Here is a 56885-nt window from a genome sequence, read left to right on the forward strand (position 1 = left end):
TCTTCGCGCGGCCTTGGCCGATGATGTGTTTGTCGAGTTCGGAGACGATCTCGGCGGGGGTCATGGTGCTCATCGATGGGTCCTTACTCGATCGTCTCAATGACGCGGTTATGGTTCGTGTAGATGCACATGTCGCCGGCGATTTCCAGCGATTTCTCCACGATGTCGCGCGGCGACAGCTCGGTGTTGTCGGAGAGCGCCTTCGCGGCCGCCTGCGCGTACGCACCGCCCGAGCCGATCGCGCAGATGCCGCCTTCGGGGTCGAGCACGTCGCCGTTGCCGGTGATGACGAGCGTGGTGGTCGCGTCCGCGGTGATCAGCATCGCTTCGAGACGACGCAGCATGCGATCGGTGCGCCAGTCTTTCGCGAGCTCCACGGCCGCGCGCGTCAGATTGCCCTGATGTTTTTCGAGCTTCGCCTCGAAGCGGTCGAGCAGCGAGAAGGCATCCGCCGTGCCCCCGGCGAAGCCGACCAGCACCTTGCCGTTATAGATGCGCCGGACCTTCTTCGCGCCGCCTTTCATGACGATGTTGCCGAGCGTCACCTGGCCGTCGCCGCCGAGCGCCACCTTGTTGCCGCGCCGCACGGAAACGATCGTCGTGCCGTGAAATTGCTCCATATGCGTTCCTCTTTGCAAAACGGGTAGGACGCGGCAGCGCTGCGCTACCGCATGAATCCAGTCAGCGGACGGCGCGCCGCCTGGCGCGCTCGTGAGCGCATGTCCGATCTATTTTAGGGCGGGCGCGGTCATATCAAGATCCGCCGGAAGGCCTAGGGAGAAAAACTGAAAATTCGCTCAGGAAGCCTGAGAAACGAGGCGGGAACGCGAGGCGGGAACGCGAGGCGGGACGGGAGGGATGGCGGAGCTTGCGCGGATGTCGCGCAAAAAGAAAAGGCGCACGGTTCACCGTGCGCCTCTCGACGAAGCAGCGTTTTCAGGGCGCCAGGCCGAAGCCGCGCCTCGGCTAATCAGTCGCCGAACAGTTTCTGGCGCAGTTCGCGGCGCTCTTGTGCTTCGAGCGACAGCGTGGCTGTAGGCCGTGCGAGCAGACGCGGAATGCCGATCGGCTCGCCGGTTTCTTCGCACCAGCCGTAGTCGCCCGCCTCGATGCGCGCGATCGATTGCTGCACCTTCTTCAGCAGCTTGCGTTCGCGGTCGCGCGTGCGCAGTTCGAGCGCATGCTCTTCCTCGATCGTGGCGCGATCGGCCGGGTCCGGCACGATGACCGTTTCACGCAGGTTCTCGGTCGTCTGGCCAGCATTGCGGAGAATGTCCGCCTGCAACTGTTCGAGCCTGTTCTTGAAGAAGGCGAGCTGATCCTCATTCATGTAATCCTTGTCGCTCATCTTCAGGATTTCGGCTTCGGTCAAGAGTCGTTTCGTCGTCATCTGGCTTACTTCTTCAATGTGAGGCAAAACTCATAGTGCCCGCACTTTCGTATTGCCCGCAAACGCGTCGCGTGGACGCGCGGCGCAGGGTGGTCACGAACGTTGGGCTGTCGTGACGCCGAAGCGCCTGGCGCCCACGCACACCGGGCGCTGCTAGCTACGCCGCTGCGGGGCCGAACTCCTCTGGAAACCGATTCACACATGCTCCTGAGGCATCGCTCGCCGACAAGCGCATGCCCTTTCAGGCCGTGCCCGCCGGCGTTTTCGGCGTGTCTCCGGACAAGATTTTCCGGCGCCGTTTCAGGCCCGTCGCGGGATACGCGCGACCGGGCAATTCGTTGTCATTCTCCAGTGGGCACGTATTGTAACTGAATCACAATCCGGCACCGCAACTGCCGAAATTCCGCCTGCGGTGCAGCGATATCCCGAAAATATAACGCGCACAAAGCCAAAAAGCGATGGTCGTGCACGCTTTAATGCAGCAGGGTTTTCACGCGGTTTTCATATAGCCGGCAATCGCACGGTCTCGGTGCCACGGCATCGCAGTTTCTGCAGAGGATTCACGCCCGCGCAGTCGGCGTCGGGCGTCTCGGCGCAATAGAAGTAGCACGACGCATGCCGCGCTATGCGCGGCGTGTCGTGGGCCTTTCACGGGGTTTGCTGGTGTGACGGCGCTGCGCCCGCTCAGGCGAGGCAGGCGTCGAGACCGTCGGTGATCAGGTCGCGCGGCAGTTCGATGCCGATGAACACCATCTTGTTGGTCTTCTTCTCGGCCGGTTGCCATTTCGCGGCGAGGTCGCTGCCCATCATTTGATGCACGCCCTGGAACACGACCTTGCGATCGACGCCCTTCATGTACAGCACGCCCTTGTAGCGCAGCAGGTGCTCGCCGTAGATCTGCAGGATGCCGCCGAGGAAGTCCTCGAGCTTGTTCGGATCGAATGGACGGTCGCTGCGGTACACGAACGACTTGATCTTGTCGTCGTGATGAGCATGGTGGTGGTGCTCATGATCGTGGCCTTCGTGATCGCAATGGCCATGGTCGTGATCGCAGTTGGCGTGATCGTGATCATGGTCGCCGTGCGTGTGGCCGTGCTCGTCGTGCGCATGCGCGTGGTTGTGCGCGTGTTCGTCTTCGGCGAGGAAGTCCGGGTCGATTTCGAGCTTCGAGTTCAGGTTGAAGCCGCGCAGATCGAAAATTTCCTTGATGTTCGCTTCGCCGAAATTGACGACCCTGATCGCCGCCTTCGGGTTCATGTGCAGCAGACGGTGACGCAGATCGCCCGCCTGCCGCTCATCGACGAGATCGGCCTTGGTGATGAACAGGCGGTCGGCAAAACCGACCTGGCGCTGCACCACTTCGTGCTCGTCGAGCTGACGGTCCGCGTGCTTCGCATCGACCAGCGTGATGATCGCGTCGAGCAGGAATTCGCTCGCGATCTGATCGTCCATGAAGAAGGTTTGCGCGACCGGGCCCGGATTTGCGAGGCCGGTGGTTTCGATCACGACACGGTCGAAGTCCACTTCGCCCGCCTGCTTCTTCGCGGCCAGATCGTTGAGCACGCGCGACAGGTCGCCGCGAATCGTGCAGCAGATGCAGCCGTTGCTCATCTGGATGATTTGCTCGCTCGTGTCCTGCACGAGGATCTCGTTGTCGATGTTCTCTTCGCCGAACTCGTTCTCGATGACGGCGATCTTCATGCCGTGCTTTTCGTTCAGGATGCGCTTGAGCAGGGTGGTTTTACCGCTGCCGAGAAAGCCGGTCAGGATGGTGACTGGGATCATGTGGGTCGCCTGTAAGTCGTGAAACGGTGCGTGATCGAACGCTAGCGCAAGGCTAGCCAGAAGCGTGAGGTCGGCCGCCGCAGCCAGATGGCGCGGCCCTGTCCAGCCGGTTATTGAAACATATTTGCCTGGCGGGCGCAGGGGCGGCCGCCTTGCGGCCGGCTGATGGCCGGCTACGCGGAGGCTGGCCGCTGCCGCCGCCGGCACGCGCAATTGCCCACGAAATATGGGCGATCAGGCGATTTGCAACAGCAGGCCCTTCAGATACTCCCCTTCGGGGAATGCCGTGAGCAGCGGATGATCGACGCCCGCGCCGAGCCGCTTCAGGATGCGTGCGTCGACGCGGGCGTCGGCGGCGGCGCCGGACACGATCTTCTGGAACAGTTCGGGGTCGATCGCGCCCGAGCACGAGTAGGTGAACAGCAAACCGCCCGGACGCAGCAGCTTCAGGCCCGTCAGATTGATGTCCTTGTACGCGCGCGACGCGCGGTCCACGTGCTCGCGCGATGGCGCGAACTTCGGCGGATCGAGCACGATCAGGTCGAAACGTTCGCCCTCGTCGTAGAGGCGCCGCAGTGTCTTGAACGCGTCGGCGTCGAGCCAGCTCGCGCGATCGGCGTCGAAGCCGTTGGCCGCGACGTTCTGCTGCGCGAGCGCGAGAGCTTCACCCGACGAATCGACCGACACCACGCGCTTCGCGCCACCCTTGAGCGCCGCGAGCGAAAAGCCGCCGGTGTAGCAGAAGCAGTTCAGCACGTCGCGATCTTTCGCTAACTGCTGCACGAGCAGGCGGTTATCGCGCTGATCGACATAGAAGCCGGTCTTGTGGCCGTTGCGCACGTCGACGTGATAGCGCACGCCGTTTTCGCTTGAGATCAGCTGCTCCGAAGGCGGCTCGCCCGCGAGCACACCGGTGACCTGTTCGAGCCCTTCCTTCTGACGGATCGACACGTCCGAGCGCTCGTAGACGTTCGGGCAGCCGGTCGCGCCGATCAGCGCCGCGACGATCGCGTCCTTCCACGCCTCGACGCCGGCCGCCATGAACTGACAGACGATCTGGCTGCGCTGACCCGCGTCCTCGGCGACGTAGTAATCGACGATCAGGCCTGGCAGACCGTCCGCCTCGCCGAAGATCAGTCGCACGGCGCCGGTGTCGCGGACCATCGCCTGACGATGCGCGAACGCGCGCTGCACGCGGCGCTTGAAGAACGCGTGATCGATCGGCTCGGCTTCGTCGAAGCTCCACACGCGTGCGCGGATCTGCGAGTGCGGGCTGTAGGCGGCGCGCGCGAGGAAGCGGCCATCGTGCGCGCGCACGAGCACGGTCGCGCCGGGCGCGGGGCGGCCGTCGACATGTTCGATCGCATTGGCATAGACCCACGGATGGCGGCGCAGCAGCGATTTTTCTTTCGACGGTTTGAGCGTAACGGTATTCATCAGGTGTCGGTCAGGTACTAGCGATGGCGGCGCGTCGTGGCGCGCGGCGGCAGTCGCGTGATCAGTTGCGTTTCTTTGCGCGAGGATGCGCGCTGTCGTAGACGTGGGCGAGGTGCTGGAAATCGAGGCCCGTATAGACCTGCGTCGCGGTGATGCTCGCGTGTCCGAGCAACTCCTGCACGGCGCGCAGATCGCCGCTCGACTGCAGCACGTGCGTCGCGAACGAATGGCGCAGCACGTGCGGATGCACGTTGGCAGGAATGCCAGCCGCGAGCGCCGCGCGCTTCACGCGCTCGCGCACGACGTTCGGCGACAGCCGGTTGCCGCGCGCCGACAGGAAGAGCGGATGCGGATCGTGGCGGACCATCCGTTCGCGCACCGCGAGCCATGCGTTCAGCGCCGCGACCGCCTTGCTGCCCACCGGCACGACGCGGCGCCGGTTGCCTTTGCCGAGCACTTCGACTTCGCCGGAATCGAGCTTCAGCCAGCCGGCCGAGCGATAACCGTCGATGTCGGCGAAACGCACGTCGAGGCGGACCAGTTCGGCGAGGCGCAGGCCCGACGAGTAGAACAGCTCGAGCATCGCGTGATCGCGCAGGCCTTCGGGGGAGTCGGCGGGCGCGCTGTCCATCAGGCGCGCGGTGTCGTCGACGGAAAGCGCCTTCGGCAGCGTTTTCGCCTGCTTCGGCGCGCGCACCGCGGCGACCGGATTGGCCGGCAGCTCGATTTGGCCCGCAAGCCAGCGATAAAACGCGCGCCACGCCGACAGCCGATGGCCGATCGACCGCGCGGTGAGGCCGCCCGCATGCGCGCGCGCGACGGCGCCGCGGATGTCGACGGCGGTGAGACTTTCGAGCGCTCGGCCTTTGGCGAGCAGCTTCAGTTCCGCGAGCTCATGCGTGTAGCCGCGCAGAGTATGCTCCGACAGCCGCCGCTCGTGCTCGAGATGCGACAGATAGGCGGCGATCGGGTCGGCGGCGGTCACGGTGGGCGGTGACGTTGCGTGGCTCAGCGCGGCAGCAGCCGGCTCAGCGCGGCGCTCGCGAGCGCGCCGATCTGCGTGAGGAAATCGGTGGCCATGCCTTCGTGGAAGCGTCGCGGGTCGGACGAGCCCATCACGAGCAGGCCGAACGTCGGCGCGTCTTCGGCACCTTCGGGGTCGCGCAGCGCAAGCAGCGCGATCGATTCGGTGGTCTGCGCCGTTTCGCTCGATGGGGCGCTGTGGTCGTCGGTCGCGCTTGCCGGCGGGTTGGCCGCGCCGTTGGACGCGCTCGCCGCCTGCGGGAGCCATTGCGCGGCCTCGAAGCCGGTGTTCGCGCCGCAGTACGGCGTGCTCAGGCTGCCCGCGAAAATCCGCACTTCCTCGCTGACGTGGCGCGCGAAGTCGGCTTGCGCATACGGCTCGGCGACGTCCCACACACGCAGTGCCGCTTGCGGCACGTCGAAGATATCGAGCAGACCGCCGGCGATCGTGCGCGGCAGCGCGTACGGATCGCGCTCAGCCATCACGCGGATGGTCCAGCGGTTGAACTTCGCCGCGATGCTGTCGTTCTCGTGACCGTAGCGCAGCAGTTCGGCCAGACGCCGTTCGAGATGCTTGTTCTTGTCGCGCAGCATCTCCATTTGCCGCTCCTGCAGCGACACCGCGGCTTTGCCGTGCGGGTTCGCGAGCCGGATGGTCGCGAGCGTTTCCGCGTGTTCGACGAAGAATTCGGGATTGGCGAGCAGGTATTCGGCGACTTCGCGATCGTTCATGGTTTCGGCGTGAGGACTACGGGATGGCCGCCTCGCGGCGGCGCGTAGGTCAATGAGTTAGACGGAGGGCGCCACGGCGGCCGGGCTGGACGGATTGTGCTGCGACGAGTCGGGCGATGCGCTCGACGCCTCTTCTGCCAACTCGATCTCCCCTTCGAAGACGGTGGCCGCGGGGCCGGCCATCAGCAGCGGCGCGCCTGGTTGCGCGATGTCCCACGTGATCGTCAGATCGCCGCCGTGCGTGTGCACGAGCACCGGCGAATCCAGCAGCCCGCGCCGAATACCGGCCGAGGCCGCCGCGCACGCGCCGGTGCCGCACGCGAGCGTTTCGCCCGCGCCGCGTTCGTAGACGCGCAGCCTGATCTCGTTGCGGTTGACGATCTGCATGAAGCCCGCATTGACCCGCTGCGGGAAGCGCGTGTGCCGCTCGATGGCCGGGCCTTCGACGAGCACCGGGAACGCCTCGGCATCGTCGACGACCTGCACCGCGTGCGGGTTGCCCATCGACACCACCGACATCCAGCGCGTCGTGCCGTTCACGTCGAGCGGCCAGAGCGTGTCCGCGCCTTCGCGGCGGCCTTGCAGACCTTTGGTCGCGAACGGCACGAGTTCGGGATCGAACACGGGAGTGCCCATGTCGACGATCACCTCGCCGTTGTCCTGCATCGTCAGCGTGATCGTGCCTTTCTGGACTTGCACGCGCACGCTGCGCTGGTCGGTGAGACCGCGCTCGCGCACGAACTTGACGAAGCAGCGCGCGCCGTTGCCGCAATGTTCGACCTCGCCGCCGTCGCAATTGAAGATGCGATATCTGAAATCGACGCCTTCGACGGTCGGCTTTTCGACCAGCAGCAACTGGTCGGCACCGACGCCGAAATGGCGATTCGCGAGCGCGCGCACCTGCGCCGTGGTCAGTTCAAGCGGTTGGGTATAGCCGTCGAGCACGACGAAGTCGTTACCCGCGCCGTGCATTTTGGTGAATTTGAGCTTCACGTTTTTCGTGTATCCGTTGCTGCGTAGGGCTTCGCGCGTGCGGGCGGAGCCGAAAATCCGGGCCTTGCCGGCTGTTGGGTGAATCACCCTTTCGAGCCGTGCTGGGCCAATAGCAGATGATACACGTTGGCCCATCGGAAACGGTATGGCGGGCAAGGGGCCTGGATGCCGCCTCCCGTGCACTCATCGACGTGCTCCGACTGCTGGGAGCCGGGTCCCAGCGCCATCTTCAATACACCCCCGGCACTCCCGGCGGTCGCGTCTTGAACCGCTTGTGCACCCAGTAATACTGCTCGGGCATCAGCGGAATCTGCTCTTCGAGAAATTCGTTCATGCGTCGCGCATCGGCGTCATCATCGCCGGTCGGATAGTTGTCCCAAGGCTTGAAGACCTTGAGCCGGTAGCCCTTGTAGTTCGGCAGCACTTCGCCGATGAACGGTACGACCTGCGCGTGTCCGACCTTCGCAAGACGGCCGACCGCGGTCAACGTGCAGGTCGGCACGCCGAAGAACGGCACGAACGTCGAATTGCGAGCGCCGTAGTCCATGTCCGCGCCGAGCATCACCGGTTTGCGTTCGCGCAGCCAGCGCAGTACGACGCGCGCGCTGTCCGCGCGGCTTGCCATGTCCGCGCCGAAACGCGCACGCGCCGCTTTCGCGACTGCCTCGAGCTCCTGATTCGACATCGGCTGATACAGCGAGCCACACTGGCGCTTCAATGAGTAGTTCAGAAAAATCGAACCGGCCTCGATGCCGACAAAATGAAAGCCGAGAAAGAGCGTCGGCGGCAGGTTCGGGTCGGTCAGATCGATTGCGCTGTCGAGCTGGATCAGCTTTTCGAGCTTCTTCGCCGAGCCGAACCACTGCACGCTGCGCTCGAGATAGCTGCGGATTGCGTGACGGAAGTGCTTCTGCGCGACGTCCTTGCGGCGCTCGTCGCTCCAGTCGGGGAAGCACAGCTTCAGATTCGTATGAACGATGCGCTTGCGACGGCTCGGGATTTGATAGAGCAGCCAGCCGAGCCCGTCGCCGAGACGGGCGACGAATCCATACGGCAATAAGGCAAAGAGTTTGAGCAGCCCGACCGCGAGCTTCGCGCCGTAGCTGCTCAGCATGCAGCCTCCGGGCGCACGGCGCTGCTAGGGGCGGGATTGCGGGGAGCGGAAAAATTGGCGTGATACCGCACTCGTGGACACTCTGTGACATTCAAAGGAAGTCGCTATAATAAGGGCTTCGCCGAGTTAATAGACAACTTGCGGGGCGAAGCCGGCGGGTGCGGTCCATGGGTTTCCATGAGTCAAGCGTCCATCGGTAAGGTAATCCGCTAAAGCGTCGCCGCTTCAGACTCCCGAAGTCGGCTACGTGGAACGCAACCGTAACCACTAACAGGAGTCTGCAACGTGGCAAACGACTATCTCTTCACTTCCGAATCCGTTTCCGAAGGCCATCCCGACAAAGTCGCGGACCAGATCTCGGACGCGATCCTCGACGCCATCCTCGCTCAAGACAAGTACTCGCGTGTCGCGGCTGAAACGCTGTGCAACACGGGTCTCGTCGTGCTGGCCGGTGAAATCACCACCACCGCGAACGTCGACTACATCCAGATCGCGCGCAACACGATCAAGCGCATCGGCTACGACAACACAGACTACGGCATCGACTACCGCGGCTGCGCGGTGCTCGTCGCCTACGACAAGCAGTCGCCGGACATCGCCCAGGGCGTGGACCGCGCGCACGACAACAACCTCGATCAAGGCGCGGGCGACCAGGGTCTGATGTTCGGTTACGCGTGCGAGGAAACGCCGGAACTGATGCCGCTGCCGATCCACCTGTCGCACCGTCTCGTCGAGCGTCAGGCGAATCTGCGCCGCGACGGCCGTTTGCCCTGGCTGCGTCCGGACGCGAAGTCGCAGGTGACCGTGCGCTATGTCGACGGCAAGCCGCATTCGATCGACACGGTCGTGCTGTCTACCCAGCACGCGCCGGACATCGAGCTCGACACGCTGCGCGAAGCGGTGATCGAAGAAGTGATCAAGCCGACGCTGCCGGCCGAGCTGATGAAGGGTGATATCAAGTACCTCGTGAACCCGACCGGTCGCTTCGTGATCGGCGGTCCGCAGGGCGATTGCGGTCTGACGGGCCGCAAGATCATCGTCGATACCTACGGCGGCGCGGCACCGCACGGCGGCGGCGCGTTCTCGGGCAAGGACCCGTCGAAGGTCGACCGCTCGGCAGCTTACGCCGGCCGTTACGTCGCGAAGAACATCGTGGCCGCGGGCCTCGCGTCGCGCTGCCTGATCCAGGTGTCGTACGCGATCGGCGTCGCTCAGCCGACTTCGGTGATGGTCAACACCTTCGGCACCGGCCGCGTGTCGGATGCGACGATCACGGAACTCGTGCGTCAGCATTTCGACCTGCGTCCGAAGGGCATCATCCAGATGCTCGACCTGCTGCGCCCGGTCTATGAGAAGAGCGCGGCGTATGGCCACTTCGGCCGCGAAGAGCCGGAATTCACGTGGGAAGCCACCGACAAGGCGCTCGCACTCGCCGAAGCGGCAGGCACCGAGCCGGTCGCGGCAATCGCGTAACCAGCGCGTAACCAGCGCGAGTCGATCGTTACCTGAAAGCAAAAAACCCCGCCGGCGTGAGCCGGGCGGGGTTTTTCTTCGTCCGTCGATTGCGTAACGATGCCGTCGCGCTCGAAGTCTTGCACTAGCCACTCAACGCGCAACAGCAACTCACCGGCCCAGCAATCTCAGCGGCTCGCAAACGCAAACGCGAACCACCCGCTGCTGCTCGTCGACAGCCGACGCGGTCGGCGGCTCGCGGGCGTGCGCACCGCCGGCGCGCGTTTCGCGACCGCGAGGTGCAACGGTGTCGGCTTGCGCAGCAATGTGCGCAGCGACAGACGGCGCGTGCCGCTCTGCTGGCGCAGCGCCGAGAAGAACGTATGGAACCAGGTGCGAAAGCCGTCGACGGCCTTCGCGTCGCGCCACTGCTCCCCGAGCGCGCGAGTGCGCGCGGCATGGTGACGCAGCGCCCGCATCATATGACGGCGCGCGGGACGCGCCGCTTTCAGCGCGGCGCGGGTAAGACGGGTGCTCAAAAGAGTATGCATGGCTTCACATTTAGGCAATGAACCGCACGTCGGTGCGTGCATCGGATGTGCACGGACAAGCAGCACCATATGTGCCAATGACGGGGTTGCGATGGACGGCCTGAAAGCCGGATATTCGGTGCGGCTCGTATCGCGGGAGATCGCGACGCGAAACACGGCGCGCAGCGCAGCGAAGGTACAACGCGGAGAAACCGACGGCACGAGCCTTGACGGCCTGCGCACGATAGAAAACTGCGTAAGCGGCGATCGACATGCGAGCAGGCTACACGGGAATCGTGACGTCAGAAAGTCGGGTTAGTACCCTGCGAGATCGAATCCCTCAGGATCGAATCGTCGCCGACACCAATCTGGTTTCGCTTTTGACGGGCGATTTGCGTGCATATTTGACCAGCGAATGTGCGATGCGGGTGCGCCGCACGCTTGAAACCGGTGCATTGGCGCGCCGCGAAACAACGCGCCCCAATCGCGCCCGTTTTACAATCGAACATCAGTTAGTCGACGTTAACGGAACGCCATGTCACTCCATTCGAAGAAAGAGCAGATTCAAACGTTGCGGGAGCAGGGTTTTGTCGTCGTGCCAGGACTCGTGTCGCCCGAGCGTTGCGACGAGCTGAAGCGGATCGCACAGCGGCAACTGCAGGAAGCGGCGGCGCCGATCGAATTCGAAGCGGATCTGAAGTATCCGGGCGCGCCGTCATCGAAAGATGCGCCGGGCGGACATACGGTGCGGCGCCTGCTCGACGCGTACGGTCGTCACCCCGCGTTCGCGCAATGGGCGACCGCGCCCGAAATCCGTGGCTGGATGGAACTGTATTTTGGCGAGGAGCCGCGACTGTCGCGCGCGCATCACAACTGCATGATGACCAAGCACCCCGCATACGGCAGCCTGACCGGCTGGCATCGCGACGTGCGTTACTGGTCGTTCGAGCGCGACGACCTGGTGTCGGTGTGGCTCGCGGTCGGCCCGGAAACCATTGATAACGGCGCGCTGTGGTTCGTGCCGCAATCGCATGGCGCCGCCTTCACGTCCGACCGTTTCGACGAAGCGAAATTTTTCCGCACGGATCTCGCCGAGAACGAGGCGGCGATCCGCACCGCGGTGTCGCCGGAGCTGCAGACCGGCGACGTGGTGTTCTTCCACTGCAACACGCTCCACTCGGCCGGCAAGAATCTCAGCGATCAGGTGAAGTTCTCGCTGGTGTTCACTTATCACGGCGTAAGCAACGTGCCGCTGCCCGGCACGCGCTCGGCCGCGAAGCCCGAGATCGCGTTCTAGCTATTTTCGTCGCGGGCCTCGCGCGGACGCTCAGCGCTTGCGCCCCGACATCGCGATTCCCGTCAGCCCGGCGAGCGTCGCCACCACTCCCGCGACGATCAGCACGATCGCCTTGTTGCTCGGCGAACCGGTAAAGAAGCGCGACACGTCGCTGCTCACCGAATTGAACGCCTGCCCGCCGAAATACAGCAGCACGATGCCGCCGACAATCAGCGCGATCGAAATCGCCTTCGCCATCTGCACCTCCCATCAACTTGAACCGGCCAGAGTGTAGGTGAGCCGCGCGTGCTCGTCCATCCCGCATACTGGGTGCCTGCAAGCGCCGCGTCGATTGGCTAACATAGCGGTCTAGCCGCACCACGGCGACATCACGACAATAAATCCCCCGAGCAGCACGCCTCCCGCAACGCGCGAATCCTCACGCCCGCAATTCTCGGGCGATCTCATCGACAAGGACACTAGCAATGGCTTACGAAGCAGCTTCAGAACGCTATTCGGACATGCAATACCGCGTCTGCGGCAAGTCGGGTCTCAAACTGCCGGCGCTGTCGCTCGGCCTGTGGCACAACTTCGGCGACACCACGCCGATCTCGACGCAGCGTGACATCCTGCGCACGGCGTTCGACCTCGGCATTACGCACTTCGATCTGGCGAACAACTACGGCCCGCCGTACGGCAGCGCGGAAACCAATTTCGGCCGTCTGTTCAAGGACGATTTCAAGCCGTATCGCGACGAGCTGCTGATTTCGTCGAAGGCCGGCTGGGATATGTGGCCGGGTCCGTACGGCCAGGGCGGCGGCTCGCGCAAGTACGTGCTCGCGAGTCTCGACCAGAGCCTGAAGCGCATGGGCCTCGAATACGTCGACATCTTCTATTCGCATCGCTTCGACGGGCACACGCCGCTCGAGGAAACCGCGGGCGCGTTGGCGAGCGCGGTGCAGCAGGGCAAGGCGCTCTATATCGGCATCTCGTCGTACTCGTCGGCGAAGACCCGCGAAATGACCAGGCTGCTCGCCGAATACAAGGTGCCGCTGCTGATCCATCAGCCGTCCTACAACATGCTGAACCGCTGGATCGAACACGACCTGCTCGATACGCTCGCCGAGGTCGGCGCGGGCGCGATCGCGTTCACGCCGCTCGCGCAGGGGCTGTTGACCGGCAAGTACCTGAACGGCGTGCCGGCCGATGCGCGCGTCAACAAGCCGGGCGGCGGTTCGTTGAAAGACGAGCATCTGAGCCCGCAGAACATCGATCACGTGAGGAAGCTCAACGACATCGCGCAGCGCCGTGGTCAGAGCCTCGCGCAGATGGCGCTCGCATGGGCCTTGCGCGATCAGCGCGTGACGTCGGTGCTGATCGGCGCGAGCCGCGCGGAGCAGGTGCGCGAGAACGTCGGCGCGCTGAAGAACCTCGCATTCTCGGCCGACGAACTCGCCGAAATCGATCGCTATGCGACCGAAGGCGGGATCAACCTGTGGGAAAAGCCATCGACGGACCAGGCGATCTGATCGCGTGAGGAGCCGTCCGCGCAACAGGCGGACCGAACGAACGGCAAAACGAAGCCGCACGCTCAGCGTGCGGCTTTTTCGTTGGTACTTCGCGCCGCGCTGCTACACGAGCGCCGGCAGACCCTCGACCAGCGCCACCGCGCACATCACACCGATCAGCGCGCCCAGCACACGCAGCGCGTTGTGTCGCAACTCGGTTTTGCAGGGCAGCGCGCCGACGAATAGCGCACCCGCTAACGCCATCGGAATGACCAGGATGAAATCACCGATCGTGAAGTACGTCATCTTCGTCTCCTCCCATGCAGGATGGATGCTATGTCGTTCCGGCAGAGGCTGCGGCTTTGAAATCATGCAGTACCAGTGCACGAATCGAGTATAGGAGACGGACGGAGCGGCGCGACCGCGCGAGCTTACGCGTCGGCGCGTATTCGCAAGCTGCTGAACCCCGGCGCGGCGGGCGTGCGGCGATTGGCGCGGCGCAACAAAACACGGCGGAAAGTATCGAGCGTTCGCTTACGCGAGCCTTTCGTTTTTCCGCCGATCCACGCGGGATCGGTGACTGCGTGCGGCTATTCGCGTCCGCGCAAGTGCCTCGCCGCGATCAAGCCGATCACGAGCAGCGCACCGACCAGCCCGACGACCCCGTTCCAGCCATGACCGGCCCACACGCGGCCGCCATACGAGGCGACCAGGCTCGAGCCGATGTAGTACGCGAGCAGGTACAGCGCCGCGGCCTGGCCTTTCGCGTCTTTCGCCAGACGCCCGACCCAGCCGCTCGCGACCGAATGCCCGGCAAAGAACCCGAACGTCACGCATGCGATGCCGGTCGCGACCGCCGCGAGCGGATGCAGCATCGTCAGCGCGAGGCCGAACACCATCAGCAGCAGGCTCCCGATCAGCACGCGCGCGCGGCCGAACGTATCGGCCATGCGCCCGGACCACGGCGACGCGACCACACCGACCAGATAGACGATGAAGATCGCGCCGATCTCCGTCTGATTCAGCCGATACGGCGGCGCGAGCAGCCGGTAGCCGATGTAGTTGTACAGCGTGACGAAGCTGCCCATCAGAACGAAGCCGAGCAGGAACAGCAGCGGCAAGCCCGGTCGCGTGAACTGCCGCAACAGCAGCGTGCGGTGATGCGCGAAGCCGAGCCCGCGGCGTGGCACGAAATGGCGTGATGGAGGCAGCAGTGCGCGGAACGCGAGCATCGACAGCAGGCCGAGCACGCCGATCGTGCCGATTGCGACGCGCCATGAAAACAGATCGGCGACCACGCCGGTGATCACCCGCCCTGCCATCCCGCCGATCGCGGTGCCGCCGACGTACAAACCCATCGCGAGACCGAGACCGTCGGGATGCACTTCCTCGGCGAGATAGGCCATCGCGACGGCCGGCACGCCGCCGAGCGCGAGCCCTTCGAGCGTGCGCAGCACGAGCAGCTGATTCCAGTGCGGCGCCACGGATACGCCAATCGTCAGCACCGACGACACCGTCAGCGACAGCGTCATCAGCTTGTGCCGACTCCAACCCTCGGAGACGAAACCGGCGACGAAAATCGCCAGCGCCAGCGCCGCGGTGGATAGCGACAGCGACAGACTGCTTTGCGCCGGCGTCACGTTGAACGCTTCGGAAAACGACGGCAGCAGCGGTTGCACGCAGTAAAGCAGCGAGAACGTCGCATAGCCGGCGAACAGCAGCGCGAGGCTGGCGCGCCAGTACGCGCGCGAGCCGCGTTCGAGATAGGGGATGTCCGACACGCTGGCGGTGCGGGTGGAAGCAACTGAAGCTGCAACGCGGGACGGAACGGCAGATGCAGTCCGCTGGGATTGCGGCGGCAGGGTCACAACAGAACTCCTTGGGTCACACGGAAACGCGCGAAAGGCGTTAAGGATACGCTGAAAACTCGCTTCGAGCCCGTGGCGTGGGCAACGCGCGCGCCCTTCACGCCTCGCATGTCGCGCGCCCGTCTCCCGGGGCTAGCCGTGCGCGCCCGCGTCGTTGGCCGGCGCCGGCGTCTGCGTCGCACCCGAAGTCGCGGACGGCGGATGCCCGATCACATCGTCGCCCGGCAGTCCCGACGTATCCCAGCCGCCGCCGAGCGCCTTCACGAGCGCGACGCTCGCGGCCATCCGGCGGCGCGCGATCGACACCGCGTTGCGCTCGTTGGTGAGCGTGGTCGTCTGCGCGACGACCACGTCGAGATAGGTGATCGCGCCGTTCCGGTAGCGGTCCGACACGACCGCGAGCGCGCGCCGCGCGGCCGCGACCGCGTCGTCCTGGGCGGCCGCTTCCTGTTCCAGCACGCGCAGCGCGGCGAGATTGTCCTCGACCTGGCCGAACGCGTTCAGCACCGTTTGCCGATATTGCGCGACGCTTTCGTCGTAGTGCGCGCGCGCCTGATCCTTGGCGGCCGCGCGGCCGCCGAAGTCGAGCAGTGTGCCCGCGAGCGTCGGCCCCAGCGACCACAGCCGGCTCGGCGCGAGCAGCCATTGGCTGTAATTGGTCGCTTCGAGTCCGCCAGTCACGGCCAGCACCAGGTTCGGGAAAAACGCCGCGGTGGCCACGCCGATCTGCGCGTTCATCGCGGCGACGTGCCGCTCGGCCGCAGCGATGTCGGGACGCCGCTCCAGCAATCCGGACGGCACGCCGGTCGCCGCGACGACCGGCACCGCGACGAGCGGCGCGACCGGCAGCGTGAAGCCCGACGGCGGCTGGCCGATCAGGATAGCGATCGCATGTTCGAGCTGCGCCCGCTGCACGCCGAGATCGAGCGCCTGCGCCTGGGTCGTCTTCAGCTGCGCTTGTGCCTGCGCGACATCGGCATCGGTCGCGATGCCGCCGGCGTAGCGATGCTGCGTCAGTTCGAGCGCCTCCTGGTAGGCCTTGATCGTGTCGTCGAGGAGTCGGCGCTCCTGGTCGAGCCCGCGCAGCTCGAAGTAATCGGTGGCGAGCTCGGCCTGCATCGACAGTAGCGCGGCGTCGACGTCGGCGGCGCTCGCCTGCGCGCCAGCCTTCGCGCCTTCGACGCTGCGCGACACGCGGCCCCACAGATCGGGTTCCCACGACGCGTCGACCTGCACCAGATAGTCGTTCAGCGCGAGACCGGCGGTCGATTTATGCAGCACGTTCTCCGAGGTCCGCGTGCGCGAATACTGGACGCCCGCGGTGACCACCGGGAAGAATTGCGAGCGATATTGCGCGACGCTCGCGCGCGCCGCGCGAAAGCGCGCCTCGGCGGCCTGCACGTCCTGGTTCGCGCTCGCGACCTGCGGTTCGAGCGCATCGAGCGATGCGTCGCCGTAGATGCGCCACCACGCGCCGCGCGTGAGCGTGTCAGCGGGTTGCGCGGGCTTCCAGCCGGTGCCCTCGAGTTCGCGCCAGGTCGCGGGCGTGACGGCGGCGGGCTTCACGTAGTCGGGGCCGACGGTGCAGGCGCCGAGCGCGCCGGCGAGAGCCAGCGCGACTGCCGGGGCGCGAATGGAAACGCTCGCCGACCCGCGCGCGAATTCAGCCGAAGACGCAAGCACGCGCCGCAAAACCGACATCTTCATCATCACGTCCTCGCGCCCGGCCGCGCGCCGGCTAGCGCCGCCGGCGAGTTGGCCGCCGCGCCGGTCGCACCGGCGCCTGCAGCCGCGCCTTCCGAAGCCGGACCGTCTTCCGCCTTGCGCGGCACGATGCGCACCGGTGCGCCATCGACGATGGAATCCTGCGGATTCAGGATCACCTGCTCGTTGCCCTGCAAGCCCGCCACGATCGCGACGCGCGTGCCGAAGTCCGTGCCGAGCGATACCGGCAGCAGCTTCACCTTGTGCTGCGGATCGACGGTCGCGACCTTGACGCCGTCGGGGCGGAACAGCAGCGCGTTGCCTGGCAGCGTGAACGACGCCGTGCCCGCGCCGAGCGCGAAATGGACCTGCGCGTACGCGCCCGGCAACAGCTCGCCGCTGCGATTGTCGACGTCGACTTCGACGAGCATCGTGCGCTGCTGCGGATCGACCGCGCCGGCGGTGCGCGCGACCGTGCCCGGATAGTGCCGCGACGGCATCTCGGTCAGCGTCAGAAACGCGCTCTGCTGCGCGCGCACCTGCTGCGCGTACGCTTGCGGCACGTTCACATAGACGCGCAGCCGGTCCGCCTGAGCGACATGAAACAGTTCCTTCGCGGGACCGCCCGAGCTGCCCGCGTCGATCAGCGCGCCGACGTCGACGTTGCGCGCGGTCACGGTGCCGTCGAACGGCGCATAGACTTTCTGGAACGACTGGGTCTTTTCGAGTCGTGCGACGTTGAAACGCACGGCGTCGAGCGTGGCCTTTTTCGCGAGCATGTCGCCGACTTTTTCGTCGGTCTCCTGCTTCGACACCGACTTGCTTCTGAACATATCCGTCCAGCGATCCGCGGTGCTCTTCGCCAGCGCGTAATTCGCTTCGGCGTTCGCGAGATCGGCGCGGGCGGCGCGCAACTGGTCGTCGATTTCGGGCGTGTCGATTTCCGCGAGCAACTGGCCGCTCTTCACGCGCGCGCCGATGTCGGCGTACCACTTCTTCAGATAGCCGTTGGTGCGTGCGTAGATCGGCGTGTCGAGGAAGGCCTGCACGTTGCCGGGCAACGTCAGATCGAACCCGGCCGACGACTTCTGCGGCTGCACGACTTCGACGCTCATCTGGCTCGTGTGCTCGGCATCGCGTTCGAGCGCTGCATGCGCATCGTGGCGCGACCAGATGCCTTGCGCGGCGAGCGCGAGCACCGCGACGGCGGCGGCGATCATGATCAGGCGCGTGCGTCGCGCTTTCGCCGGATCGTGCGCGGCTTGACCGCCGGAGCCAGAGCCTGAACCCGAACCCGAACCCGAGCCGCCGGGACGTTGTGCTTCCATCAAGCTTCCCCTTCGAAATTGCATGGGCAGTCGAGGCTGCCTCTTGTGTCGTGGCATCGCATGTTGCGCGTGCCAGTTGGTACGGTCATCGCGTGCTGGATGTTCATGGCTTCTGCACCACGTGTTCCGCGGCACGCTGATGCCGCGCCGCGAGCCGTCGATAGATCATCGAGAACACGACCGGCACGAAGATCAGCGTTGCCAGCGTGCCGACCGCGAGCCCCCCGATCACCGCGCGCCCGAGCGGCGCATTCTGCTCGCCGCCTTCGCCGAGACCGATCGCCATCGGCACCATGCCGATCACCATCGCGAGCGCGGTCATGAGCACCGGGCGGAAACGCGTAAAGCCCGCTTCGATCGCCGCGCGGGTCGCGTCGCCGTGCAGCAGCAGCTGTTCGCGCGCGAAGCTGATCACGAGAATCGAGTTCGCGGTCGCGATGCCGATACACATGATCGCGCCGGTGAGAGCAGGGATCGACAGCGTCGTGTGGGTGAGGAACAGCATCCACACGATGCCCGCGAGCGCGCCCGGCAGCGCGGTGATGATGATGAACGGATCGAGCCACGACTGGAAATTGACGACGATCAGCAGATACACGAGCAGCACCGCGAACAGCAGACCGGCGAGCAGGCCCGAGAATGACTCGTTCATCGTTTGCACCTGGCCGCGCAGTTCGATCGTCGAGCTCTTCGGCAACTCGGCTTTCGATTCGTCGATGATCCTGCGGATGTCGTCGGACACGCCGCCGAGATCGCGGCCGTCGGCGGTGCCGTAGATGTCGATCGTGGTTTGCGCGTTGTAGTGCGTGAGCACCGCGTTGCTGGCTTCGCGGCGCATCGTCGCGAGCGAGCCGAGAATGTTGTTGCGCCCGTTGGCGTTCAACGGAATGTTCGCGAGCGATTGCAGCGAATCGATCGTGTATTGCGGCGCTTCCGTGATCACGTTGTAGCTGACGCCGTTGCGCGGATTGAGCCAGAACGTCGGCGTGGTCTGCTGGCTGCCCGACAGCGTGATCAGCAGATTGCTCGCGATATCGCGCTGCGAAAAGCCCGCTTGCTGCGCGCGCGTGCGATCGACGTCGATGAAAATCCGCGGCAGATCGGCGGGCTGCTGGATGCGCGCATCGACGAGGCCCGGCACCGTGCGCAGACGGTTCAGCAGCTTCGCGGCGAACGCACGATTGGCGGCCACCTCACGGCCGACGAGCTGGATATCGATCGCCGACGGCATGCCGAAATTCAGCGTCTGACTGACGATATCGGCCGGCAGAAACGCGAACTGCACGCCGGGGAATTCGTCGGTGAGCGTGCGCCGCAAGGTGCGCACATAGCCGGTGCTCGGATGATGTTCGGGGTTCAGCGTGATCAGGATGTCCGAGTCGGAGGTGCCGATCGTGCCCGTGTTGCTGTACGACAGGTTGATACCCGACACCGGCAGGCCGATGTTGTCGATGATCGAATGCAGTTCGCCGGCCGGAATCAGCTGACGGATGCGCGCATCGACTCGATCGGTCAGCACCGCCGTTTCCTCGACCCGCATGCCGGTTTTCGCGCGCATGTGCAGTGCGATCGTGCCGGCATCGACGGCGGGGAAAAAGTCGCGGCCGATAAACGGCAGCAACAGCAGCGACGCGCCACAGCACACGAGAAACAGCGTGACGAACAGACCCGGCCGCGCGATACGCGCTTCGAGAAACACGCGATAGCGCTCGCGCAAACGCGAGAAACCGCGCTCGAAAGCGTAGTGCACGCGCATGAACGGATTGCGTGTTTGCGCCGGCGCGTGATGCAGATCAGCGGGCTTGTGGTGATAGCGCAGCAGATACTTCGCGAGCGTCGGCACGAGCGTACGCGAGAAGAAGTACGACGCGAGCATCGCGAACACCACCGCTTCGGCGAGCGGAATGAACAGATAGTGCGCGACACCGGTGAGCAGAAACATCGGCACGAACACGATGCAGATCGACAACGTCGACACGAGCGTCGGAATCGCAATCTGATGCGCGCCGTCGAGAATCGCCTGTTCCAGCGTCTTGCCCTGTTCGAGCTGATGGCTGATGTTCTCGATCGCGACGGTCGCGTCGTCGACCAGAATGCCGACCGCGAGCGCGAGCCCGCCGAGCGTCATGATGTTGATCGTCTGGCCGAGCGCCGACAACGCGATGATCGACGTGATCATCGACAGCGGAATCGATACCGCGATGATCAGCGTCGCGCGCCAGTTGCCGAGGAACAGCAGAATCATCAGGCCCGTCAGGCACGCGGCGATCAGCGCTTCACGCAACACGCCCTCCACCGATGCACGCACGAACAGCGACTGGTCGGCGACAGGGTCGATATTCAGCGACGGCGGCACCAGATTGCGCAGCGTCGGCATCATCGTCTTGATGCGGTCGACGATATCGAGCGTGGACGTGTTGCCGCTTTTGTTGATCGTCAGCAGCGCGGCGCGCTGGCCGTTCACGCGCACGATGTTGGTCTGCGGCTGGTAGCCGTCGCGCACGTGCGCGACGTCGCGGATATAGACGGTGCCGTTTGCGGTGGTGCGGATCGGAATGTTGTTCAGCCCGGCGAGCGAATCGGGGCTGCCGTTCATTACCACCGAGTACTCGGTCGAGCCGATTTTCGCGGTGCCAGAAGGCAGAATCAGGTTCTGCGCGGAGACCGCGCTGACCACGTCCATCGGCGACAGATTGCGCTCCTGCAGCTTGCGCGAATCGATATCGATCATGATCTGCCGTTGCTTGCCGCCATACGGCAGCGGCGCGGATGCACCCGGCACGGTGGCGAGCTGCGTCTTCAGGAAGTTATTGCCGAAGTCGAACAGCTCCTGCTCGGTCAGCGACGCGGACGACAACGCGAGCCGCAGAATCGGTACCGTCGACGCGTTGTAGCGCAGGATGAACGGCGGCGTGATGCCGGGCGGCAGCGAGCGCACTTGCGACTGCGACAGCGCGGTGACCTGCGCGAGTGCTTCGTCGATATTCGCGCCCGGCTGGAAAAAGATCTTGATGACCGTGATGCCGTTCAGCGACGTCGATTCCGTGTGTTCGATATCGTTGACCGCCACCGACAAGCCGCGCTCGTAGTTCAGCGCGATGCGCCGCTCCATTTCGTCGGCGGGCAGGCCGTTGTACGACCAGATCACCGACAGCACCGGAATATCGATGTTCGGAAAGATGTCGGTGGGCGTGCGCAGAATCGTCAGTGGCCCGACGATCAGCAACAGCAACGCCAGCACGACGAACGTATAGGGGCGCCGTAGCGCGAGACGAACGATCCACATGACTAGCGCAGTCGAATGAAATCAGCGGCACTCGCGCCGCGCGGATCGGAAACGGAGGCGCGCCGGTCGGCGCGAAGGCAGGTGCGAAGCTGCGCCTCACTCGCATCTGGTAGATCGTTCTGGTAATGCACGTTTTTGATGTCTCCCCCGGCAGGGTTTATGATGGTCTTCATTACGACGTCTGACGCCGAGATCATCGGCTGTGCGCAGCGTAATGGGAATAGGGCGAAACGACTGGTGAAAGCCTTCTATTCGCCTTCCCAAAGCCCTGCAAAGCGGCAACAATGACTCGAAGCTCTCACGCGCCATGCGCGCGACAGATTAAGTGCGCACGCAACGTCCAATGCGAAGCGGCGTTTTTATCATCACCTCGACCGGCGCGAAATCATAAAGCCGGCTAAGTGAAGCGGGGAATTATCATGCAAGTCGGTTCCATTGTCCGATCGGTACATATCGCCGTGCCGCAAGGCGCGCGCGGAATCGTCATGCGCATTCTTGGCGACATGGCGATGGTGGCGTGGTACGCCGGCGAACCCGGCGCATCGCGGCAGCTCAATACCGAACCCTTTTTCCTCGAAGATCTGATCGATACCGGCGACCTGATACGTCCGGCCGGCGCGCAGACGCATTGAACGAGAGGCTCACCTGTTGCTCATTGCCGTTGTGTGACACGCAGGAGCGGGTTGTAGTGATGTTGTAAGGTGAGATCGGCTCGCCAGCATCGCTGCGGGTCGATGCGCGCGTCGATTCACGGCGCGCCGCAAATCAGCCCGTATTTCTAGCGATGCCACGCACGCATTGCGAGCCGTCGCCCTCGTCTTTAGCCGCGGCGCGGCGCACAATGCGGGGCATGAACGACACCATTCCCGATAATTACTATCCTGAGGCCGGCGCCGATGGCGCCGTGCCGTTCGCGCGGCTCACGCCGGAAACCGTGCTGGACGCGATCGACGGCGTGCTCGCAACGTCCGGCGTGCGAACCGACGGCCGTCTGCTGCCGCTCAACAGCTACGAAAATCGTGTGTATCAGGTCGGCGTCGAAGACGGTCCGCCCGTGGTCGCGAAGTTCTATCGTCCCGAGCGTTGGAGCGACGCGGCGATTCTCGAAGAGCACGCGTTCGTCGCCGAACTCGCCGCGCGCGAGATTCCGGCCGTGCCTGCGCGCATGCTCGATGGCCGCACACTGCATAGCTTCGACGGTTTCCGCTTCTCGGTCTTCGAGCGACGCGGAGGTCGCGCGCCGGATCTCGACCGGCGCGACACGCTCGAATGGCTCGGACGTTTCATCGGACGCATACATGCGATCGGGCAGACCCAGGACTACGCGGAACGTCCCGCACTGAACATCGACACGTTCGGCTACGAGCCGCGCGACTTCCTGCTCGCGCATCGTTTCGTGCCCGACGACGTGCGCACCGCGTGGGAAACCGTCGTGAATCTCGCGCTCGAAGGCGTCGCGCGTGCGTTCGAGCGGGCCGGCGAGATTCGCACATTGCGTCTGCATGGCGACTGTCATCCGAGCAACGTGTTGTGGACCGATGCGGGCCCGCATTTCGTCGATTTCGACGACAGCCGCATGGGTCCCGCGATTCAGGACCTGTGGCTGCTGTTGCCGGGTGAACGCGCGGAGGCGTCGCGCGCGCTCGCCGACCTGCTCGCCGGCTACGAGGATTTCTGCGAGTTCGAGCCGCGCGAACTGTATCTGATCGAAGCGCTGCGCACGTTGCGGCTGATTCACTATCAGGCGTGGCTCGCCCGCCGCTGGAACGATCCGGCGTTTCCGGCGGCGTTTCCCTGGTTCAACACCCAGCGCTACTGGGAGGACCGCATCCTCGAGATGCGCGAGCAGATCGGCGCGATGCAGGAAGGACCGTTGCGGCCGGTTTGACGCGTTGACGCGTTGACGATCAAGGCGCCTGCGACGCCACGTTCGACGACTCCACCAGCGTCGATCTGACGATCACCTCCGCGCGCACGTCCCGTCCGATCGCTTCGATCGCGGGACGCATGCGCGTGAAATCATCGGGCGTGCACACGTCGCTGTCGAAATGGGTGGCGCCGTCGCGCGTCATCGTGACCACGTTGCTGAGCGGATCGAACGTGTACTCCGACGTGAAATCGACGAAGCGGTCCTGCGTGCGTTGCGCCTCCGGCATGTCGAGCACGCGGAAGTTGGCCGGCAGTTCGATGCGCGCGCGTTCGTGGATCGCGAGGTTGTGACACACGAACGGCTGCGTGCGCTTGCGTTCGCCGAGCCAGTAGCGCGTATCGGCCTCGACGCCGCCGCCGAGGCTCGTCAAGGCCGGGATCGATGCGGTCATGCCGGTCACCACGAGACTTTCCAGCGTGCCTTTCATCGTCAGCGTGAGCGGGCCGTCGACCGCGCTGAGGTCGCTCGTCGTCAGCGTCGCGGTGCCGCGCAGATTCGCGTTGCGCAACTCGGCCTGGATCGATTCCTCTCGTTGCCCGGGCGTCTGCGTGCGTAGCCGCGCGCGGGCCTGCTCGGCATAGGGTCCGGCATCCTGCAGCCGATATGTGAAGCTCGCCGAGCCGTCCGGTTCGATCTTGATCGCGAGATCGGTGCTGCGCGACATCTGCGCGGTGGCCGGTGTTTGCGCGAGCACGCCGTCGTCGATCAACACGGTGGGACGGTTCATGTCGGATGAAGGCAGAAAACCGAACTCGACGTTCGACGCGGTCGAATCCGCGTACGTCTGCAAATCGGGCAGCCACGTGATCGCATGATTGATGACGCCGTAGCCGGGCACGCTCGGCAGCGTGTAGATGGTGCCGCTGCTGATCAGCGCCGGCTCGTTGCGCACGCCGACCGCGTCGAGCAACGCGCCGTAGAGCGCGACGTGGTCCTTGCAATCGCCATAGCGGTTCGCGAGGATCGCGCTCGCGCTGTGCGGCACGACGGAGCCGCGCCCGACGTAGATCGCGACATAGCGGATATTGCGGCGAACCCAGTCGTACAGTGTTTTGGCTTTGTCGCGCGGGGTGTGATCGTGCGCGGTCAACTGCTGCGCGAGCTGGGTGATCGCGGCGTCGTGCGTACCCGGGTCGGCCGCGGAGCTGCGATAGGACGCGGCGAACGCGGCATAGCTGGGAAACGTCGACACCATCAGCCGATCCCCGTACGACACGTACGCGATCGAGCCGCGTTCGAGCCGGTCGAAATGCGCCTTGTCGTAGCGGAATTCGTAGCGCGTGCGGCCGTCGCGCGTGATGGGCGTCACCGCGCTGAAGCCGCGCGCGTCCGCGTACAACGGCTTGTCAGCGGGCAGGTCGTAGATCAGGCGGAAGTTGCGGGTCGGCGCGAGGTCGGGCGGCGTGAAGTCGCTGAATTCCCCAGGCACGATCGGCTGCCGCTGCGTCTTGCGGTACGTCAGATGCACGCGCGCGCCGGGTTCGACCGCGGGGAACACGATTACCTTTTCCTGGATGTCCTGGAACATCGGCGCGTCGAACGAACGGACTTCCTGCACGTCGCGGATCTGCTCGGGCGCTACGTCGTGACGTTTACCATCGGCGGTGACCGTATAGGCCTCGAGAATCTGCACGTCGGCCATGTTGCGGTTGAACCAGACGTATTGCTGCGCGACCCGCTCGACACCGGCTTCGTTGTTCACGCGCAGCGTCATCGAATCGAGCTTCGCATACGAGCCGTCGGCGCTGATGGTGAAGGTCTGCGTCTCGCCTTCGTTGGTGTACGGGTCGTCCAGTTTGACCGGCACGCTCGCGCTCGCGGCATGAAGGCCGGCCAGCCAGCTGGCGGTGGCAAGGACCACGAGGCAGAGTCGCATGACGGCAGGTGTCCCCGGACGATAACGTTGACGGCATCGCCAGCTAGCGTCGTTTCACGCCGCGCGGATGTCAAGCGGCTGGCGCGCATCTGGAAGCGACTCGAAGATCGCCCGGCGGGTATGCATCGCGCACCCACAGCGTCCCGACATTGAGCAAAACACTTAATTGTGTAATGATAATGTTTCTCAATTGAAAGGCATCGCAAGCTTTTTGTCACGCGTCTCCTCCTCTGTGACCGCCAGCCAGCCCTTCACGCGATCGCCCGTCACAAGCCGGCCGATCCGCCTCTTCTCTCACTCGAATTCTTCTTACCGCTCTAGCCTGGAGTCCGTTTTGAACGCGCCTGAATCGATCGATTTGAAACCTACCGTCGCCGCGCCGGGGCGGCAGCGTTCGCGTCGTGCGACCTTCATCAAGTGGCTGCGCAATGTGCATGGCTGGATCGGCTTGTGGGGCGCGGTGCTCGGGCTGATGTTCGGCGTGACCGGCTTTCTGCTCAATCATCGCGCCGGTCCGCTGAAAATTTCCACGGGCGCGCCGCAGGTCGAGGAAATGCAGATCGCGGTGCCTGAGAAACCGCTGCACTCGCCGGGGGAGATGGCGAAGTGGCTGCAACGCGAACTGAAGATCGACGGCAAGCCTGGACGCGCGAAGCGCGAGCCCGCCCATCCGGTCGCGTGGGGCGATCACAGCACGATTCAGCCTGAGCAATGGCAGGTCGGCATCATGGGACCGGGCCAGAGCGTGCAGGCCGAGTACTGGGTCGGAAATGGCTTCGTGACGGTGAAGCACACGCGCAACTCGTTTTTCGCGACGCTGAGCAATCTGCACAAGGGCGTGGGTCTCAGCGGCGGGTGGGTGCTGTTGATCGACACGATCGCGGGCAGCCTGATTCTGCTGTCGCTGACCGGCGTGCTGCTGTGGACCGAATTGAATAAACGCCGCGTGGTGGGCGTGGTACTGGTGAGCGGATCAGTGATCGCGGCGGTGCTTTGCGGCTTGATGTAAGCGCGGAAGGCACGCCCGGTGCCCTCCGTCTGTTTTGTTGAACGCGGCAGGTTACGCTTTGCAAGCGGCGCCACCCGACGCCGCAATCTCCCGCGCAGCCTTTGCGCCTTCGACCTGCAATAGCGTCGGCAGCGACACGCCATTCTTGGCCGCCGTCACCTCCGCGAGAATCGACACCGCGATCTCAGGCGGCGTCCGGCTGCCGATATAAATGCCGACGGGCCCATGCAAACGGGCCAGTTCGGCTTCGTTCAAATCGAACTCCTTCAAACGCTCGCGTCTCGCGTGATTGTTCCGGCGTGAGCCGAGCGCACCGACATAAAACGCCGGCGTCTTCAATGCTTCCATCAGCGCGAGATCGTCGAGCTTCGGATCGTGCGTGAGCGCGATCACCGCGCAGCGCTCGTCGAGCTTCATGTCGATCACGGTATCGTCCGGCATCGTGCGGACGATCTTCGTGCCCGGCACGTCCCATTCCTCGGTGTATTCCTCGCGCGGATCGCAGACCGTCACCTGATAATCGAGCCCCACCGCGATGTGGCACAGGTAGCGCGACAACTGCCCGGCGCCGATCACGAGCATCCGGTAGCGCGGGCCGTGGATCGTCAGCAGACGCTCACCGTCGAAATGCACGCCGTCGGTCGCCTGCGCGTTGTCGAGCCGCACCGCGCCCGTCGCCATGTCGAGTTCACGCGCGACGAGCCGGCCGTTCTCCACCGCGTGACACAACTCGGCGATGCCGCTTTGCCGCGTCAACGGTTCGAGCACGAGCTGGATCGTGCCGCCGCACGGCAGCCCGAAGCGATGCGCTTCCTCGGCTGTGATCCCGTATTTCACCGCTTCCGGATGCGTCTGCTCGATGCCCTGTTGCCGTACGCGGTCGATCAGATCGTCTTCGATGCAGCCGCCCGACACCGAGCCCACCACGAGGCCGTCGTCGCGCACCGCGAGCATCGCGCCCTCGGGACGCGGCGACGAGCCCCACGTCTTCACGACCGTCACGAGGAGCGCGCGATGTCCGTCGTCCAGCCAGCGGGCGCTAGTCTTCAGAACTTCGAGATCCACGCTGTCCATGATTTTTTCCCTTTCTTTGCTTCGCCGCCGGACTCGCCGTCCGCGGCCTCGTTCGATTCCGTTTGCTCAGACGCAGACGCGGCTTCGGCTTCGGTATCCACCGAGGCGTCACCGTCCGCAGCCTCATCAGCGCTATTGTCACCGGAGAGCTGGGCACTCAAGCGCTTGAAAAACTCCCCGGCAATCTTGCGCGCCGCACCGTCGACGAGCCGCGAGCCGATCTGCGCGAGCTTGCCACCGACCTGCGCGTTGGCGGTGTAGGAGAGCTTCGTCGCGGCATCGCCGTCGGCTTCGAGCGTGACCTGCGTATTGCCCTTCGCGAAGCCGGCCGCTCCGCCTTGGCCTTCGAACACGATCGTGTAGGCGTTCGGCGCGTCGATGTTGGTCAGTTGCATGCGCCCCTTGAAGCGCGCCTTGACCGGGCCGACCGCCGCGCTCAGCGTGACCAGGTATGCGTTTTCGCCGTCCGGGTCGATGCTTTCGCAACCGGGGATGCAGGCGCGCAGAATTTCGGTGTCGTTCAACGCGTCCCACGTTTGCTGCTGCGCGACCGGCAGCGTATGAGTTTCGCTCAATTCCATGACGTTGCTCCTGCGAGTGTCGTCGCGGCGACGGCGTGGCGAGGTGTGCGCGTCAATTGCGCGAGGTCGCGGCCGAACGCTGCGAGACTGTCTAGATTATGAACCGGACGATGCGCGTCGACATACGGCAGGATCGCCTGCACGCCGCGCGCCTTCGGAGTGAAGCCGCTGAACCGCAGCAGCGGATTGAGCCACACGATGCGATGCGCGAAACGTGCGAGGCGCGCCATTTCGGCATCGAGCACGTCGATCGCTTCGTGATCGAGACCGTCGGTGACGAGCAGCACCGTTGCACGACCTGTGAGCACGCGGCGCGCCCAGCGTCGGTTGAATTCGGCGAGCGCCGCGCCGATGCGCGTGCCGCCCGACCAGTCGACCACCTGATCGCTGAGCGTCGCGATCGCGACGTCGGGATCGCGTTCGCGCAATGCGCGCGTCGCGTTCGTGAGCCGCGTGCCGAACAGAAACACCTGCAGACGTTCGCGCGACTGCAACAACGCGTGGCAGAAGTACAGCACCGCGCGCGAGTAGTTGCTCATCGAGCCGGAAATGTCGAGCAGCAGCACGAGCGGCGGCTTGCGCTCGATCCTCGCGCGATACTTCCACACGGTCCAGTCGCCACCGGCGCGCACCGCGTGCCGCGCGCTCGCGCGCAGGTCCGCGTGCGTGCCCTGCGATGCCGCCTTCAGGCGCCGCGTCGGTTCGGTGGCGAGCGGCAGCCGCTGGCCGCGGATCAGATGACGCAGCGTGCGCCATTCGTCGGCGCTCAGCGTGTCGAAATCGCGATGACGCAGCCGCTCTTCCGCGCTGAACGTCAACTGGGCATGCAACTCGTGCTGCTCGGTTTCTTGCGGCGCATTCAGACGCGGCGACGGCGGCATGCGTACCGCGAGCGCATCGGCGAGACGGTTGTTGCGCTTCGGCGGCGGCAGGCCGTCGCGCACTTTCGGCAGCAGCAGTGCGCGCAGCTTGCCCTCCCAGTCGGGGTCGCGCCAGAAAAGATCGAATGCGGCATTGAAGAGCTCACGTTCGTCGGGCGCGGTGACGAGCAGCGCGGCAAGCGCGGCGCGCACGTCGTCGCGGCGGCCGAGATCGATCCACTGCAACGCGGCGAGCGCGTCGACGGCCTGTGCGGGCGACATCGGCAAACCGGCGCCGCGCAGCACGCGCACGAAATGAACGACGTTGCGCGCGAGCATGGGCGCGGACTGCTGCTTTACGCCGTCGTGTCTGCCTATGCCGATGTCGTTCGTCATGCCGACGACCCTCACCCGGCCAGACACTGCGCGATCTGCGCGACATCCACGCGCGCGAGATCGTCCTGATACTTGAGCAGCACGCCGAGCGTGTTCTGCACCGATTGCGGATCGAGCTCTGTCACCGACAGCGCTTCGAGCGCGCGGCACCAGTCGATCGTTTCGGCGATGCCGGGCGCCTTGAACAGATCCATGCCGCGCAGTCGATGCACGAAGTCGACCGCGCGCCGCTGCAATTGCGCCGACGTTTGCGGCGCGCGCGCGGCGACGATCTCGAGCTCGCGCTCGCGATCCGGATAGCCGATCCATTGATACAGACAGCGGCGCTTCAACGCATCGTGCACTTCGCGCGTGCGGTTCGACGTCATGATGACGAGCGGCGGCTGTGCGGCGCGCACGGTGCCGTATTCGGGAATCGATACCTGGAAATCCGAAAGCAGTTCGAGCAGGAAGGCCTCGAACGGTTCGTCGGCGCGGTCGATTTCGTCGATCAGCAGCACGCGTCGCGCGCCGGGATGGTCTTCGTCGGGCATCAGTGCCTGTAGAAGCGGACGCTTCAGCAGGAATTCGCCGCGATACAGCGTGTCGTTGTCGGGGCGCTCGCCGCTCGCTTCGGCGAGCCGCAGCGCCATGATCTGGCGCGGGTAGTCCCACTCATAAAGCGCGCTCGCGGTGTCGAGTCCTTCATAGCATTGCAGCCGCAGCAGCGTGGTGCCGAGCATGCCGGCCGCCGCTTTCGCGAGCTCGGTCTTGCCGACACCCGGCTCGCCTTCGACGAACAGCGGCCGCTCCATGCGCAGCGCGAGGTACAGCGCGGTCGCGAGTTCGCGGCTCGCGAAATAGCCTTGGGCGGCGAGTTGGGCGAGGGTGTCGTCGATCGAAGCCGGCTGCATGGTGGTCCTGAATCTGCGCGAAAGGCCATGACAAGGCGTGGCGCGAGTGAAGAACGCAATGGGCGCGAGCTCGGCGTCGAACGCAGGCGCCTGCTCGCGAAAGGAACGAAGCCGGCTTGTGCGCGCCAAGATGTTCGCGCGGCAAGCCGGGCCGCCTAGCGAGTATCGCTAGGCATTTGCCTTCGTGACCGCGCGCGCGGCGAGCAGCGGAATCAGATGCGCGCGATACGCGGCACTCGCGTGCATGTCGTCGTTCAGCTCGCCGGGCGACACGCTGACCGCGCGTGCCGCCTCGGGCGTGAAGTTCGCCGACAGCGCGCTTTCGAGCTCGGGCACGCGAAATACCGACGACGCCGCACCCGTCACCGCAACCCGCACACCGCCTGCGGACTTCGCGACGAACACGCCGACCAGCGCGAAGTGCGAGGCCGGATTGCGGAATTTCTCGTACGCGGCGCGCTCGGGCACCGGAAACTCGACGGCGACGATCAACTCGTCGGGTTCGAGCGCGGTCTCGTACATGCCGACGAAGAAATCGCTCGAGGCGATGCGCCGCCGGTCCGTGACGATCGTCGCGTCGAGCCCCATCGCGGCGGCCGGGTAGCACGCGGCCGGATCGTTGTTCGCGAGCGAGCCGCCGATCGTGCCGAGCGCGCGCACCTGGCGATCGCCGATATTCGAAGCCAGCTCCGCTAGCGCGGGCAACACGCGCCGCACGTCCGCATGCTCGGCGACGTCGGCATGACAAACGGCCGCGCCGATCGTCACCTTGTTGGCGTCGACGCTGATCGTCTTGAGCGCGGGAATGCGCGTCACGTCGATCAGTTGTGACGGCTGCGCAAGACGCAGGCGCATCGTCGGCAGAAGGCTCTGGCCGCCGGCGAGAAACTTCGCTTCCGGGTCGGCGGTGAGGGCTGCGGCGGCCGCTTGCGGATCCGTCGCGCGTTGATACTCGAATGAATACATGTCGAATGCTCCGCTCAGGATCGTTGGGTCAGGCTTGCTTCGCCGCTTGAATCGCGGACCACACGCGATGCGGTGTGGCCGGCATCTGCAGATTGGTCACGCCAAGCGGCGCGAGCGCGTCGATGATCGCGTTGATCACGGCCGGCGGTGAGCCGATCGCGCCCGCTTCGCCGCAGCCCTTGACGCCGAGCGGGTTGTGCGTGCACGGCGTGCCCTTCGAAGTCTCGACCGTGAAGTCGGGCAGATCGGACGCATGCGGCATCGCGTAGTCCATGTACGAGCCGGACAGCAGCTGGCCGCTGTCGGTGTCGTACACGCAGCGCTCGAGCATCGCCTGGCCGATGCCTTGCCCGAGCCCGCCATGTACCTGGCCTTCGACGATCATCGGATTGATCACGTTGCCGAAATCGTCGACCGCGGTGAACTTCTGGATGCGGCTCTCGCCGGTGTCCGGATCGACTTCGATCTCGCAGATGTACGCGCCCGACGGATACGTGAAGTTGGTCGGGTCATAGAACGCGCTTTCTTCGAGGCCCGGTTCGAGCACATCGAGCGGATAGTTGTGCGGCACGTAGGCTGCGAGTGAAATTTCCGCGAACGCCTTCGTGCGGTCGGTACCCGCGACGCGAAACACGCCGTTCCTGAACTCGATGTCTTCAGCCGACGCTTCGAGCAGATGCGCGGCGATCTTCTTCGCCTTTGCCTCGATCTTGTCGAGCGCCTTCGAGATTGCCGAGCCGCCGACCGCGATCGAACGCGAGCCATACGTGCCCATGCCGAACGCGATGCGGCCGGTGTCGCCGTGCACGATCTCGACGCTGTCGAGCGGAATGCCGAGGCGGTCGGCGACCACTTGCGCGAAGGTCGTCTCGTGGCCTTGGCCGTGGCTATGCGAACCCGTGAACACGGTGACCGAACCGGTCGGGTGCACGCGAATCTGGCCGACTTCGAACAGGCCCGCGCGCGCGCCTAGCGCGCCCGCGATGTTCGACGGCGCGAGACCACATGCCTCGATGTAGCACGAGTAGCCGAGGCCGCGGCGCTTGCCGTTCTTTTCCGATTCCTGCCGACGCGCGGCGAAACCTTCGACGTCCGCGAGCGTCAGCGCGCGCGACAGGATCGCGTTGTAGTCGCCGGTGTCGTAGGTGAGGCCGACCGGCGTCGCGTACGGGAACTGCGTGATGAAGTTGCGGCGGCGAATTTCCGCGGGGTCGAGCTTCATCTCGCGCGCCGCGGCTTCGACCAGACGCTCGACGACGAACGTCGCTTCCGGCCGGCCCGCGCCGCGATACGCATCGACCGGAACGGTGTTGGTGAAGACCGCCTTCACTTCCGCGTAGATCGCGGGCGTCGCGTATTGGCCGGCGAGCAGCGTCGCGTACAGGATCGTCGGCACGCTCGACGCGAACGTCGACAGATAGGCGCCCATGTTGGCGATCGTATGCACGCGCATCGCGAGGAACTTGCCGTCGGCGTCCATCGCCAGCTCGGCCTTGGTCACGTGATCGCGGCCGTGCGCGTCGGAAAGGAACGCCTCGGAGCGCTCGGCCGTCCATTTGACCGGCCGGCCGATCCTCTTCGATGCCCACGTGAGCGCGACGTCTTCCGCGTAGAGGAAGATCTTCGAGCCGAAGCCGCCGCCGACGTCCGGCGCGATCACGCGCAGCTTCGATTCCGGCAGCGACAGCACGAACGCGGCCATCAGCAGTCGCTCGACGTGCGGATTCTGATTCGCCACATACAACGTATAGCTATCGTCCTGCGCCGAATAGCTCGCGTTGACCGCGCGCGGTTCGATCGCGTTCGGCACGAGCCGATTATTGACGATGTCGAGCGTGGTCACGTGCGCGGCTTTCGCGAACGCGGCGTCGGTCGCGGCCTTGTCGCCGTGACCCCAGTTGTAGCAGACGTTGTCGGGCACTTCGTCGTGCACTGCCGCCTGACCCGGGTCGGCCGCATGCGCGGTATCGACGACGGCCGGCAGTTCTTCGTAATCGACCTCGATCAGTTCGGCCGCATCTTTGGCGGCCTTGATCGATTCGGCGATCACGAGCGCGATCTGGTCGCCCACATGCCGCGCCTTCGTATGCGCGATCACCGGATGCGGCGGCTCGTTCATCGGCTTGCCGTCGGTGCTGTGGATCAGCCAGCCGCACGGCAGTCCGCCGACCTTCTCCGCCGCCAGGTCCGCGCCGGTGAAGATCGCGACCACGCCCGGCGACTGTTTGGCCGCGCTCGTGTCGATGCTGTTGATCTTCGCGTGCGCGTGCGGCGAGCGCAGGAACACCGCGTAGGTTTGCTGCGGCAGCACGATGTCGTCGGTGTACTGGCCTTTGCCGGTCAGGAAGCGATAGTCTTCCTTGCGTTCGACGGCGGCGCCGATCAGGCTCTGGGTATCGGGTGCGTTCATCGTCGGCTCCTCAGGCGGTTGCGCCGGTGGCATTCGCGCCGGCAGTTGCGCTCGATGCGGCGGACGCCTTCATACCCGCGGCGCCTTCGAGCACGGCCTTGACGATGTTGTGATAACCGGTACAGCGGCACAGATTGCCGTCGAGCTGTTCGCGCACTTCGTCGCCGGTCAGGTCGGGTTGACGCTGAACCAGCGACACCGCGCTCATCACCATGCCCGGCGTGCAGAAGCCGCATTGCAAACCGTGGCAGTGCTTGAACGCGGCCTGCATCGGATGCAGCGCGCCATTGTGCGCGAGCCCTTCGATGGTCGTGACTTCGGCGCCATCGGCTTGCGCGGCGAGGATGTTGCAGGACTTGATCGCGCGGCCGTTCAGATGCACGGTGCAGGCGCCGCATTGCGCGGTATCGCAGCCGACGTGGGTGCCGGTCAGACGGAGTTGATCGCGCAGGAACTGGACAAGCAGGGTGCCAGGGTCGACTGAGGCGCTCACGGGTGCGCCATTGACCGTCAGACTGATGCTGATCGCCATGAAGCTGTCTCCTTTGTCGATCGGAGCGAGCGCTTCGGCGTATCGATCCCCGCCTCCACGCTGACCACGATCCCATGCAAGATAGTTGCTGTGGGTGAGACCGGACCTGTGATTGTTGTTGCCCCTGCTTTTGCTTCGACTGCGTGTGATTGCGATTCGCGAGGTCCGATGCGGGTGCTGCGGGTTTTACAAGTCTGCCGAAAAGTAAAGCACAAATCGCGCGGACGCGCTATGAGGGGAAGTGTGTCGGCGCGCGCGAGCGCACGAACAGAAGACGGCGGCCACGGAACGGGACGCCGCAAAGACGAGCGCCCCGTCTGCAGGGCATGACGGGGCGCTTCGATAAATCAGCGGAAAGCGAGGCCGCGCTCGCGAGCATTCAGCTCATTGGCGTGGCCTCGTTGAAAACGGCGCCTTACTTTGCCAGTTTCGAATGACGGCGCGAGTAGCCGAAATAGACGACCATGCCGATCGCGAGCCAGATCAGGAACGCACCCCACGTGATGCCTTGCAGATTCAGCATCAGGAACAGGCACGATGCAACCGCGAGCACCGGCACGACCGGCACGCCCGGGCAACGGAACGCGCGCGGCAGTTCGGGGTGCGTCTTGCGCAGCACGAGCACCGCGATCGACACCATCGAGAATGCCGCGAGCGTGCCGATATTGATCAGTTCAGCCAACACATTGAGCGGCACCAGCGCGCCGATCAGGCCGAAGAAGATACCGACGAGCCACGTCGTGAAGAACGGCGTCGCGAAGCGCGGATGCACTTTCGACAGCTTCGCGGGCAGCAGCCCGTCGCGCGACATCGCGAAGATCACGCGCGTCTGACCGTAGGCCATCACGAGAATCACGGTCAGCATGCCGAGCACGGCGCCGAGGTCGATGAAGCCCGCGACCCAGTTTTGCCCCGCGAGCTGCAGCGCGTATGACACCGGGTGCGAAATGCCCATGAACTTCTCGGACGGCACGATGCCGGTGACGACCGCGGCCACGGCCACATACAGCACCGCGCACACGCCGAGCGACGCGATGATGCCGATCGGCAGATCCCGCTTCGGATTCTTCACCTCTTCCGCCGCCGACGACACCGAGTCGAAGCCGATGAACGCGAAGAACATCACCGCGGCCGCGCCGAACACGCCGCTCCAGCCGTGCGGCATGAACGGGTGCCAGTTGGCCGGCGTGACGTGGAACACGCCGACGCCGATCACGAGCAGCACGACCACGACCTTGATCGCCACCATGATGTTGTTGATCCGCGCGGATTCGCGCACACCGACCGACAGCAGCGTGGTGATCGCCATCATCACGAGGAAGGCGGGCAGGTTGAACAGCGTTTCGTGTCCGGGGACGGCGCCGGGGGCCGCGGTCAGCGCCATCGGCAGCGACACGCCGAAGCCCGACAGCAGCGACTGCAGATAGCCTGACCAGCCGACCGACACCGCCGAGGTCGCGAGCCCGTATTCGAGCATCAGGTCCCAGCCGATGATCCACGCGGCCAGCTCGCCGAGCGTCGCGTACGAGTACGTGTAGATCGAACCTGCGACCGGAATTGTCGACGCGAATTCGGCATAGGCGAGGGCGGCGAAGCCGCAGGCGATCGCCGCGATCACGAACGAGATCATCAGCGCGGGGCCGGCCTGCAAGGCGCCCGTGCCGGTGAGCACGAAGATGCCGGTGCCGATGATGGCGCCGACGCCGAGGAAAGTCAGGTCGAGCGCGCCGAGCGCCTTTTTCAGGCCGGCGGTCTGAGCGCTTGCCGCAAGCATGTGCTCGACGCTCTTTTTGCGAAACAGGGACATTGGCGTGGGTCTCCAGTGGTGCACGCGTGTTGCGCGCCGAATGTCGGGAAAACCCGCAATTCTAGCGGATGCGTGCCACCGGGCCGGTTCAAAACGGCGCTTCGTGGACCAGGGCGATGGGCGGGAACTCCCGCCAGGAGGGCGCGTCGGGGTGGTCTTGCGGTGCCGCAAGCGGGGGGGGCGGCAGTCACGCTTTTACTGAATAGGCGATCGATGGGGACGGAATTTCTTCGTTTGCGCGGGCGCCACGATCGGCTCGGGCCGACGGCGGCACACGCCGCAGCCATGGGCGATGGCGTCTGCTGGCCTAGCCGGCCATCGCTGGATTCAGATCGACGAGGCGGTTGCTCATCACATAGAACGTGAGCTCGGCGTTGTTGCGCAGCTTCATCTTGTCGAGCAGCCGCGTGCGGTACACGCTGACCGTCTTCACCGACAGCGACAGTGTGGCCGCGATATCGGTGAGCCGTTTGCCCGACGCGAGCATGCACAGCGTCTGATACTCGCGATCGGACAGCTTTTCGTGCGGCAACTGCTCGCCGTCGAACGACACGTAGTCGGCGAGCGCCTCGGCCATCTCGGGGCTCACGTACTTGCGGCCCGCGGCGACTTGCTGGATCGCGCCGATCATCTGCGCGGCGTCGACCGTCTTCGACAGATAGCCGGACGCGCCGGCCTTGAGCGCGCGCACCGCGTACTGGTCCTCGCGGTACATCGAGAACATCAGCACCGCGACGCGTGGCGCCTTGCGCTTCAGGCGCTTGAGCACCTCGACGCCATTCATGTCGGGCAGCGAGATGTCGAGCAGCACGACGTCGAAGCTGTGATGGACGACCGAGTCGAGCGCTTCGGAGCCGCTTTGCGCCTCGGCGACCTCGCGCGCGACGCCGCGATCGAGCAGCAGCTGGCGAACGCCCTGGCGGACCACCGCGTGATCTTCGACGATCAGGATGCGCAGGCTCATAGTCGCGGGCTCACGATTGCAGCGCGCGCCGGGCGGCGCGCGGCGCGGGGGTGGTAGCCAGCACCGCGTGCCACGCGAAGCGGGCCTGGATCAAGGTGCCGCGCGGGGCGACGGCGCCGTTGCTGCCAGTGCCGCTATCCTCGCCGCAACTGACGCTTGCGCGCCTCGCGCCGACCCGCAACGTGCCGTCGAATGCGGCGCAGCGCGCCTTCATGCCGGCGAGGCCGAAATGACCGGCTGGTTCTTTCTGGCCCCTCCGTTCGCGCGCGCCGCGCGGCAGGCCGATGCCGTCGTCGCTGACGAGGAGCCTCAGATGACGCGCACCCGTTTCGATACGCACGTCGGCGCAGCTCGCGCGTGCGTGCTTCGCGACGTTGTTCAGCGCTTCCTGCGCGACGCGGAATACGGCGAGTGCGGCATCGGCGGGCAGGCGCGCGAGACGCGCGTCGTCCGCGCAGGTGACGGTGGTGCGCAAGCCGGTGCGAGAGGAGAAGTCGCGCACCCAGCACTTCAGGGCGCCGGCGAGGCCAGTCTCGAACGACGGCGCGTGCAGTTGCGCGATGGCCTCGCGGTTCGCCGCGTGCACGGCGTCGAGCGAACGGTTCGCGACCGCGAGCGCGGCCGCGCATTGCGGCGGCGCGTCGGCGGGCAGCCAGGTTTCCATGCTCGCGAGCGCGAAGCGCGTCGCGGTCAGCTCGGCGCCGACGCCGTCGTGCAACTCGCGCGCGACGTGGCGACGTACGCTTTCCTGCGCGTCGACCAGTTCGGCCGCCAGCTCGCGCACCCGCGCGCGCAGCCGCTCGATTTCGCGCGCGGCGTGCGACGGCATGTCGAAGCCATCACGCTGCGCGGCCGAGGCCAACGCAGCGTTGAACGGGACGGCAGTCGACGTATCCATGAATTTCCCTCTCCAGGACGCGAAGTGGACAGCGAAGCGGGCGCGCGCAGACGGAATCAACGCCTGCGAACCACGAGGTTTCGCGTCGGACGAAACACGATGGCCCAACGTAACGAAATTTACATTCAGTAACAACTCCGCTTGACGATGTTCAGTGCATGAATTTGTCTGATCTCGCGGCGCGATGATATCCCAAAAAGATTAAAAAAGCAGTCGTACCAAGGCTTAGCGCATGGTTTGTAGAAATTACTTGATGTTTTTCGTGCGACCGCTGTGTCAGAGGAATTCTGACAGCGAAGGTGATGTAACAGGGTCCAATTTGTAACGGAGCAACAAAAAAAGGAGCCCAGAGGCTCCTTTTTTGGAATTCGCGGTGCGTGGACCGCGAGAGGGAATACCGGCTTAGCCGACGAAGGCCTTTTCGACCACGTAATGACCCGGCTCGTTGTTGCTGCCTTCCTTGAAACCGGCGTCTTCGAGCAGCTTGCGCGTGTCGCGCAGCATGTGCGGGCTGCCGCACAGCATGACGCGGTCGTTTTCGAGCGAGAAACCCGGCACGCCGAGGTCGGCGAACAGCTTTTCGGTTTCGATCAGCTCGGTGATGCGGCCGCGGTTCTGGAACGCTTCGCGCGTGACGGTCGGGTAGTACAGCAGCTTTTCCTGCACGAGCTCGCCGAGGTGTTCATGCGCCGGCAGGTGCTCGGTGATGTATTCCTTGTACGCGAGTTCGTCGACGAAACGGCAGGTGTGCGTGAGGACCACGCGCTCGTAGCGGTCGTAAATGTCCGGATCTTTGATGATCGACATGAACGGCGCGAGGCCCGTACCGGTGGACAGCAGCCACAACGTCTTGCCCGGCAGCAGGTTATCGGCCACCAGCGTGCCGACCGGCTTCTTGCCGATCAACACTTCGTCGCCGACCTTCAGATGCTGCAGACGCGAGGTGAGCGGACCGTCCTGCACCTTGATGCTGAGGAATTCGAGATGTTCTTCGTAGTTCGCACTGGCGAGGCTGTAGGCGCGCAGCAGCGGCTTGCCGTCGACCTGCAGGCCGACCATCGTGAACTGGCCGTTTTCGAAGCGGAACGACGGATCGCGCGTGCAGGTGAAGCTGAAAAGCGTATCGGTCCAGTGATGGACGCTCAGGACGGTTTGTGAATTCAGATTGCTCATGGCTTCTTGGATAGTGCGAAAACAAAGGCGGCCAGTCGTCTGAGCCGGCCGGCACGGCAAGGGCGATGCTGCGCTGATCCGTGGTCGGGACTTCCGCGCAATCCAGCATTTTACCGTGCCCGCCGGGGCGGGGCCGCAGCGCGGCGGGCGAGCGTGGTAAAGCGGGTTGCCAAACCGGGAAGCGGCGGCGCCGGCTTGCTGGCGCCGCGAAGTACGTTGGCGTGAGAGCGGCCGTGCTTCAGCGGGGTACGGCGATTCGGCGAACGCCGCGCAGGGCGGCTGCCATTGGCAGTCCGGCAGGCGTGAAAGCGACGCGCCGCGTGGGCAACAATTTCAAGATGATACCGAAACGCGGCGTGCGCTGCAGCATTGACCATGCTGATAAGGCTGGCAAATGGGGCGGAACCGTCCCGACGCCATCGGGATCGCCTCGGGTTCGACTATCGGTTGCACGGCGCGATTTTTGGGGAATACGTCTGACGTCACCTCGTTTACGCAGGACGCGAGTCGCGCGTAGCCAGGCAGTGCGGTGGCTGCGCGACTCGTCCAGGCGGCCGCGACCGCCCCGGCGAGTAGGAGGTGTTAAATGGAAACTTCTCGTGCGATGTCTGCATTCGGTTCATACACGGACTTCACCGGATTGGTGATACGGGCACGCGCATCGCACCGCTTACGTCGTGCGGTGTGTCAGGCTGGTCTGCTGGTTTTATCGTTGGGGGCGGTCGCGGCCGAGGCGCAGGAGGTGATTTTGCCGCCGCAGTCCGTGACCTCGTCGACCGTTCCGGCCAACAGGGATGTCAATCCGTATGGCATGGCGTTCGTGCCGTTCGGCGTGCCGTCCTGGAGCACGCTCAAACCCGGCGATGTGGTGGTGTCGAATTTCAATGCGCAGTCGAACCTGCAGGGAACCGGTACGACGATCGTCAAGCTCGTGCCCAATAGCAATCCGGTGACCTTCTTCCAGGGAAGCAATCTCGGTCTCACCACGGCGCTCGCGGTGCTCAGAAGTGGCTTCGTGCTGGTGGGCAATGTGCCGACTACGGATGGCAAGAACGTCGTCCCTCCGGGCTCGCTGCTCGTCATCAATCCGCAAGGCGGGCTCGTCACGGAACTGAAAGATAAGAAGCTGCTGGACGGCCCCTGGGATCTCACCGTGATCGACGGGGGGCAATTCGTCCGGGTCTTCGTCTCGGACGTGCTGAATGGAAAGGTCGCACGGATCGATCTTGCGATCGGGGAGGACGGCGTTCAGATGCTGCCCAGCTCGGCCATCATCGCGTCAGGCTATCTGCACCGCACCGATCCGGCGGCGCTGGTGGTCGGCCCGACCGGACTGGCGTACGACCCATCGCATGACGTGCTCTACGTCGCCTCGACCGGTGACAACGCGGTGTTCGCCATCTACGGCGCCGCGGGCGCGAATCACGATGGCGGCGTCGGCCGGATAATTTACCAGGACAACAAGCACCTGCACGGTCCGCTTGCGCTGGCGCTCGCACCCAACGGGCATCTCGTTACCGCAAACGGCGACGCGGTCAACCCCGACCCGAATCAGCCCAGCGAAATCGTCGAGTTCACCGTCGACGGACAGTTCGTCGCCCAATTGCAGGTCGATCCTGCGCCGGGCTCGGCGTTCGGCCTCGCCTTCGGCCTCGATAGCAAGCGCCACCTGCAGTTCACGGCGGTGGACGACGCCACCAATACCGCGACGGTCTGGACGTTGCGCACGAACAATCAATAAGGAAACCGAGGACGACGATCGGGGACGTCCTGACGCGTCGGGGACACGTCACGGTCACACGGTTTCACGGCGAGTCTATCGGTACACAGATATGAGTCGGGGGCGGCGATTGTAGCGGCAAGCCTCAGTCAAATAAGGAAAATCTGTCCGATGGTATTGTTGACGCCAACTCGCGGGTGCCGCTTGCTCAGGCCGCCGCCGCCCGCTTTTTTCCTCGCTGTTTCAGCACCCGCGCCTGCAGCACGATCACGAGTAGCAGGAACACGCCGCGAATCACCGATTGCCAGTACGCGGACAGACTGATGAAGCCGAGTCCGTTCTCGAAGTTCAGCAGATTGAACACGAGCCCGAGCAGCAGCACGCCGGCGATCGTCATCGCGACGGAACCTTCGCCGCCGGTCAGCAGCGTGCCACCGAGCACGACCGCCGAGATCGCGAACAGCTCCCAGCCGACGCCTTCGTTCGGCTGCCCCGCGCCGAACTGCGCGGCGAGGATCACGCCCGCCATGCCGGCGAGCAGCCCGCTGACCGCGTAGGCCATCACCAGCGTGCGGTCCACGTTAAGCCCCATCAGCCGCGCGGCCTCCTCGCTGCCGCCGATCGCGAGCGAGTGCCGCCCGAAGCGCGTGCTGCGCAGCGCGAGCCAGCCGGCCACCGCGGCGACCAGCGCGACGAGTCCCGGGATCGGCAGTCCGAACAGGTCGCCCTGACCGAAGTTGCCGAAGTTCGAATCGGCCGCGATCGAGACCGCGTCGTTCTTGCCCAGCAACAGCGCGACGCCGTGCGCGCCAAGGCTCGTCGCAAGCGTGACGATGAACGGCAGGATCTTGAGCCGCGTGATGATGATGCCGTTCAGCACGCCGACCGCGAGCCCGGCCGCGCAGCCCGCCAGCACCGCGACCCAGCCGCCGTAGACGCTCGTCAGCGCGGCGACCACGCTCGCGAGCGCCGCGACCGTGCCGACCGACAGATCGATGCCGCCCGTGATGATCACGAAGGCCATGCCGATCGAGATCAGCGCGAACATCGAGTTGTAGCGCCAGAACGATGTGATGTTGTACGCCGAGCCGAAGTGGTCATAGCGCACGAGGCCGAAGACGACGAGCGCCGCGAGCGCAAGCAGGATGGGAAGATTCTTTTTCATCGCATCGAATCCGGAAAGGTTGTCAGCGCGAGCGCCGCTGCACGTAAACCGCCGCGACGATGATGCCGGCCTTCACGACGAGCGCGGCCGCATCGGGAATGCCGTGCGCGAGCAGCGTATAGCGCAGCAACTGGATGATCAGCGCGCCGATCAGCGTGCCGCCTATATACGCTTTGCCGCCCGTCAGCGCGGTGCCGCCGACCGCGACCGCCGCGATCGCATCGAGTTCGACGCCAAGCCCCACGACGTTCGCATCCGACGAGGAATTCACCGAGATCGAGATCAGCCCCGCGAGGCCCGCGAGCGCCGCGCACAGCGTGTACGCGACCATCTTGACGGCAGCGGTCGGCACGCCGCTCAGATACGCGGCTTTCTCGTTGCCGCCGGTGATCAGCAGATACTGGCCGAACAGCGTCTTGCGCACGACCCACACGAATACGCCGACCAGCGCGAGCATCAGCAGCACCTGGAACGGCACGCCCGCGACCTTGCCGAGCGCGATCCACTGAAAGGCTGGCGTGTTGAACGCTTGCAGACTGCCGTCGGTGACGACCTGCGCGATGCCACGTCCGGCGATGAACAGCACGAGCGTCGCGACGATCGGCTGCACCGATAATCGCGTGACGAGCAGACCGTTGAACACGCCGCACAGGGCGGCCGCCAACACCGGCAGCACGAACGCGAGCGCGATGCCGAGCGGTCCCGCGATGTTGAGGAACAGCATCGGCGCGAGCGCGCCCGCAATCGCCATCGACGCGCCCACCGACAGATCGATGCCGCCCGTCGCCACGACCAGCGTCATGCCGATGCCGACGATCACGATCGTCACGACCTGCGTCATGTTGACGTTGAAGGTCTGCAGCGACCAGAAATGCGGCGTGAAGATCAGGTTGAACAGCACCATCGCGAGCAGCACGATCACTTCGCGCTGCATCGCGAGATGGCGCCACTTCTGCACGGTGCTCGCGGACCGGGCGGGCGGCGTGTCGGTCGATTGCATCATGGTTGTATCGGCGCCCGGCGCCTCGCCGCGCAGCGGATTGGAATGCAGCTTAAGCGCCATGACGGTCGCCCTCCAGCGCGTCTTCGATGTGTGCCTCTCGCGCGGCTTGCGCGAGCGCAGATTGGCCCTCGCTGCCGTAGGCGATCGCATCCATGATCGCGGTCTCGCTCATATCGGCTCCGTTCAGTTCGGCGACGGTGCGGCCGTCGCGGATCACGACCGCGCGATCGGCGACCGCGGTCAGCTCTTCGAGCTCGGACGCGGACAGCAGCACCGCGAGTCCGGCGTCGCGCAACTCGCGCACGATCTTCGCGACGTCGGCTTTCGCGCCGACGTCGATGCCGCGCGTCGGCTCGTCGAGCAGCAGCAGCGCGGGTTCAGCCGCGAGCCAGCGCGCGAGCAGCACTTTCTGCTGATTGCCGCCCGACAGCTCGCGGATCGGCTGATCGGCCGAGCGCAGCTTGATGCCGAGCGAAGCGATGAAGCGATCGACGATCACCTGCTGCTTCTTCACGTCGACGATGCCGTTTTTCGCAAGCGTGCGCAGGCAGACGAGCGTCAGGTTGTCGCGCACCGACAGTTCGGGGACGATGCCTTCGCCCTTGCGGTCTTCGGTCAGGTACGCGAGGCCGCGCGCGATCGCGTCCTGCGGAGATTTCAGCGCAACCGTCTCGCCGCCGATCGCGAGCGAGCCTTGCGCCAGCGGATCGGCGCCGAACATCAGCCGCATCGTTTCGGTGCGGCCCGAGCCGAGCAGGCCGGCCAGGCCGACCGCCTCGCCCGCGTGCACGTCGAGCGACACGCCGTTGACCTTCGGCGGCGCGCCAAGCTGTGTCGCGCCGATCACCTGCTTGCCGCGCTTCGCGAGATTCGCTTCGCGCGCTGCCGTGTCATCCTGTACGACCGCGGCGAGCGAGCGGCCGAGCATCATCGTGACGAGCTGCAGCTTGTCCATCTCGGCCATCGTGCTTTGCGCGACCGTCTGGCCATCGCGCATCACGGTCACGCGATCGCACAGCGCGTAAAGCTCGTCGAGCCGGTGCGACACGAAGATCACCGCGCGGCCGTCGTCGCGCAGCTTGCGCACGACGGTGAACAGCAGCTCGACCTCGCGCTCGTCGAGCGACGACGTCGACTCGTCCATGATCACCATCTTCGCGTCCGACGACACCGCGCGCGCCAGCGCCACCATCTGCTGGATCGCGGTCGAGTAACGGCCGACCGGCTTCTTCACGTCGATCTGCAAACCGAACGAATCGAGCAGCGCCGCCGCGCGCTGCTGCACCGTGCGCCAGTCGATCAGACCGAAGCGGCGCGGCTCGCGGCCCAGAAAGATGTTTTCCGCGACCGAGCGGAACGGCACCAGGTTGATCTCCTGGTAGATCGTGCTGATGCCCGCTTCGCGCGCCTGCTTCGGCGTGCGGAAATCGACCTCGCGGCCTTCGAAGCGCACGCTGCCCGAGCCGCGCCGATAGGCGCCGGTCAGGATCTTGATCATCGTCGATTTGCCGGCGCCATTCTGGCCGATCAGTGCGTGCACTTCGCCGGCCGCCACGCTCAGATTCGCGCCGCGCAACGCGGGCACGCCGCCGAAGCTGATGCCGATGTCCTGCATCTCGAGCAGCGGCGAACGGGTAAGGGGGGAGTGTGGCGTCTCTTTGCCAGATTCCGTCACGGGAGTTCTCCTGATGCGGATGCTGCCGATATTGCCGGATGCGCTGTTGCTGGCGACGCGGTCGGGCCGCCCCAGCGCGTGCGGCCCATGTTACGCCCGTATAAAAGCGAAGCGACGGTCCGTCGGTCACGGGCGCGTCGCTTCGAAGCCTTCCCGCCACCCGCCCGACGAGGAGACATTCATAGAAGGCGGGTGACTTCCTGCTACAACGCCGAAGGGAGTCCCCGGGAATATGCCGCCCCGGGGCACTTCCCGATGCTTGCGATCAATAGCCGTACTGCATGTTCTGCTGCACGTTTTCCTTGTCGTAGAAGCGGTCGGACACCTTGACCCAGGTCGGGATCTTTTCACCCTTCGCATAGCGCTGCGCGACGTCGCAGGCGAGCGGGCCGAAGAACGGGCTCGACTGCACGCTCGCGCCGAGCTCGCCAGCCGCGATCGCGTCCATGCCGCCCTTGGTCCCGTCGATCGTGACGATCTGGATGTCCTTGCCCGGCTGCTTGCCGGCCGCCTTGATCGCGGCGATCGCGCCGAGCGCCATTTCATCGTTGTGCGCGTACACGGCGGTCACGTCCGGATGCGCCTGCAGCAGCGTTTCCATCACCTTGCGGCCGGTGTCGCGCGCGAAGTCGCCGCTTTGCGACGCGATGATTGTCATGCCGGGGTTCTTCGCGATCACTTCGTCGAAGCCTTTCTTGCGATCGTTCGCGGCCGACGCGCCGGTCGTGCCTTCGAGCTCGATGATCTTCGCCTTGCCGCCCGTCGCCTTGACGAGCCAGTCGGCGGCGCGGTGACCCTGATCGATGAAGTCCGAGCCGATGAACGTGATGTAGTCGCGGCCCGCCTTCGCGACCGACTGGTCGACGTTGCGGTCGACGAGGATCACCGGAATGCCGGCCTTCTTCGCCTGCAGCACGACCGGCGCGAGCGGCTTTTCTTCACGCGGCGGGAATACCAGCAGATCGACGTGCTGGGCGATCATGCTTTGAATGTCGGAGACCTGTTTGGAGTTGGAGCCGTTGGCGTCGGTCATCACGACCTGCCAGCCGCACTTTGCGGCGATGTCCTTGAAGCTCCTGGTTTCCGCGAGACGCCACGGGTTGTTGCTTTCGGTCTGCGCGAAGCCGACCTTCAACGGGGTCTTGGTCGCCAGCTTCGGCAATGCGTCGTCGGCATGCGCGGCCGCCGCGCCGACACCGATTGCCAGAGCCAGCAGCGAAGCTGCGAGCGGACGAATCTGCTGCTTGCGCGCGTGCATGCGCGACTGCGTAATGAGCGACGCCATGTCTTCCTCCAGTAACCGGTGACGGTGTATTTGCTTTTTGTGCTGCTCGGGATTGCCTCTGTCCAGCCGGGAGCCCGACGCTGTTTCGACGGCGAGGATGCAGTTGGCTATAACCCACCGGTGCGCGCTCTTCCCGACCCGACGTGCCGATTATTCCACTCGGAATTATTATCGGTCAATCACTAATAATATTAGTTGTCGCCGGTTTTGCCTCGGTAATTACCCTGACCGAGGCGCGTTCGACCAGTGGTCCGTCGAGCTTCACCGTGCGATGGCGCACCGGTGCGCCGGCCGCGCGGTTGTGCTCTTCCTGTAGCAGCGTCTCGACGGCCCAGCGGCCGAGTTCGTAGTTGGGCAGCACCACCGTCGACAGTGGCGGATGCGTGTGGCGGCCGATTTCCTGGTCGTCGTAGCCGAGCACCGACACGTCCTCGGGCACGCGCAGGCCGAGTTGCTTGAGCGCCTCGATCGCGCCGATAGCGGTCAGGTCGTTCGCGCAGAAGATTGCGGTGGGCGGATTGGCTTCGCGCATCAGCGACAGCGTCAGCTCGAAGCCGAGGCCCGAACTCCAGTCGCCGTCGCGCACGAGTTCTGCCGCGAACGGCAGATCGGCGGTCGCGAGCGCGGTGCGGTAGCCCTTCAGCCGGTCTTTCGCGGCGTCCTGCCATGGCTCGCCGTTGATGTAGCCGATGCGCCGGTGGCCAGCCTGCAGCAAGTACTCGGTCGCCAGATGGCCGCCCGCGACCTCGGCCGGCACCACCGACGAAAACGTGCTGTCGCCGGTGTAGCAGTTCAGCAGCACGGTCGGCACCTGCGACAGCGCGGCCGGCGGCGCGACCTTGCGCGTGTAGACGGTCGCGTAAATCACGCCGAATACGTGCGGATTGGTGATAACCGTGTCGAGTACCTGTTTTTCGATGTCGGCGTTGCCGTGCGTCGAGTAGACGGCGAGCATCTTGCCGCTCGCGTACGCTGCGTCGCGCGCGCCGTCGATGTTGACGACCGGGTGCGGGCTCGTGGAGATTTCATCGGCCAGATAGACGATCAGATTGCGCTCGTCGCTCGATGCCGTGAGCGGCTCGCGCAGCGACAGCCGGTAGCCGAGGTCGTGCGCGGCCTTCAGCACCTTGTTGCGGGTGGCCTCGGAGAACTTCGCGCCGGCCGCGTTGTTGAGCACGAGCGAGACGGTGGATTGCGACACGCCGGTGAGCTTGGCGATGTCGGTCATGGTGGGACGGCGTTGAGTCGATTTTTTCATTGTGCGGGCCGCGCTGAGGCGGCGCTGAAGCAGGGGAATGCCAGCGGCATCATGCTGCTGACGGTACCACTAATAATATGCGCGCGGCAACGCGCGCTAACCCGCCATTTGGGAATCGAGCTTACGCTCCGTTACCGGCTCTTTGAACGAATTTATTACTAATAATATTGACCGGCAATGCGGTGTCGTGCGATTCTCGCTCGGGGCGGACTGCCGTAGTCCGCCGGCGCGGGGTGCGCGGCACGTCAAAGGAGATATGAATGCACGTTTCTGTTGCTGCTTTCCGCTCGCGGTTTCGCCTCGTCTGATCATGCGCGACGTGTCCCTGATTCCTGCACGGCCGGGCGAGGCATATGCCGTGACCCGATCGGCGGCGCAGCTGTCATGGCTCGACGATCCCGCGATCGCCGCGCGCCTCGTTACTTTGTCGGCCGGCGCATTGCGCGCGGTGCTCGCGCCGGACATTGGCGGCGCGCTCGCGGCGTTCTACGAGGTCACGCCGGAAGGTCCGTTGCACTGGCTGCGGCCGGCGCTGCCGGAAGCGTTCGAAGCGCGCGATCCGCTGCGCATGGCGAGCTTCCCGCTGTTCCCGTACTGCAACCGGATTCGCGATGCACGCTTCGCGTTCGACGGCGCGACGATCGATCTCGCCGGCAACGACCCGCATTTCGCCCACGCGCTGCATGGCAACGCGTGGCGTCGTCCGTGGCGCGTCGCAGCGCGAAGTGAAAGCGCGGTGGACTTGCACTTCGAGCACGAGCCCGATGCGAGCGTGACCGGCGACTGGCCGTTTCGCTATCGCGCGCGGCAGCGTATCGGGTTGCGCGGCGGCGCGCTGCACATCACGATGTCCGCACGGAATCTCGCCGATCGGCCGATGCCGTTCGGCATGGGCCATCACCCGTACTATCCGCGCACCGCGGCGACGCGCATCCATGCCGACGTGCAGGCGATGTGGCACGCGGACACCGATGTGCTGCCGACGCATCTCGGCCCGCATCCTGCCGTCGACGCGTTGCGCGCGGGCATGTCACCCGACGCGTTCGATCTGGATAACAACTTTTCGAACTGGTCGCGCGCGGCGACGATCGCGTGGCCCGACGAGCGCCGCAAGCTGACGATGCGTGCCGACGCGCCGTTCGATCACCTGGTCGTGTTCGCGCCGGCCAACGATCCGCAGCTATGCGTGGAGCCGGTCACGAACACGACCGACTGCTTCAACGCGGTTGGTACACAAGAGCACGTCGGCGGCTGCGTGTTGCAGCCGGGGGAAGAGATCGAAGCGGCGTTGAGCTGGACACCGCATCGCGAGTGAAGGGGCACGCGCTTTCCGTTGGCGAAAGCGCAACGACCGAAAGCGTTTACTCCAGCCGCAACTTCGCCATATACGGCAAATGATCCGACAGCCACGCGGTCTCCTGCGTCGGCTGGATCCATTCGACCGGCTGCATGCCGCGCACGAACATCTTGTCGAGCGACAGCGCCGGCGAGAACGCCGGGAACGTGCGCGCCGGTTCGCCGAGCAGCGTCGCGACTTCCTGCAAGCCGTGCTCGCGAAAGAGCGGCACCGAGTCGTTGCGCCAATCGTTGAAGTCGCCGGCCAGCACGAGCGGACCGTCTGGGGCTTCCTTCGCGATCCAGTGCGCGATCCAGTTCATTTGCCGCAAGCGCGCCGGACGCGTCAGCGCGAGATGCGCGCACAGCAGCGTGACGAGCCGCCCGCCGAACGTCGCACGCGCGACCAGCAGGCCGCGCTTTTCGAAGCGGTGCGCGGAAATGTCCCAGCGGCCACCAAGATCGAGCGGATGCGGCGAAAGAATTGCATTGCCGTGCCGCCACGACGGCTTGAACACGTTCGGGCCCAGCGCGACTTCGAGTTCGAGCGCGCGCGCGATTTCGGTCGCCTGACAGTGCCAGACGTCGGTCAGTGGATCGTCCATCGGCGCGCCGAAACTGCTCGCCAACACCGGTGACGGCATGCGCCGCGCCATCGCTTCCTGCAGGAAGTAGGCGTCCGCGTGAGTCGATTGAACCCAGCGCTGCATCGCCTGCCAGGCCTGAAAACCGAGCGGGGTGCGGCCCTTGTGCAGGTTCCAGCTCACAGCGACGAAATCGTTCGGCGCGAGGCTCTCGCGGATCAGTTCTTCTGGGTTTCGCATGCCGCGTTATCCACGTGTTCTGTTTGAGCGCGCCGGTCAGGCGCGCGGTTCCTGTCAGTTTGGAGTGTTGCCGCCAGTCGCGGCGCCATTGCCGCTCGTGCCGCCATTCGTACCGTTGGCATTCGCACCGTTGCTCACGACGCTCGCGTGCACGCGGTACACGAGGTTCGGATTGCGATCGACGATCGTCCAGCTCGCCCATTGATCCGGCGGCACCACCAGACCCGGGTGGCTCGCGCTCACCTGGCGCGGTTGCGGCGGCAGCTTGCAGCCGATGTCGGTGCGCCCCGCGTTGTTGTCCTCGAGCGTTTCCTGCGTGTCGATCGAAAACATCACGCCCTCGGGATCGACGCGCAGCGGCGACAGCGTGATCGTGCGCGACAGATCGATGCTGCCGGCCGGCTGGTCCTTGCAGCCGACATTGTGTTGCACGACCTGATGATGCGTATCCGTGCGCGCCTGGCCGACGGTAGTGGTGCCGTCGAACGAATCGATCTGCTGGCCATCTTTCACTACCTGCAATTGCCATTGCACGACCTGCTGCGCTGGCTGTTGTTGCGCGTGGGCGAGCAACGAAGCGCCAAGCAGCATGGCCACGATACTGGTTTTCCACATATAAAGGTTCTCCGCTCACGCGTCGGTTGCGGGGTTGCCTTGCCTCTCGCCGCAGCAGGTCAGAGAGCAATCTTACCCCCGATGGCCGCAACGACTTCTGACACGGTCGAGGAGGGCCGGTTCAGCAACAATCCATTCCAGATAAGGATCGGAATGGCCGCGATCGTTAGCAGCAGAGCCGCGCGACTGCTGGCTTGCACGCGTTTGTGTCCTCGCTACACTGGACTGGAATCGGCGCTCACAAGGCGCCGCCGCTGTAGGATCAGCCAGACGGGGTGAGCGATGACGACAGCAATGGTCAAACAGGAAATCGCCGTGGCCTCGTTCAGCCGGGTGTATGACCTAGATGAGGTCGAAAGCGCGCTGAACGGTCTCGGCGAGGGCGCGAACGAGGCGCTGCGCGCGACCTACGAAAAGATGCTGAAAACCGGCAATCTGCGCTTCTGCGTGAAGCCGAACCGGATGCCGTCGATCGACGATCTGATCGACGCGCTGCCCAATTTTTCCTCACCGCTCGACGACATCCGCAAGCAGGTCGCGCTGTGCCTCGAAACCGAGGATCGGCTCGAACTGATGCCGATCCTGCTGCTCGGCGAACCCGGCATCGGCAAGACGCATTTCGCGAAGCAGTTGGCGCGCCTGCTCGGCACCGCGTACCAATACGTCGCGATGAGTTCGCTGACGGCGGGCTGGATTCTGTCGGGCGCGTCGTCGCAATGGAAGAACGCAAAGCCGGGCAAGGTGTTCGATGCGCTCGTGAACGGCAGCTATGCGAACCCGGTCATCGCTGTCGACGAAATCGACAAGGCGAGCGGCGATTCGCAATACGACCCGCTCGGCGCACTGTACGCGCTACTCGAACACGACACCGCCCAGAGCTTCGTCGACGAGTTCGCCGAGATACCAATCAACGCGGGCAACGTGATCTGGATCGCGACCGCCAACGACGAACGCGCGATCCCCGAGCCGATCCTGAACCGCATGAACGTCTACGAGATCGCGCCGCCAGACCACGCCGGCGCGCGACGCATCGCGCAGTCGATCTACGACGAAATCCGCGGCGCGCACAACTGGGGCCTGCGCTTTCCGGAGACGCTCGGCGACGCGACGCTCGATGCGCTCAAGCGGGCATCGCCGCGCGAGATGCGCCGCGCGATCCTGAACGGCTTCGGCGCGGCGCGCATCGCGGGACGCGACCGGGTCGAACCCGCCGATATCCGGCTCGATTACGGAAACCGGCGAAAACCGATCGGGTTTTGACGTTTTCGGCCAGTTTCTTGCACCAAACCCCCGATTTTCGTGCTTTTGGTGGCTGTCGCGGCAATTCGTACAATGTGTGTGGTGAATGCAACGGAAATTATTGCTGTTTTCGACGTAGATCGCTGGATCAAGCCAGTTTGCGCCGCCATCACCTGGTCGATGCGCTTGAGCGTTTGTCACTTCTGTCTGTACCGAGTCGTACAATTTTCCGTGGGGGTGATAAAAAGACATAAGCAGACCCAGCGGACAGATACGTTCGACAATGAACGGAACGCGGCGGCGAGATGCCGTTCCTGTCTTCCTTCCATCGGCTGAACGAGGCAGCGCGCGGTGCGATGCGCCGCGTCAACGGATATGGATCAGATCGAATGTGTAGTGATCGGTGCCGGCGTGATCGGCCTCGCGACGGCGCGCGCTCTGGCGGCGCGCGGGCGCGAAGTGATCGTGCTGGAGGCCGCCGACGCGATCGGCGTGGGCACGAGTTCACGCAACAGTGAAGTGATTCACGCGGGCATCTACTATCCGCGCGGATCGCTGAAGGCCACGCTGTGCGTGCGCGGCCGCGAAATGCTGTATGACTACTGCGCCGAGCGCAACGTGCCGCATTCGCGCTGCGGCAAGCTGCTCGTCGCGACGTCGCGCAACCAGATTCCGCAGCTCGAAAGCATCATGGCCAAAGGGCGCGACAACGGCGTGCTCGACCTGATGCGCATCACCGGCGATCAGGCGCAGGCGCTCGAACCAGCGCTCGAATGCGTGGAGGCGGTGTTTTCGCCGCAGACGGGGATCGTCGATAGTCATCAGTACATGCTCGCGCTGCAAGGCGATGCCGAGCGTGACGGCGCCGTGTACGCGTTTCATGCGCCGGTCGAGGCGATCGAGGCTCACAACGGCCGCTTCACGATCGCGGTCGGCGGTGCGGCGCCCACCACGATCAGCGCCGCCTGCGTGATCAACAGCGCGGGTCTGCATGCGAACGCGCTCGCGCGCAAGATTCGCGGGCTCGACCCGCGCCACGTGCCGCCGCTTTACTTCGCCCGCGGCAATTACTTCAGCATCTCGGGGCGCGCGCCGTTCAGCCGCCTGATCTATCCGATGCCGAACGAGGCCGGCCTGGGCGTGCACTTGACGCTCGATCTCGGCGGCCAGGCGCGTTTCGGTCCCGACGTCGAGTGGGTCGACGCGATCAATTACGACGTCGATCCGCGCCGCGCGAAGTCGTTTTATGCGGCGATTCGCGCGTACTGGCCGGCCTTGCCCGATAACGCGTTGCAGCCGGCTTACGCGGGCATTCGTCCGAAGCTTTCAGCTCCTGGTGAACCCGCCGCCGATTTCGTGATTCAGGGGGCGGCCGCGCATGGTGTGCGCGGGCTCGTCAATCTGTTCGGCATCGAGTCGCCGGGTCTGACGGCATCACTGGCGATCGCGCAGCGGGTCTGCGAGCTGGCGGGGCGCGCGTAAGCCCGCGATTACACCGTACCGATCCGCTTATCTCCAGCATTTGGAATATCACCGGAGGCGGCTTCGTTGCTATGCTTGGCGAACGCTGTCATCAGAACGGCGTTGATTCCAATATAAATGGAGTGAGTCCCCATGAGATCTTCCCGTCGTACGTTTTTGATCACCAGCATCGGTGTGGCATCGACCCTCGCATTGTCGCGCCAGGCGTTCGCCGACGCGCCGAAAGTCTCCGAAACCGATCCGACCGCGCAGGCGCTTGGCTACAAGGCGGACGCGAGCAAGGTCGACAAGGCGAAATTCGCCAAATTCGCGCCTGGCCAGCAATGCAGCAACTGCAGCTTCTTCCAGGGCAAGGCGGGCGATGCCTACGGCGGCTGCCCGATGTTCGCGGGCAAACAGGTCGCTGCCACCGGCTGGTGCAGCGCTTATAACAAGAAGGCCTGACCGAGCCTGCGTGTGATGTGCTAGCAGGCTTTGCGCGGGATGCGCGGCGACATCGCGGCGCATCCAGCGACTGCGTGCATCGTGGCGTTTTGCGCCAGATGCGGATTGCAGCCGGCCGCTGGATTTCTTAGCGCCGCGCTTTCATCAATGGTGGGCGCCTGTCGAACCACGGCCGTGCCGCCTCGAGTTGCGCGGCGAGTCTGAACAGCGTCGCCTCACCGCCGACACGCGCGGCGAACTGCACGCCGATCGGCAGCCCGCGCGCGTTCCAGTACAAGGGCACCGACATCGCCGGCTGGCCACTCAGATTGAACAGCTCCGTGCAGCCGGCCCACGCGAATGCCTTGTTCGAGGCTTCGAACAGCAGTCTCTTCATCAATCGTTCCAGCGGCATCGTGGTGACCGCGCGCATCTGCATGCGCTCGACGGAACTCGGCCGCATCTCGCCGATCTTGATCGGCGCGGACGCCAGCGTCGCGCACAACAGCACGTCATAGCGGTTCAGCAGATCGGTCAGACGCGCGGTGATGCGGCGCTGTTCGTCGAGCGCGGCCGGCAAACCCTGCTCGCCGATCTTGCGGCCGACGTGCGCCATCGCCCACGTCGAAATTTCGAACTCGCCGCGCGTCGGCCTGTGGCCGGTGATGCGCTCCGCGTTCAGCACGAGGTCTTCGGCCGTCACCGACCACAGCGTCAGGAAAGCATGACGGACCGCCGCGAAATCGACGCCGAGCGACACCGGCTCCAGACGATGGCCGAGTGAGCTCGCGAGTTGCGCGGCGTCGTCGAGCGCGGCGCGCGCATCGGCCGATAACGACGGCGCGAGCATCGGCTCGGTCACGTAGGCGATCGTCAGCGGCTTGCATGGCTCGCGTGTTGCGCCGAGAAAGGTGCCGGGCGCGCCGGCCGGCCGCTCGGCGTTGCCCGCCAGCAGGTCGAGCAGCAATGCGCTGTCGCGCACGCTGCGCGAGACGGCGTGATCGATGCCGAGTTCGCCGGCACTGGCCTGCGCCGCGCGCGGCACGCGACCGCGCGACGGTTTCAGGCCGAACAGTCCGCAGCATGACGCCGGAATTCGGATCGAGCCGCCGCCGTCCGACGCATGCGCGAGCGGCACCACGCCGGCGGCGACCGCCGCCGCCGCGCCGCCGCTCGAACCGCCCGGCGTGTGATCGAGATTCCACGGATTGCGGCACGCGCCGAATAGTTCGGGCTCCGTATAAGGCATCTGGCCGAGCTCCGAGGTGCTGGTCTTCGCGAAGATGTTCAGACCCGCCGCTTTCGCGAGTGCGACGACCGGCGCGTCCTGTGTCGGAATGAAGTGGCGGTAGTGGCGGCTGCCCATGGCCATGCGCAGTCCCGCCACGGGCGCGCCGAGATCCTTGATCAGGAACGGCACGCCGGCGAGCGCGGCGTGGGCGGAGGAGGTGTCCGTTCCGTTCACGCCGTCCGCGCTATTCGCGCGGTTTGCGTCGTCGCGCGATGCGCGCTGGCGGGCCGCATCGTAGTCCTTCAGAACGACTGCGTTGATCGCGGGATTGACGGCCTCGGTGCGCGAGATCGCGACGTCGATCAGTTCGCGCGCGCTAACCTGGCGCGTGCGCACGAGTTCGGCAAGGCCGATGGCGTCATGAGCGAGATAGTCTGATAGCACGTCGTTTGAGCCCTCGCGGTCGGTTGGCATGCTGCGTCGAATTCGCGGCCGGCAATGCACGCGCGACGGCGTCGTTTCGCTCGATTTTCGCGTTGCTCCGCTCGGGGGCCGCGCATGTGAAAGACGGCGTGTCGGCCGACACGCCGTCTTTCACAGAGTACCTGAGTTGAGCGCCGACGTGACTGATGTGAATTCGAATGCTCACTTCAAATGCGCGAGCTGGCGATCACATCAGTAACGCGGCGGGTCCGGCTGAATGCCGGAACCGCGAATTACATCCGCTCGCCGAGGAACGTCAGCGTGCGGCCATGCGCCAACGCCGACGCGTGCTGGTTGTACGACGCACGATCCGAGCAGTTGAAGCCATGATCCGCGTTCGGGTAGATGTTGAATTGCACGTCGGCACGACCCGCGAAGCGCTCCTGAATCTCGCCGATGTCCGACGGCAGAATATGCGCGTCGAGCTCGCCGTAGTGGAACTGCATCGGCACCTTGACGTTCGCGGCCTTGTCGAGATGGTTGTGGATGCCGCCGCCGTAGTAGGCGACTGCGGCGTCGACCGAACCGGCCGCTGCGGCCAGATAGGCGAGACGGCCGCCGAAGCAGTAGCCGATCGCCGCGACCTTCCCGGTCACTTCCGGCAGCGCGCGCAAGGCGGCCGCGGCGGCGCCGATGTCGGCGACCGCGTCATCGACCTTGGTCTTCTGCATCAGCTCGATGCCCTTTTCGCGATCCTTGCCCTCATACGTCAACTCGACGCGCGGCTGCACGCGCCAGAACACGTCCGGGGCGAGCGCGACATAGCCGTCCTGCGCGTATTGATCGGCGACCGAGCGGATATGGCTGTTCACGCCGAAGATTTCCTGAATGATGATGACGGCCGGTCCCTTGCCGCCCTTCGGCAGCGCGAGATAGCCGCCGAAAGTATCGTTGCCGGCCGGGATGTCGATCCATCGGGAAGTCGTGCTCATGCTGTTCTCCATTGACTCGCGCGAACGCCGCGCGAGGTCGGTGTGTACGAAACGCTCAAGGCCACGCGGCCCTGCAACGGGCGGTTAGTTTGCCATCAAAAGAACCGGCTTGCAGCGAGGCGGGACGGGGCCTCGCGGCCAATGCGGCGCGCTTCGATTCTCGTAAGGCGATTGAAACGATCTCGATTATTCATTTCTCCGCGATGGCGCGGATGGGTACAGTCAGCGCGTAATGGCTCGCCCGTGTCAGCGCATCTCGCGACATCTTGGCGAGCGCATGGATGAGGACATCGGCGGCTTTGCGCCGGAAAGGAAACGAACATGAACGAAGACAGTTTTGTGACGCCGTTTGCCGAGCGCTTCCAGCTGCGGGTACCCGTCGTGCAGGCACCGATGGCCGGCGGCGCGACGACGCCGGCGCTCATCGCGGCGGTATCGAATGCGGGCGGGCTTGGTTTTCTCGCGGGCGCGGCGCTCGCACCGGAGAAGATCGCGAGCGAGGTCGCGGCGATTCGCGCGCTGACCGATCGCCCGTTCGGCGTGAATCTGTTCGTGCTCGATCCCGTCTCGCCCGATGAAGCGACCGTGCGTCGCGCGCTCGACGCGATCGATCCGCTGCGCGCCGAGCTCGGTTTGCCGCCGGGCCAGCCGCTCGCACGCTATGCGCCTGACTTTCGCGCGCAACTGGAGGCGCTGATCGAATTGCGTGTGCCGGTCGCCGGCTTTACGTTCGGACTGCTATCGGCGACCGACGTCGAGCGTTTGCATGCGGGCGGCAGCTATGTAGTTGGGACTGCGACGCATGTTGCCGAGGGCATCGCGTGGCGCGATGCGGGTGCCGATGCGATCGTCGCGCAAGGCGCGGAGGCAGGCGCGCATCGCGGCACGTTCATCGGCGCATTCGAAGATGCGCTGGTCGGCACGATCGCGCTCGTGCCGCAACTGGTCGACGCGACCGGGCTGCCGGTGCTGGCGGCCGGCGGCATCATGGACGGTCGCGGCATCGTCGCGGCACTCGCGCTAGGCGCGCAAGCCGCGGTGATGGGCACCGCATTTCTGACCACCCGCGAGAGCGCGATCCCCGAGGTATGGAAAACCCGCGTGCGCGGCACGTCCGATACGTCGACCACGGTGACGCGCGCGATCACGGGCCGTCACGCGCGCGGCATCCGCAATCCGTTGATGCAACGTTTGCGCGAATCGGCGGAAAGCATCGCGCCGTATCCGGTGCAAAACGCGTTGACGCAGGAGCTGCGGCAACACGCGGCGCGCGCGCAGAACGGCGACTACCTGTCGCTGTGGGCGGGGCAGGGTGCGCCGCTCGGGCGCACGCGCGCCGAAGCAATCGGCGCGGCTGAACTGATGGCGCAACTCGAGCAGGAATGGAAGGCGGCCTCCGCGCGAATCGCCGGCTTCATGC

51 protein-coding genes (2 of these 51 cut by a window edge) are annotated in these 56885 nt (G+C 65.1%); 12 read left to right on the forward strand and 39 right to left on the reverse strand.

All coding sequences use genetic code 11. The annotated features are described in order from the left end of the window. The 9 genes from hslU to AB3X96_RS01620 all read right to left on the reverse strand — a co-directional run. Positions 1–73: the start of an ATP-dependent protease ATPase subunit HslU gene (hslU, locus tag AB3X96_RS01580; RefSeq protein WP_368588336.1), read on the reverse strand. Its footprint begins 1274 nt before the window's first position; the window shows 73 of its 1347 coding nt (coding positions 1–73); the start codon lies at positions 71–73; the stop codon falls past the left edge of the window. Positions 74–83: 10 nt separating this feature from the next. Next, positions 84–620, reverse strand: a complete 537-nt coding sequence (gene hslV, locus AB3X96_RS01585) for an ATP-dependent protease subunit HslV (RefSeq protein ID WP_176109811.1) — start codon at positions 618–620, stop codon at positions 84–86. Positions 621–970: 350 nt separating this feature from the next. Then, positions 971–1390: an RNA polymerase-binding protein DksA gene (gene dksA / locus AB3X96_RS01590; RefSeq protein WP_008923580.1), complete on the reverse strand. Its 420-nt coding sequence runs from the start codon at positions 1388–1390 to the stop codon at positions 971–973. Positions 1391–2074: 684 nt separating this feature from the next. Next, positions 2075–3175: a GTP-binding protein gene (locus AB3X96_RS01595; protein ID WP_368588337.1), complete on the reverse strand. Its 1101-nt coding sequence runs from the start codon at positions 3173–3175 to the stop codon at positions 2075–2077. Between the two features lie 234 nt (positions 3176–3409). Beyond that, positions 3410–4612 carry a class I SAM-dependent rRNA methyltransferase gene (locus AB3X96_RS01600; protein WP_368588338.1) on the reverse strand — a complete coding sequence of 401 codons (1203 nt, stop codon included), beginning with the start codon at positions 4610–4612 and terminating at the stop codon, positions 3410–3412. Positions 4613–4673: 61 nt separating this feature from the next. Next, complete coding sequence (gene xerC, locus AB3X96_RS01605; protein ID WP_368588339.1) at positions 4674–5597, reverse strand: tyrosine recombinase XerC; 924 nt, start codon at positions 5595–5597, stop codon at positions 4674–4676. 23 nt (positions 5598–5620) lie between these two features. Next, positions 5621–6367 (reverse strand): DUF484 family protein, encoded by a 747-nt coding sequence (locus AB3X96_RS01610; protein WP_368588340.1) that lies wholly within the window; start codon positions 6365–6367, stop codon positions 5621–5623. A gap of 57 nt (positions 6368–6424) precedes the next feature. After that, entirely contained in the window at positions 6425–7360 is a 936-nt protein-coding gene (gene dapF, locus AB3X96_RS01615; protein ID WP_368588341.1) for a diaminopimelate epimerase, read from the reverse strand. A 229-nt stretch (positions 7361–7589) separates the two neighbouring features. Beyond that, positions 7590–8474, reverse strand: coding sequence for a lipid A biosynthesis lauroyl acyltransferase (locus tag AB3X96_RS01620; RefSeq protein WP_368588342.1), 885 nt, complete (start codon positions 8472–8474; stop codon positions 7590–7592). Positions 8475–8759: 285 nt separating this feature from the next. Here AB3X96_RS01620 and metK point away from each other — a divergent pair, with 285 nt between their 5' ends. Then, positions 8760–9947 (forward strand): methionine adenosyltransferase, encoded by a 1188-nt coding sequence (gene metK, locus AB3X96_RS01625; protein ID WP_176122339.1) that lies wholly within the window; start codon positions 8760–8762, stop codon positions 9945–9947. A 167-nt stretch (positions 9948–10114) separates the two neighbouring features. Here metK and AB3X96_RS01630 read toward each other — a convergent pair whose 3' ends face one another. Then, positions 10115–10477, reverse strand: a complete 363-nt coding sequence (locus AB3X96_RS01630; RefSeq protein WP_176109803.1) for a hypothetical protein — start codon at positions 10475–10477, stop codon at positions 10115–10117. A gap of 514 nt (positions 10478–10991) precedes the next feature. Here AB3X96_RS01630 and AB3X96_RS01635 point away from each other — a divergent pair. Next, positions 10992–11753, forward strand: a complete 762-nt coding sequence (locus tag AB3X96_RS01635; RefSeq protein WP_368588343.1) for a phytanoyl-CoA dioxygenase family protein — start codon at positions 10992–10994, stop codon at positions 11751–11753. 30 nt (positions 11754–11783) lie between these two features. Here the strand turns inward: AB3X96_RS01635 and AB3X96_RS01640 are convergent, their stop codons facing one another. Next, complete coding sequence (locus tag AB3X96_RS01640) at positions 11784–11990, reverse strand: DUF3185 family protein (RefSeq protein ID WP_152851698.1); 207 nt, start codon at positions 11988–11990, stop codon at positions 11784–11786. A gap of 227 nt (positions 11991–12217) precedes the next feature. On the opposite strand from AB3X96_RS01640, the gene mgrA reads away from it, so the two are divergent. Then, entirely contained in the window at positions 12218–13261 is a 1044-nt protein-coding gene (gene mgrA, locus AB3X96_RS01645) for an L-glyceraldehyde 3-phosphate reductase (RefSeq protein ID WP_368588344.1), read from the forward strand. Between the two features lie 102 nt (positions 13262–13363). On the opposite strand, the gene AB3X96_RS01650 is transcribed toward mgrA, so the two are convergent. From AB3X96_RS01650 to AB3X96_RS01675, 6 genes are all read right to left on the reverse strand, one after another. Then, positions 13364–13546, reverse strand: a complete 183-nt coding sequence (locus tag AB3X96_RS01650; RefSeq protein WP_008923386.1) for a hypothetical protein — start codon at positions 13544–13546, stop codon at positions 13364–13366. Positions 13547–13830: 284 nt separating this feature from the next. Continuing rightward, the gene (locus AB3X96_RS01655; RefSeq protein ID WP_368588345.1) at positions 13831–15021 is read right to left on the reverse strand and encodes an MFS transporter; all 1191 of its coding nucleotides are present in this window, start codon (positions 15019–15021) and stop codon (positions 13831–13833) included. A 219-nt stretch (positions 15022–15240) separates the two neighbouring features. After that, a complete protein-coding gene (locus tag AB3X96_RS01660; protein ID WP_368588658.1) occupies positions 15241–16809 on the reverse strand; it encodes an efflux transporter outer membrane subunit in 1569 nt (522 codons plus the stop codon). An 8-nt stretch (positions 16810–16817) separates the two neighbouring features. Further along, entirely contained in the window at positions 16818–18140 is a 1323-nt protein-coding gene (locus AB3X96_RS01665) for an efflux RND transporter periplasmic adaptor subunit (RefSeq protein WP_368588346.1), read from the reverse strand. A gap of 103 nt (positions 18141–18243) precedes the next feature. After that, positions 18244–21426: an efflux RND transporter permease subunit gene (locus AB3X96_RS01670; RefSeq protein ID WP_368588347.1), complete on the reverse strand. Its 3183-nt coding sequence runs from the start codon at positions 21424–21426 to the stop codon at positions 18244–18246. Positions 21427–21428: 2 nt separating this feature from the next. After that, positions 21429–21599 carry a hypothetical protein gene (locus AB3X96_RS01675; protein ID WP_368588348.1) on the reverse strand — a complete coding sequence of 57 codons (171 nt, stop codon included), beginning with the start codon at positions 21597–21599 and terminating at the stop codon, positions 21429–21431. A 246-nt stretch (positions 21600–21845) separates the two neighbouring features. On the opposite strand from AB3X96_RS01675, the gene AB3X96_RS01680 reads away from it, so the two are divergent. Both AB3X96_RS01680 and AB3X96_RS01685 read left to right on the forward strand, forming a co-directional pair. Next, entirely contained in the window at positions 21846–22058 is a 213-nt protein-coding gene (locus tag AB3X96_RS01680) for a hypothetical protein (RefSeq protein ID WP_013088095.1), read from the forward strand. Positions 22059–22276: 218 nt separating this feature from the next. Continuing rightward, a complete protein-coding gene (locus tag AB3X96_RS01685; protein ID WP_368588349.1) occupies positions 22277–23314 on the forward strand; it encodes a serine/threonine protein kinase in 1038 nt (345 codons plus the stop codon). Between the two features lie 19 nt (positions 23315–23333). On the opposite strand, the gene AB3X96_RS01690 is transcribed toward AB3X96_RS01685, so the two are convergent. Further along, positions 23334–25232 carry a DUF3857 domain-containing transglutaminase family protein gene (locus tag AB3X96_RS01690; RefSeq protein ID WP_368588350.1) on the reverse strand — a complete coding sequence of 633 codons (1899 nt, stop codon included), beginning with the start codon at positions 25230–25232 and terminating at the stop codon, positions 23334–23336. Between the two features lie 334 nt (positions 25233–25566). Here AB3X96_RS01690 and AB3X96_RS01695 point away from each other — a divergent pair, with 334 nt between their 5' ends. Then, a complete protein-coding gene (locus AB3X96_RS01695; RefSeq protein WP_368588351.1) occupies positions 25567–26241 on the forward strand; it encodes a PepSY-associated TM helix domain-containing protein in 675 nt (224 codons plus the stop codon). A 51-nt stretch (positions 26242–26292) separates the two neighbouring features. On the opposite strand, the gene AB3X96_RS01700 is transcribed toward AB3X96_RS01695, so the two are convergent. From AB3X96_RS01700 to AB3X96_RS01750, 11 genes are all read right to left on the reverse strand, one after another. Further along, positions 26293–27315, reverse strand: a complete 1023-nt coding sequence (locus tag AB3X96_RS01700; RefSeq protein ID WP_368588352.1) for an XdhC family protein — start codon at positions 27313–27315, stop codon at positions 26293–26295. Beyond that, positions 27288–27896, reverse strand: a complete 609-nt coding sequence (locus tag AB3X96_RS01705) for a CoxG family protein (protein WP_368588353.1) — start codon at positions 27894–27896, stop codon at positions 27288–27290. The genes AB3X96_RS01700 and AB3X96_RS01705 overlap by 28 nt, the downstream gene beginning before the upstream one ends. After that, on the reverse strand, positions 27887–29152 hold the full coding sequence (locus AB3X96_RS01710) for a VWA domain-containing protein (RefSeq protein WP_368588354.1): 1266 nt from the start codon (positions 29150–29152) through the stop codon (positions 27887–27889). The genes AB3X96_RS01705 and AB3X96_RS01710 overlap by 10 nt, the downstream gene beginning before the upstream one ends. Before the next feature lie 11 nt (positions 29153–29163). Next, complete coding sequence (locus tag AB3X96_RS01715; RefSeq protein WP_368588355.1) at positions 29164–30045, reverse strand: AAA family ATPase; 882 nt, start codon at positions 30043–30045, stop codon at positions 29164–29166. Between the two features lie 168 nt (positions 30046–30213). Next, positions 30214–31011 carry a xanthine dehydrogenase family protein subunit M gene (locus AB3X96_RS01720; RefSeq protein WP_368588356.1) on the reverse strand — a complete coding sequence of 266 codons (798 nt, stop codon included), beginning with the start codon at positions 31009–31011 and terminating at the stop codon, positions 30214–30216. 28 nt (positions 31012–31039) lie between these two features. Next, the gene (locus AB3X96_RS01725; protein ID WP_368588357.1) at positions 31040–33421 is read right to left on the reverse strand and encodes a xanthine dehydrogenase family protein molybdopterin-binding subunit; all 2382 of its coding nucleotides are present in this window, start codon (positions 33419–33421) and stop codon (positions 31040–31042) included. Between the two features lie 10 nt (positions 33422–33431). Next, the gene (locus AB3X96_RS01730) at positions 33432–33953 is read right to left on the reverse strand and encodes a (2Fe-2S)-binding protein (RefSeq protein ID WP_176122322.1); all 522 of its coding nucleotides are present in this window, start codon (positions 33951–33953) and stop codon (positions 33432–33434) included. A gap of 415 nt (positions 33954–34368) precedes the next feature. Continuing rightward, a complete protein-coding gene (locus tag AB3X96_RS01735; RefSeq protein ID WP_018436903.1) occupies positions 34369–35760 on the reverse strand; it encodes an amino acid permease in 1392 nt (463 codons plus the stop codon). Between the two features lie 307 nt (positions 35761–36067). Beyond that, positions 36068–36724, reverse strand: coding sequence for a response regulator transcription factor RqpR (gene rqpR / locus AB3X96_RS01740; RefSeq protein ID WP_176109785.1), 657 nt, complete (start codon positions 36722–36724; stop codon positions 36068–36070). A 10-nt stretch (positions 36725–36734) separates the two neighbouring features. Then, on the reverse strand, positions 36735–37622 hold the full coding sequence (locus tag AB3X96_RS01745; RefSeq protein ID WP_368588358.1) for a sensor histidine kinase: 888 nt from the start codon (positions 37620–37622) through the stop codon (positions 36735–36737). A 402-nt stretch (positions 37623–38024) separates the two neighbouring features. Next, positions 38025–38795: a ferredoxin--NADP reductase gene (locus AB3X96_RS01750; RefSeq protein WP_018436901.1), complete on the reverse strand. Its 771-nt coding sequence runs from the start codon at positions 38793–38795 to the stop codon at positions 38025–38027. 586 nt (positions 38796–39381) lie between these two features. On the opposite strand from AB3X96_RS01750, the gene AB3X96_RS01755 reads away from it, so the two are divergent. Beyond that, positions 39382–40536: a hypothetical protein gene (locus AB3X96_RS01755; protein ID WP_368588359.1), complete on the forward strand. Its 1155-nt coding sequence runs from the start codon at positions 39382–39384 to the stop codon at positions 40534–40536. A 187-nt stretch (positions 40537–40723) separates the two neighbouring features. On the opposite strand, the gene AB3X96_RS01760 is transcribed toward AB3X96_RS01755, so the two are convergent. The 5 genes from AB3X96_RS01760 to AB3X96_RS01780 all read right to left on the reverse strand — a co-directional run bounded on the left by AB3X96_RS01760 (position 40724) and on the right by AB3X96_RS01780 (position 46871). After that, the gene (locus tag AB3X96_RS01760; RefSeq protein ID WP_368588360.1) at positions 40724–41680 is read right to left on the reverse strand and encodes an ABC transporter permease; all 957 of its coding nucleotides are present in this window, start codon (positions 41678–41680) and stop codon (positions 40724–40726) included. A 22-nt stretch (positions 41681–41702) separates the two neighbouring features. Continuing rightward, entirely contained in the window at positions 41703–42683 is a 981-nt protein-coding gene (locus AB3X96_RS01765) for an ABC transporter permease (protein ID WP_176110660.1), read from the reverse strand. Positions 42684–42732: 49 nt separating this feature from the next. Beyond that, the gene (locus AB3X96_RS01770; RefSeq protein WP_368588659.1) at positions 42733–44298 is read right to left on the reverse strand and encodes a sugar ABC transporter ATP-binding protein; all 1566 of its coding nucleotides are present in this window, start codon (positions 44296–44298) and stop codon (positions 42733–42735) included. A gap of 325 nt (positions 44299–44623) precedes the next feature. Then, complete coding sequence (locus AB3X96_RS01775) at positions 44624–45643, reverse strand: ABC transporter substrate-binding protein (protein WP_368588361.1); 1020 nt, start codon at positions 45641–45643, stop codon at positions 44624–44626. Between the two features lie 175 nt (positions 45644–45818). Then, complete coding sequence (locus AB3X96_RS01780; protein WP_368588362.1) at positions 45819–46871, reverse strand: LacI family DNA-binding transcriptional regulator; 1053 nt, start codon at positions 46869–46871, stop codon at positions 45819–45821. 388 nt (positions 46872–47259) lie between these two features. Here AB3X96_RS01780 and AB3X96_RS01785 point away from each other — a divergent pair, with 388 nt between their 5' ends. Further along, on the forward strand, positions 47260–48216 hold the full coding sequence (locus AB3X96_RS01785; protein ID WP_368588363.1) for an aldose 1-epimerase: 957 nt from the start codon (positions 47260–47262) through the stop codon (positions 48214–48216). Between the two features lie 46 nt (positions 48217–48262). Here AB3X96_RS01785 and AB3X96_RS01790 read toward each other — a convergent pair whose 3' ends face one another. Together AB3X96_RS01790 and AB3X96_RS01795 are read right to left on the reverse strand one after the other, a co-directional pair. Beyond that, on the reverse strand, positions 48263–49060 hold the full coding sequence (locus AB3X96_RS01790; RefSeq protein ID WP_176109779.1) for an endonuclease/exonuclease/phosphatase family protein: 798 nt from the start codon (positions 49058–49060) through the stop codon (positions 48263–48265). A 54-nt stretch (positions 49061–49114) separates the two neighbouring features. After that, the gene (locus tag AB3X96_RS01795) at positions 49115–49675 is read right to left on the reverse strand and encodes a hypothetical protein (RefSeq protein WP_368588364.1); all 561 of its coding nucleotides are present in this window, start codon (positions 49673–49675) and stop codon (positions 49115–49117) included. Positions 49676–49957: 282 nt separating this feature from the next. Between AB3X96_RS01795 and AB3X96_RS01800 the strand changes: the two genes are divergently transcribed. Together AB3X96_RS01800 and AB3X96_RS01805 are read left to right on the forward strand one after the other, a co-directional pair. Then, on the forward strand, positions 49958–50935 hold the full coding sequence (locus tag AB3X96_RS01800) for an AAA family ATPase (protein ID WP_368588365.1): 978 nt from the start codon (positions 49958–49960) through the stop codon (positions 50933–50935). Between the two features lie 354 nt (positions 50936–51289). After that, positions 51290–52396: an NAD(P)/FAD-dependent oxidoreductase gene (locus AB3X96_RS01805; protein WP_368588366.1), complete on the forward strand. Its 1107-nt coding sequence runs from the start codon at positions 51290–51292 to the stop codon at positions 52394–52396. Between the two features lie 8 nt (positions 52397–52404). Here the strand turns inward: AB3X96_RS01805 and AB3X96_RS01810 are convergent, their stop codons facing one another. Then, entirely contained in the window at positions 52405–52530 is a 126-nt protein-coding gene (locus tag AB3X96_RS01810; RefSeq protein ID WP_368588367.1) for a hypothetical protein, read from the reverse strand. Here AB3X96_RS01810 and AB3X96_RS01815 point away from each other — a divergent pair. After that, positions 52529–52840 carry a high-potential iron-sulfur protein gene (locus AB3X96_RS01815; protein WP_176109775.1) on the forward strand — a complete coding sequence of 104 codons (312 nt, stop codon included), beginning with the start codon at positions 52529–52531 and terminating at the stop codon, positions 52838–52840. The genes AB3X96_RS01810 and AB3X96_RS01815 overlap by 2 nt on opposite strands. 127 nt (positions 52841–52967) lie before the next feature. Here the strand turns inward: AB3X96_RS01815 and AB3X96_RS01820 are convergent, their stop codons facing one another. Both AB3X96_RS01820 and AB3X96_RS01825 read right to left on the reverse strand, forming a co-directional pair. Beyond that, complete coding sequence (locus AB3X96_RS01820; protein ID WP_368588368.1) at positions 52968–54524, reverse strand: amidase; 1557 nt, start codon at positions 54522–54524, stop codon at positions 52968–52970. A 242-nt stretch (positions 54525–54766) separates the two neighbouring features. Beyond that, a complete protein-coding gene (locus AB3X96_RS01825) occupies positions 54767–55465 on the reverse strand; it encodes a dienelactone hydrolase family protein (protein ID WP_368588369.1) in 699 nt (232 codons plus the stop codon). Between the two features lie 321 nt (positions 55466–55786). Between AB3X96_RS01825 and AB3X96_RS01830 the strand changes: the two genes are divergently transcribed. Further along, positions 55787–56885, forward strand: partial view of an NAD(P)H-dependent flavin oxidoreductase gene (locus tag AB3X96_RS01830; protein WP_368588370.1) — the 5' portion only. The gene runs 5 nt beyond the window's last position; 1099 of the gene's 1104 nt are visible here — the first part of the coding sequence; the start codon lies at positions 55787–55789; its stop codon lies off the right edge, out of view.

Source organism: Paraburkholderia sp. BR13439 (assembly GCF_040948805.1).
Lineage (GTDB): Bacteria > Pseudomonadota > Gammaproteobacteria > Burkholderiales > Burkholderiaceae > Paraburkholderia > Paraburkholderia youngii.

What these genes read in the sequence shown, in the direction of transcription:
- AB3X96_RS01750 (WP_018436901.1), bottom strand. Translation starts at nt 38,795, where the DNA reads ATGAGCAATCTGAATTCACAAACCGTCCTGAGCGTCCATCACTGGACC.
- AB3X96_RS01675 (WP_368588348.1), bottom strand. Translation starts at nt 21,599, where the DNA reads ATGAAGACCATCATAAACCCTGCCGGGGGAGACATCAAAAACGTGCAT.
- AB3X96_RS01705 (WP_368588353.1), bottom strand. Translation starts at nt 27,896, where the DNA reads ATGGAATTGAGCGAAACTCATACGCTGCCGGTCGCGCAGCAGCAAACG.
- AB3X96_RS01800 (WP_368588365.1), top strand. Translation starts at nt 49,958, where the DNA reads ATGACGACAGCAATGGTCAAACAGGAAATCGCCGTGGCCTCGTTCAGC.
- AB3X96_RS01640 (WP_152851698.1), bottom strand. Translation starts at nt 11,990, where the DNA reads ATGGCGAAGGCGATTTCGATCGCGCTGATTGTCGGCGGCATCGTGCTG.
- AB3X96_RS01680 (WP_013088095.1), top strand. Translation starts at nt 21,846, where the DNA reads ATGCAAGTCGGTTCCATTGTCCGATCGGTACATATCGCCGTGCCGCAA.
- AB3X96_RS01735 (WP_018436903.1), bottom strand. Translation starts at nt 35,760, where the DNA reads ATGTCCCTGTTTCGCAAAAAGAGCGTCGAGCACATGCTTGCGGCAAGC.
- AB3X96_RS01690 (WP_368588350.1), bottom strand. Translation starts at nt 25,232, where the DNA reads ATGCGACTCTGCCTCGTGGTCCTTGCCACCGCCAGCTGGCTGGCCGGC.
- AB3X96_RS01805 (WP_368588366.1), top strand. Translation starts at nt 51,290, where the DNA reads ATGGATCAGATCGAATGTGTAGTGATCGGTGCCGGCGTGATCGGCCTC.
- AB3X96_RS01780 (WP_368588362.1), bottom strand. Translation starts at nt 46,871, where the DNA reads ATGACCGACATCGCCAAGCTCACCGGCGTGTCGCAATCCACCGTCTCG.
- AB3X96_RS01810 (WP_368588367.1), bottom strand. Translation starts at nt 52,530, where the DNA reads ATGGGGACTCACTCCATTTATATTGGAATCAACGCCGTTCTGATGACA.
- AB3X96_RS01665 (WP_368588346.1), bottom strand. Translation starts at nt 18,140, where the DNA reads ATGGAAGCACAACGTCCCGGCGGCTCGGGTTCGGGTTCGGGTTCAGGC.
- AB3X96_RS01820 (WP_368588368.1), bottom strand. Translation starts at nt 54,524, where the DNA reads ATGCCAACCGACCGCGAGGGCTCAAACGACGTGCTATCAGACTATCTC.
- AB3X96_RS01795 (WP_368588364.1), bottom strand. Translation starts at nt 49,675, where the DNA reads ATGTGGAAAACCAGTATCGTGGCCATGCTGCTTGGCGCTTCGTTGCTC.
- mgrA (WP_368588344.1), top strand. Translation starts at nt 12,218, where the DNA reads ATGGCTTACGAAGCAGCTTCAGAACGCTATTCGGACATGCAATACCGC.
- AB3X96_RS01670 (WP_368588347.1), bottom strand. Translation starts at nt 21,426, where the DNA reads ATGTGGATCGTTCGTCTCGCGCTACGGCGCCCCTATACGTTCGTCGTG.
- AB3X96_RS01770 (WP_368588659.1), bottom strand. Translation starts at nt 44,298, where the DNA reads ATGCAGGACATCGGCATCAGCTTCGGCGGCGTGCCCGCGTTGCGCGGC.
- AB3X96_RS01600 (WP_368588338.1), bottom strand. Translation starts at nt 4,612, where the DNA reads ATGAATACCGTTACGCTCAAACCGTCGAAAGAAAAATCGCTGCTGCGC.
- AB3X96_RS01765 (WP_176110660.1), bottom strand. Translation starts at nt 42,683, where the DNA reads ATGATGCAATCGACCGACACGCCGCCCGCCCGGTCCGCGAGCACCGTG.
- AB3X96_RS01650 (WP_008923386.1), bottom strand. Translation starts at nt 13,546, where the DNA reads ATGACGTACTTCACGATCGGTGATTTCATCCTGGTCATTCCGATGGCG.
- AB3X96_RS01760 (WP_368588360.1), bottom strand. Translation starts at nt 41,680, where the DNA reads ATGAAAAAGAATCTTCCCATCCTGCTTGCGCTCGCGGCGCTCGTCGTC.
- AB3X96_RS01660 (WP_368588658.1), bottom strand. Translation starts at nt 16,809, where the DNA reads ATGTCGGTTTTGCGGCGCGTGCTTGCGTCTTCGGCTGAATTCGCGCGC.
- AB3X96_RS01745 (WP_368588358.1), bottom strand. Translation starts at nt 37,622, where the DNA reads ATGGATACGTCGACTGCCGTCCCGTTCAACGCTGCGTTGGCCTCGGCC.
- AB3X96_RS01730 (WP_176122322.1), bottom strand. Translation starts at nt 33,953, where the DNA reads ATGGCGATCAGCATCAGTCTGACGGTCAATGGCGCACCCGTGAGCGCC.
- AB3X96_RS01720 (WP_368588356.1), bottom strand. Translation starts at nt 31,011, where the DNA reads ATGTATTCATTCGAGTATCAACGCGCGACGGATCCGCAAGCGGCCGCC.
- AB3X96_RS01715 (WP_368588355.1), bottom strand. Translation starts at nt 30,045, where the DNA reads ATGCAGCCGGCTTCGATCGACGACACCCTCGCCCAACTCGCCGCCCAA.
- rqpR (WP_176109785.1), bottom strand. Translation starts at nt 36,724, where the DNA reads ATGAGCCTGCGCATCCTGATCGTCGAAGATCACGCGGTGGTCCGCCAG.
- AB3X96_RS01790 (WP_176109779.1), bottom strand. Translation starts at nt 49,060, where the DNA reads ATGCGAAACCCAGAAGAACTGATCCGCGAGAGCCTCGCGCCGAACGAT.
- AB3X96_RS01635 (WP_368588343.1), top strand. Translation starts at nt 10,992, where the DNA reads ATGTCACTCCATTCGAAGAAAGAGCAGATTCAAACGTTGCGGGAGCAG.
- AB3X96_RS01725 (WP_368588357.1), bottom strand. Translation starts at nt 33,421, where the DNA reads ATGAACGCACCCGATACCCAGAGCCTGATCGGCGCCGCCGTCGAACGC.
- AB3X96_RS01775 (WP_368588361.1), bottom strand. Translation starts at nt 45,643, where the DNA reads ATGGCGTCGCTCATTACGCAGTCGCGCATGCACGCGCGCAAGCAGCAG.
- AB3X96_RS01700 (WP_368588352.1), bottom strand. Translation starts at nt 27,315, where the DNA reads ATGGACAGCGTGGATCTCGAAGTTCTGAAGACTAGCGCCCGCTGGCTG.
- hslV (WP_176109811.1), bottom strand. Translation starts at nt 620, where the DNA reads ATGGAGCAATTTCACGGCACGACGATCGTTTCCGTGCGGCGCGGCAAC.
- AB3X96_RS01685 (WP_368588349.1), top strand. Translation starts at nt 22,277, where the DNA reads ATGAACGACACCATTCCCGATAATTACTATCCTGAGGCCGGCGCCGAT.
- AB3X96_RS01630 (WP_176109803.1), bottom strand. Translation starts at nt 10,477, where the DNA reads ATGCATACTCTTTTGAGCACCCGTCTTACCCGCGCCGCGCTGAAAGCG.
- AB3X96_RS01610 (WP_368588340.1), bottom strand. Translation starts at nt 6,367, where the DNA reads ATGAACGATCGCGAAGTCGCCGAATACCTGCTCGCCAATCCCGAATTC.
- AB3X96_RS01755 (WP_368588359.1), top strand. Translation starts at nt 39,382, where the DNA reads ATGGAAACTTCTCGTGCGATGTCTGCATTCGGTTCATACACGGACTTC.
- AB3X96_RS01620 (WP_368588342.1), bottom strand. Translation starts at nt 8,474, where the DNA reads ATGCTGAGCAGCTACGGCGCGAAGCTCGCGGTCGGGCTGCTCAAACTC.
- AB3X96_RS01595 (WP_368588337.1), bottom strand. Translation starts at nt 3,175, where the DNA reads ATGATCCCAGTCACCATCCTGACCGGCTTTCTCGGCAGCGGTAAAACC.
- AB3X96_RS01710 (WP_368588354.1), bottom strand. Translation starts at nt 29,152, where the DNA reads ATGACGAACGACATCGGCATAGGCAGACACGACGGCGTAAAGCAGCAG.
- AB3X96_RS01815 (WP_176109775.1), top strand. Translation starts at nt 52,529, where the DNA reads ATGAGATCTTCCCGTCGTACGTTTTTGATCACCAGCATCGGTGTGGCA.
- dksA (WP_008923580.1), bottom strand. Translation starts at nt 1,390, where the DNA reads ATGACGACGAAACGACTCTTGACCGAAGCCGAAATCCTGAAGATGAGC.
- AB3X96_RS01825 (WP_368588369.1), bottom strand. Translation starts at nt 55,465, where the DNA reads ATGAGCACGACTTCCCGATGGATCGACATCCCGGCCGGCAACGATACT.